Raw genomic sequence first — 55,555 nt, forward strand, 5'->3', positions numbered from 1 at the left:
CGCCCTCGTTCAGGGTCAGGGTCAGCTGGAACGCCTGATCGTCAGGCTGCAGCTCGGCCACCGACGAGACGATGCGGAAGTCGTAGTAGCCGCGGTTCGTATAGAATTTCCGCAGCTGCTCCTGGTCGTAATCCAGGCGGTTCGGATCATAGTTGTCGTTGCTGGAGAAGAACTTCCACCACTGCGACCGCTCGGTCACCATGACGCCGCGCACGTCGTTGTCGGAAAACGCGTGGTTGCCCAGGATGTTGATGGCGCTGATGCCGGTCTGGGGGCCTTCGTTGATCTCGAAGATCACATCGACGCGGTTCTGTTCCAGCTGAACCAGTTTCGGCGTCACGGTCGCCGAGATGCGGCCCTGCAGGCGATACAGTTCGACGATGGCGCCGACATCTTCCTGCACCTTGGCGCGGGTGTAGATGCCGCGCGGCTGAAGCGTGACCTCCTTGGTCAGCTTGTCCTGCGACAGGGCGCTGTTCCCCTCGAACACCACCTGGTTGATGATCGGGTTCTCGACGATCTGGACGATGAGGTCGCCGTTCTGCACGCCCAGCTGCACGTCGGCGAACAGGCCGGTGCGTGACAGGGTGCGAACCGCGACATCCAGAACGGCGGCGTCGACCGTGTCGCCGGGGCGGATCGGCAGATAGGACAGGACCGTGGTCTGGTCGATCCGCTGCGCGCCCTGAACCAGGATGCGATTGACCGTCAGCGACTGGGGCGCGGCGATCTCGACGCGCGGCGGCTGTTCGCCGGCGGGCGCGGGCGCCGCAGGAGCCCCTGCGGTCTGGGCCAGGGCCGGGGCGGCGAAGCCTGCGGCGACAGCCAGCGCGAGGAGGCTGGATCGGGCGCCCAGTCGGACGGCGGCGCGTGATGTCATGTCGTTCATTCTGGAAACCATCGGGGGCTGGCGTCGGCTCACGAGACGAGCCCGCCGAGGAATTGGAAGATGTTGAGCTTCTGTAGGTCGTTCCACGTCGCGAACAACATAAATCCCGCCAGAAGCGCAAGACCTGCGCGATAGCCCATCTCCTGATACCGCGCCGCAACGGGCCGCCGCACTATGGCTTCATAGCCGTAGAAAAGCAGATGTCCGCCGTCCAGCACAGGGATGGGCAAGAGATTTAGAAAGCCGATTCCGATCGAAAGTATGGCGGCGAAGGTTGTCAGGGTGAGCAGAAGGTTGATTGCGATGGCCTCGGGCGCCGGATTGGCCTCCACCGCCGCCGTCGTCAGCGAACCGGTCGCCTTGGCGATGCCCAACGGACCGCTGAACTGGTCGCCCGACTCCCGACCCGTCGCCAGACGCCCCAGGTAGGTCAGGGTCGAACCGACGACGTCGCGGGTCTGGCGCACGCCTTCGACCACGGCGTCCACAGGCCCATAGCGGACATGACGCAGGTCGCCCGGCGCAGGCGCGAGCCCCAGGCCGATCCGGCCGACCTTGACCCGCCCGGCGATGGGATCGTTCTCTTCGCGACGCTCGGGAACGGCGGTCAGCTCCACCACCTGCTGCGCACGTTCGACGGTGAATCGGACGGGATCGCCGGTCGACAGCATGACGGTGCGCGTCACCTCTCCGCCGTCCTTGATCGCCTTGCCGTTCACCCCTGTGATCAGGTCGCCGACCTGGAAGCCGGCGGCGGCGGCGGGCGAACCGGCCTGGACCTCGGCCACGCGGGCGGGCCGTAGTTGCGCGCCCACGCTCATGAAGACGATCGCGAAAATGGTGATGGCCAGCAGGAAGTTGGCGGCGGGCCCGGCCACGACGATCAGGGCGCGCTGCCAAACCGGCTTGAAGTGGAAATAGTCGCGCTCAGCCCCCGGCCCGCTCTCGGCGATCACCCGCTGGCGCAGTTCAGCCAGGCCCGCCTGATCCGGCACGCTGGAAGCGTCCAGATCGCCCGAGAATTTGACATACCCGCCCAGCGGCATCCAGCCGAGCCGCCATTCGATGCCGTGCCGGTCGGTGCGGCTGAAGATCGCCTTGCCGAAACCGATGGCGAAACGGTCCACCTTCACGCCGAAGGCGCGGGCGACGAGGAAGTGACCCAGCTCATGAATGGTGACGATGAAAGTCAGCACCAGCAGGAACGGCACGATGTAGATCAGGATCTGACCCAGAGCGCCCAGCATTGTAAAATCGTCTCCCCTGGCCGATCAGGCCGCGTTCGCCAGTCCGGCGATTATGGTTCCGGCCATCAGACGGGTCTGGGCGTCGACCGAAAGGGCCGCGCCACAGGCGTCTCCAGAGCCGAAAACCATCCCCGCCTTCGTCGCACGATCAAGGGTTTCGGCGACGACTGCGGCAATATTGAGAAAGGCCAGCTTGCGGTCAAGAAATGCAAAGGCCGCGACCTCGTTGGCGGCGTTGAACACGGCAGGCGCCGCCCCCCCCGCCTGCAGGGCCTGACGCGCCAGATCCAGGGCCGGGAACCGCGCCAGATCGGGCGCTTCGAACGTCAACCGACCCAGAGCCGCCAGGTCCAGCTTCGGCGCGGGCCAGGCGAGGCGATGGGGCCAGGCCAGGGCGCAGGCGATCGGCGTGCGCATGTCCGGCGGCCCCATCTGGGCCAGAGTCGAACCATCCACATATTCCACAAGGCTGTGGATGATCGATTCGGGGTGGACCACGACGTCGATCCGCTCCGCCGGCATGGCGAACAGATAGGCCGCCTCGATCATCTCCAGGCCCTTGTTGGCCATGGTGGCGCTGTCGACCGAAATCTTGGCCCCCATGCTCCAGTTCGGATGGGCGACGGCCTGTTCGGGCGTGATCCCGGTCATCTGGGCGCGCGGGGTCTGGCGGAACGGCCCGCCCGAGGCGGTGAGCACCAGTTTCGACACCTGCTCGGGCGCGTCGGCCGGAAACACCTGGAAGATGGCGGAATGTTCGGAATCGACCGGGATCAGCCGCCCCCCGGCCCGTCGAACGCGCTCGATCAGGGCCGGGCCGCAGCAGACCAGGCTTTCCTTGTTGGCCAAGGCCAGGATGGCGCCCGTTTCGGCCGCCGCCCAGGCCGACTTCAACCCTGCGGCCCCGACGATGGACGCCATGATCCAGTCGGCCGGCCGCGTCGCCGCCTCCACAATGGCGTCCTCGCCCGCCGCCGCCGCCACGCCGGTTCCCGCCAGGGCGTCGCGCAGATCGGTCAGCCTCTTCGGGTCGGCCGTCACCGCCAGTTTCGGCTTCCAGCGCCGCGCCTGCTCGGCCAGTTTGGCGATATTGGCGCCGCCCGTCAGGGCCTCGACCTCGAAGGCCCCCGTGCCGGTGGCCTCGGCCTGTTCCATCAGGTCCAGGGTCGACGAGCCGACCGAGCCGGTGGAGCCCAGAACCGTGACGCGGCGATGGATCAAGACGCGCCCTTTTCCAGCAGAACCACCAGCAGACGTCCCGCCGCCACCACCACGACCGCGAACATCAACCCGTCCACCCGGTCCAGCAGGCCGCCGTGGCCGGGGATGGTGTTGCCCGCGTCCTTGACGCCGAACCGGCGCTTCAGCCCCGACTCCCACAGATCGCCGCCCATGGTGGCCAGCGCGGCCGCGAGGCCCAGGATCGCGCCCCAGAAGATGGTCAGGCGGCCCATGTCGAACCAGGCCGTCAGGGCCGCACCGGCGACCGCGCCCGCCAGAATGCCGCCGACGAAGCCGGACCAGGTCTTGTTGGGCGAATAACGCGGCCACAGCTTCGGCCCGCCCAGGGTCGAACCCGCCAGATAGGCCAGAATGTCCGCCGACCAGGTCACAGCGAAGACAAGCGCCGTCCAGTGCAGACCGACCGCGCCGTCCCCGTCGCGCAGCCAGATCAGCAGCACCGAGGGCCAACCCAGATAAAGCACGCCATAGGCCGCATCCACGGCCTGTTGGCCTCGACTTCGGGCATAGAGCCCCGCAGCGGCGGCGCCGAACACCAGGATGACGAAGGCGACCGACATGACGCCGAAATAGGCGCTGACGACGGCGGCCACGACGGCCAGGGCCACCGCCAATCCGACGGGACGCGGAGCCTTGGGCGCGCTCATGGCGCCCCATTCGAAGGCCAGGACGACGCAGGCGGCCAGCATCAGCGCCAGGAACCAGACGCCCCCGAACCAGGTGGCGGCCACCGCCGCCGGCGCCAGGACGGCGGCCGAGGCCGCCCTCAAGGCGATATCCCGCCCCTTGACCGCCATCAGGCCGACACGCGCGCAGGCGCGTCCTCTCGCCCGCCGTAGCGGCGTTCGCGTTGAGCGAAGGCGGCGACCGCCTCCCCCAGCGCCTTCGGCCCATAGTCGGGCCACAGGATGTCCTGGAACACCAGTTCGGCGTAGGCGGCTTCCCACAGCAGGAAGTTCGACAGGCGCTGCTCGCCCGAGGTGCGGACGATCAGATCCAGCGGCGGCGATCCCGCCGTGGCCAGGCCGGCGGCCAGGGTGTCTTCATCGATCGGCTCGACCGTCTCGCCCGCCAGCAGCCTTTGCATGTGGCGACGCGCGGCGTCGACCAGATCGGCCCGGCCGCCATAGTTGAAGGCGACCTGAAGCATGAACCGGTCGTTGTGGGCGGTCTGGCGCTCGGCCTTTTCGATGATGGCGGCGATGTCGGACGGCAGTCCGTCGCGGCGGCCGAGAATGCGCAGGCGCACGCCCGCCTTCTCCAGCCGCGCCAGATCACTGGCCACATAGGTCCGCACCAGCCCCATCAGGTCCGAGACCTCCTCGGCCGGACGGCTCCAGTTCTCGGTCGAGAAGCCGAAGACGGTCAGGCATTCGATGCCGAAATCGGGCGCGGCCTGGATCGTGCGCTTCAGCGCCTGGACCCCCTCGCGATGTCCCATGGCGCGCGGCAGGCCCCGGGCGCTCGCCCAGCGGCCGTTGCCGTCCATGATGATGGCGACATGGCGTGGTCCATCGGAACGCGAGCTCGAAGGCGCGGCGCGGTCTGCCGTCATCTGTCGTTCCGTCCCTTCAGACCCAAGCCGTTCCGCCTCAGACCTGCATGATCTCTTGTTCCTTGGTCTTCAAGGCCTCGTCGATGCGCTTGATGGCGGCGTCCGTCTCCTTCTGGATGTCCGCCTCCAGCTTCTTCTGTTCGTCCTGGCTGATCTCGCCCGCCTTCTCGGCCTTCTTCAGATCGTCGTTGGCGTCGCGGCGCACGTTGCGCACGGCGATCTTCTGTTGCTCGGTGTACTTGCCGGCCAGCTTGACCAGGTCCTTGCGGCGCTCCTCGGTCAGCGGCGGCACGGGGATGCGCAGGGTCTGTCCGTCGACGATGGGGTTCAGGCCCAGGTTGGCGTTGCGAATGGCCTTTTCGACCGCGACCACCATGCCCTTGTCCCAGACGTTGACGGAGATCATCCGCGGCTCGGGCACGCTGATGGCGGCGACGGCCGACAGCGGCGAGGCCGATCCATAGGCCTCGACCCGCACGGGCTCCAGCAAGCCGGCGTTGGCGCGTCCGGTGCGCAGCCCGCTGAACTCTTCCTTCAGCGCCACGACCGCCTTCTCCATGCGGTCGCGATAGGTTTTCACTTCGGGCTTGGCCATGGTCTTGGTCTCTCTTGTCTTGAACGGATCGTCGAACGATCAGGCGCGGTCCTGGATGATGGTGCAGGTGCCCTCGCCGGTCAGGGCGCGGCGCAGGGAGTCGTCTTCGCGGATCGAGAAGACCACGATCGGAATACCCGTGTCGCGCATCATGGCGATGGCGGAAGCGTCCATCACCCGCAGATCCTGGGCCAGAACCTCCTGATAGGTCAGGGTCTCGTAGCGGGTCGCGGTCGGATCCTTCTTGGGGTCCGCAGTATAGACGCCGTCAACGCTGGTGCCCTTCAGCAGGGCGTCGCAGCCCATTTCGGCCGCGCGAAGGGCGGCGCCCGAATCCGTCGTGAAGAAGGGCGCGCCGACGCCGGCGGCGAAGATGACCACGCGGCCCTTCTCGAGATGACGCAGGGCGCGGCGGCGGATGTAGGGTTCGGCGATGGCGGCCATCGGAATGGCGCTCTGCACGCGGGTCGAGACGCCGATCTTCTCCAGCGCCGACTGCATGGCCAGGGCGTTCATGATGGTGGCCAGCATGCCCATATAGTCGGCCTGGGCGCGCTCCATGCCCGCCGCCGCCTTGGACAGGCCACGGAAGATGTTGCCGCCGCCGATCACCAGACAGATTTCCACGCCCTCGGCCGCGACCTGGGCCACGGCCTTGGCCACGGTGTCCACGGTCTTCATGTCGACGCCGAAGGCCTGATCGCCCATCAGGACTTCGCCGGAGACCTTGAGCAGGACGCGCTTGTAGCGAAAATTGGCGGGGGCGTCGGGCATGCGGCGGGGGTCCGTTTGAATGCGGCGCCTTTTGAATCAGGCGACTTCTTATAGACGAAGGGCGCGCCGGCCATCAAAGCCGAACGCGCCCTTCTGATACAAAACCCTCACGAATGAGGGGAAGACTGCTTAGTTGCCGCCCATCATCGAGGCGACTTCCGACGCGAAGTCGGGGCCTTCGACCTTCTCGACGCCTTCACCCAGCGCCAGACGGACGAAGCCGGCCAGGTGCAGGTTGGAGGAGCCCAGTTCCTTGGCCGAGTTGGCGACCAGCTGTTCGATGGTCACGTCCGGGTCCATGACGAAGGGCTGCTTGGACAGCACCACGTCCTTCTGGAACTTGTTGATCTGGCCTTCCACGATCTTGGCGATCATGGCTTCGGGACGGCCTTCTTCCTTGGCCTTTTCGGTCAGGACGGTGCGTTCCTTCTCGATGGCGGCGGGGTCCAGGTCGTCCGTGTTCAGCGACAGCGGCGCCGTGGCGGCGACGTGCATGGCGATCTTGCGGCCCAGTTCGCGCAGGGCGGTCTTGTCGCCCTCGCCTTCCAGAGCGACCAGCACGCCGATACGGCCCACGCCGGGCGAAACCGCGTTGTGGACATAGGTCGAAACGACGCCTTCCGACACCGACAGGCGGGCGGCGCGGCGCAGCTGCATGTTTTCGCCGATGGTGGCGATCATGTTGGTCACTTCGTCCTGGACCGTCTTGCCGGCTTCCAGTTCGGCGCCGTGCAGGGCCTCGACGGTGTGATGCTCCAGGCCCAGCTGGGCGAACGACTTGGCGGCGTTCTGGAACAGTTCGTTACGGGCGACGAAGTCGGTTTCCGCGTTGAACTCGATGGCGGCGGCGACTTCGCCCTTGCCGTCTTCCTTGGACGCCACGGCGACCAGGCCCTCGGCGGCGACGCGGTCGGCCTTCTTGGCGGCCTTTGACAGGCCCTTGGCGCGGAGCCAGTCGATTGCTGCTTCGATGTTGCCGTCGTTTTCGACCAGCGCCTTCTTGCAGTCCATCATGCCGACGCCCGAACGCTCGCGAAGTTCCTTCACGAGGGCGGCAGTGATCTCGGCCATGTTCTTCTCCTTGGGGGATTCGTATGTGGGAACGGCCGGGCTGATTTAGCCCGGCCGTGTGTCAGTTCAACGCACAGCCTTCGGATTGACGCTCAAGTAGCGAGCCGCCGCGCGGCAAGCGTAGCGTCAAAAGGAGGGCCGTCGGGCGATCAGCCCGTGGCCTTCTCGGTTTCGACGGCGTCGTTCGCTTCCGAAGTGGCGGCCTGAGCAGCTTCATCGGCGACAGCCGGTTCAGCGGCGGCGACCAGTTCAGCGGCGACGTCTTCCGTGCCGGCCGGAGCGGCGTCGGCTTCGACCGGGGTCGAGGCTTCACGCAGCATGGGCTCTTCCGGATTGATCGCAGCACCCAGGTCCACGCCCGAGGCCGAGGCGCCGGCGGCCAGACCGTCCAGGACCGCGTCGGCGATCAGGTCGCAGTAGGTCTGGATGGCGCGGGCGGCGTCGTCGTTGCCGGGGACCGGATAGGTGATGCCGTCCGGGTCCGAGTTGGTGTCCAGGATGGCGATGATCGGGATGTTCAGCTTGCGGGCTTCCTGGATCGCGATCGCTTCCTTGTTGGTGTCGATCACGAACATGATGTCCGGGATCGAACCCATGTCCTTGATGCCGCCCAGCGACAGCTCCAGCTTGTCCTTCTCGCGCTGCAGGTTCAGCAGTTCCTTCTTGACGCGGCCTTCGCCGCCGTTCTCGAGGATGCCTTCCAGTTCACGCAGACGGGCGATCGAGCCCGAGACGGTGCGCCAGTTGGTCAGGGTGCCGCCCAGCCAACGGTTGTTCATGTAGTACTGGGCGCAGCGCTTGGCGGCTTCGGCGACCGGCTCGGAGGCCTGGCGCTTGGTGCCGACGAACAGGACGCGGCCGCCCTTGGCGGCGACGTCGCGCACGGCCACCAGAGCCTGGTGGAACAGCGGCATCGTCTGCGACAGGTCGATGATGTGGATGTTCGAGCGCGAGCCGAAGATGTAGCGGTCCATCTTCGGGTTCCACCGGTGCGTCTGGTGGCCGAAGTGGGCGCCCGCTTCAAGCAGGGTGCGCATCGAGAATTCAGGCAGAGCCATGATCGTTCAGTCCTTTTTCCGATCAAACGTGGCGCGGGGGATTAAAGGTCACAAGACCCTCGGAATGGAGCGGATCGGGATGTCTCCCCGAAACGCGCCTCGCCCGCGTTGCGAAATGCGGGGGCCATGTAGGCGGGATAGGCCCGAATAGCAAGCGCCGCCTGACAAAACACAGAAGGCGGCCCCTTTCGGGACCGCCTGTCATGGGCGAAATTCGTCGCCCTTAGTTCATCGCATCCATCAGGGCCTGGGCGCGATCGCGGTGGGCCGTGATGGTCGGGATCAGCTCCCGGGCCAGACCGGCCAGGGCCGGGGCGTCGGTGTTGTCGTCGAAACCGTTCAGCAGGGTCAGGGTCTCGTTATGAGCGGCGACCTGCTGCTCCAGATAGACCTTGTCGAAATCAGCCGGCGTAGCGGCCTTCAGATTGTCGATCAGCCCCTGGCGACGTTCGTCCAGCGTGGTGGGAACCGTGACGTTCGGAGCCGCCGTCGCGACGACGGAGGTCATCTTCTCGCCCGCAGCCGTGTGATCCTTGTCGATCATGGCCGCCAGGGCCTTGACGTCGGCGTTGGTCGATTTGTCGGCCGCGACCTTTGCGGCCTCGATTTCATACATGTTGCCGACCGCAAGGCTCGTGACAAAGCCCTCGACGGTGTTGGCGCCCAGGGTGGCGGCGGAGGTCTGGCCGACGACGCCGGAAGCGGCGTCCTGGGTCGCATTCACGGCTTCGTCGGCGTTCTGGGCTGCGGTGTCGCCGCCCTGATTGCAGGCGCCGAGCAAAGCGACCGAAGCGACGCCGGCGAGAACGAGATTTTTCATTGGAACAGTCTCCCTTGTAGACTAAACCAACCCTTCACGGCTCATGCGGTTCCGCAATTACAACAGCTTGACCATATGCAACCGACCCTCGGAGCGTCATTCAGGCAGGCTGTAGTCCAGGACATAACGATGCTCCCCGTCGGCGATGGTCAGGTGGAAGACCCCGCTTACTCCCGCCAGATCACCCCTGCCTGAGCCCGGCACGATGGTGATCAGAAGCTCCTGCGACCCCGCGTTCATGACGCCGCGATGGACCATGGAGAAACCGCCCTGGCGACCGTTCAGCACGCCCGTCACCCGCTCCAGGGCGACATAGGCGCCGGACTGGCCGGCCATGATCCCCAGCATCTCCCCCACGCCGGTTCCTTCAAGATCGCCGTGGAAGGTCTTGGCGAGCTTCATTCGGCCGTGGGTGTCGGCGGGGGTGTCGGCGGGCGCGTCGGGCTCGGGCGCGACCGGCGTGATCTTGACCTCGAAGGTTCCGGCGGCGTGGGACAGCGCGGTCATCACGCCTCCTCCAGCATCAGGACGCCCGGCGCCGACTTCAGGGCGCCGCGCAGGGCGCCGTCCAGCCGATAGCGGCCGGGAAGCTTGACCTCGACCTCCTGACGGCCTTCCAGCGAGGCGACCAGGGAGATTTCGCCGCCCTTGCCGATGGCGCCGGAGCGGGCGCGTTCCAGCCGGGCCTTCAGGGCCTCGGCGTCGGCGGTGCGGGCCGAGACATGGATGCGCAGTCCGATGTTGGCGTCGTCCAGCAGATTGTCCATCCGGCTGGCGTCGTCGCCGAAGAACCGCACCTCCCCTTCCGAGGCCTTGGCGCGGACCCGCACCATGACCGAGGCGCCGGGCTCCAGCACCTCGCGGCATTTGCGCAGCTGTTCGGGCGGGAACAGGCATTCGAACTCGCCGGTCGGGTCCGAGAAGGTGACGAAGGCGAATTTCTCGCCGGTCCTGGCGCTGGCGCGTTCCTGCTTGCGGCGCACCACCCCGGCCATCTGGAAGGCCTCGTGGCCCGATTCCGCCAGGGGAATCGCCTCGGCGACGAAGGTGACGCGCTTGCGTTTCAGGGCCGAGGTCATCTCGTCCAGCGGGTGGCCGGACAGATAGAAGCCGACGGCCGACAGCTCATGGTCCAGCCGCTCGGGCCCGACCCAGGGCTCGACGCTCTTCAGCCGCGGCCGGCCGACATGGGCCTGATCCCCTCCGAACAGGGAGACCTGGGACGAGGCGCGTTCGGCCGCCACGCTCTGGCAATAGGCCATCAGGACGTCGGCCTGTTCGACCAACTGGCGGCGGTTGGGATGGATGCTGTCAAAGGCGCCGGCCTTGGCCAGGCCTTCCAGCGCCCGCTTGTTGATGCTGCGCGGATCGACCCGTTCCAGGAAGTCGAAGATGTCGGCGAAACGACCGCCGGTCTCGCGCACCTCGATGACGTGTTTCATCGCCTCGAGCCCGACGTTGCGGATGGCGCCCAGGGCGTAGAGGACCACGCCACGACTGTCGTCCCAGGCCACGTCGAAGTCGGCCGAGGACCGGTTCAGATCGGGCGGCAGCACCGGCACGTCGAACCGTTTGGCGTCCTGATAGAAGACCGCCAGCTTGTCGGTGTTCGACAGGTCCAGACTCATCGAGGCGGCGAAGAACTCGACCGGATGATTGGCCTTCAGCCAGCCGGTCTGGAACGAGATCAGGGCGTAGGCGGCGGCGTGCGACTTGTTGAAGCCATAGCCGGCGAACTTGGCCACCAGGTCGAAAATCGAGCCGGACTGGGTCTCGGGGACGGTCTTCTCCAGCGCGCCCTTGACGAAGCGCGCCCGCTGGAAGTCCATCTCCTCCTTCTTCTTCTTGCCCATGGCGCGACGCAGCAGGTCGGCCTCGCCCAGGCTGTAGCCCGCCAGGATCTGGGCGATCTTCATCACCTGTTCCTGATAGATGATGACCCCGTAGGTCTCGGTCAGCACCTCCTTCAGACTGGGGTGCAGATAATCGACCTCGGCCCGACCGAACTTCCGGTCGATATAGGTGTCGATCATCTCCATCGGCCCCGGCCGATACAGCGAGATCAGGGCGGTGATCTCCTCGATCGAGCCGCAGCGCATCTTGCGCAGGGTGTCGCGCATCCCCTGGGATTCCAGCTGGAACACCCCGACGGTCTGGCCCGAGGCCATCAGCTCATAGGTGCGGGCGTCGTCCAGCGGCAGGCCGTTCCAGTCCTGCGCCGCGCCGCGCCGTTCCAGATAGCCGCGCGCGCGGTCCAGCACGGTCAGGGTCTTCAGGCCCAGGAAGTCGAACTTCACCAGACCCGCCGGCTCGACCCATTTCATGTTGAACTGGGAGGCCGGAATGGTCGAGCGCGGATCCTGGTACAGGGGCACCAGTTCGACCAGGGGCCGGTCGCCGATGACGATGCCGGCGGCGTGGGTCGAGGCGTTGCGGTACAGCCCCTCCAGCTCCAGCGCCGTCTCCAGCAGGGTGCGGACCGCAGGTTCGGCGTCCCTGGCTTCCTTCAGGCGCGGCTCAAGGTCGATGGCCTGGGCCAGGGTGACGGGATTGGCCGGGTTGTTCGGCACCATCTTGCAGAGCCGGTCCACCTGGCCCAGCGGCATCTGCAGCACCCGGCCGACGTCGCGCAGCACGGCCCGCGCCTGCAGGGTGCCGAAGGTGATGATCTGGGCCACCCGGTCCTTGCCGTAGCGGTCCTGGACATAGTCGATCACCTCTTCGCGCCGCTCCTGGCAGAAGTCGATGTCGAAGTCGGGCATGGAGACCCGTTCGGGGTTCAGGAACCGCTCGAACAGCAGGCCGAACCGCAGCGGGTCCAGATCGGTGATGGTCAGGGACCAGGCGACCAGAGAGCCCGCCCCGGAGCCCCGCCCCGGCCCCACCGGGATGCCGTGCTCCTTGGCCCATTTGATGAAGTCGGACACGATCAGGAAATAGCCGGGGAAGCCCATCTGCTGGATGATGCCGACCTCCCATTCCAGCCGGCTCCAGTATTCCGCCTCGGGCACGGCGGGGGTGATCTGGCCAAGGCGGACCTTCAGCCCCTCGCGCGCCTGGTGCGCCAGTTCGTCGGCCTCGGACCGCCCTGCCCCGGTGTCGAACCGCGGCAGGATGGGCGCATGGGTGTTGACCAGGAAGGCGCAGCGCCGGGCGATGTCGATGGTGTTGTCGCAGGCCTCGGGCAGGTCGGCGAACAGGTCGCGCATCGCCTCGGCCGACTTGAACCAGTGTTCGCCGGTGATGCGGCGGCGGTCTTCCTGGCCGGTGAAGGCGCCGTCGGCGATGCACAACAGGGCGTCGTGCGACTTGGCCTGGGCCGCCTTGGCGTAATAGACGTCATTGGTCGCGACCAGGGGCGTCTCGTGGGCGTAGGCCCATTCGACCAGACCGGGCTCGGCCCGCTTTTCGTCCTCCAGCCCGTGACGCTGCAGCTCGACATAGAAGCGGTCGCCGAAGGCGGACTTCATCGTCGCCAGGGCGGCCGCCCCCTCGCCCGTCTTGCCCTGGGCGAACAGGGGATCGACCGGACCGTCGGGGCCGCCCGACAGCAGGATCAGCCCCTCGGACCGCGCCACGACCTGGTCCCAAGCCACGCCCGGTTCGGCCATTTCGCCCGCGTCCAGATAGGCCGAGGACGACAGGGCGCACAGGTTGCGCCACCCGGCCTCGTTCTGGACCAGCAGGACCACGGTCGGGGTCTTGGCCCAGCGCACGGCCTGGTGTCCGCCGACGCCGAACACCGGCAGGGCGCAGGCGATGATGGGCTGGACCCCGGCGTCACGGGTGTACTGGCTGAACTCCAGCGCGCCGAACAGATTGGTCCGGTCGGCGATGGCCACGGCCGGCATGCCCGCGTCCGCCGCCAGCTTGCCCAGCTTGCCCGCCTTGATCGCGCCTTCCAGCAGCGAATAGGCCGAGCGGACCCGCAGATGGACGAAACCCTGACTGTTGACCGGTTCGCTCACTGGACCTCCGCCTGTCGCGCCTCCGAAGGGAGGCCGCGCATCATCCTGGACCGAGTCTCACATCACCGCCCGCCGGAACACCGCAAACCTTCAGCCGGGCCGCGCGATCATCGATCCGCTGTGGATAGAGGCTTCAGACCGTCACGGCGAAAAAACACAGTCCAAATAGTCTAGAATTTCTCATAAGCGATTGATTTTACACAATGCGAATTCAGACCCTGTCGGTGCGAGTCTGAAAATCAGGCGGCCGTCACGCTGATGGCCAGGGTCCAGACCATCCAGACGAAACCGCTGCACGAGGCCAGCGACAGCATATCTCTCATCAAACGCGGCATGGCGACTTATCCCCAGACATGAATGTTCTTGCCTTGTTCTATGTTCGCTCATTGTTCTCGTCAACCCCGGCCTTATCCCAAGGGGCGAGACGGTCTGAAACCATTTGCAGCGGCGCATCGTATGCCTGTGGAGAAAGGGAGATGTCCCCATGCCCAAGTCTCTGAAATTCCTGGCTGGCGCGGCGATTGCGGCCGCCCTGGTCGTCGTGACGACCGCCGCCCTGCCCCAGACCGACGGCGCCCAGGCCCAGCCCGCCCGGTCGGCGCTTCAGACGGCCGTCTTCGCCGGCGGCTGTTTCTGGTCCGAGGAAAAGGCGTTCGACGGCCTGCCGGGGGTGCGGTCCGCCGTGTCGGGCTTCGTCGGCGGCCGGACGGCCAACCCGACCTATGAGCAGGTGGTGCGCGGCGGGACCGGCCATATGGAGGCGGTCCAGGTCACGTTCGATCCCCGCGTCGTCAGCTATCGCGCCCTGGTGGACCGCTACTGGCGCACCATAGACCCGACCGATCCGAACGGGCAGTTCTGCGACCAGGGGCCGTCCTATCGCGCGGCGGTCTTCGCCACGGCGGATCAGCGGGCGGCCGCTGTGGCGTCACGGGATGCGGCCATGCGCGTTCTGGGCAAGAGCTTCACCACCCCGGTCGTCGGGGTCCAGCGGTTCTGGCCTGCGGGGCCGGAGCATCAGGACTACGCCCGCCGCAACCGCGCCCATTACGAGGCCTATCGCCAGGGCTGCCGCCGGCCCCAGCAGCTGCGCGCCATCTGGGGCGACGCCGCCGTGGGGTGACGGCGTCCGCCAGATGTCATTAGGCCTGGCTCAATAAGCCTGACTTTGGGCCGCCCGTTCTTCCAGATGGCCGTCCTTCAGGGCGAAGACGCGGTCCATGTGGCCGGCCAGCTCCATATTGTGGGTGGCGATCAGGGCGGCGACGCCCGTGGTCTTGGCGAGGTCGCGCAGGGATTCGAACACCGACTGGCTGGTGGTCGGGTCCAGGTTGCCGGTCGGTTCGTCGGCCAGCAGCAGGCGGGGCTTGTTGGCCAGGGACCGGGCGATGGCGACACGCTGCTTCTCGCCGCCGGACAGCTGGGCCGGCTGGTGGGTCAGGCGTTCGCCCAGCCCCAGGGTCGTCAGGGTCTCCTCGGCCTGACGGCGCGCCTGGGCCAGGCTCATGCCCGCGATCCGCATCGGCAGGGCGACATTGTCGCGGGCGTCGAACTCGGCCAGCAGATGGTGGAACTGATAGACGAAGCCGATGCGCGACAGGCGCAGGCGGGTGCGGGCGCGCTCGTCGAGGTCGCCCACCATTTCGCCGTCGATGGCGACGGTGCCCTCGGTCGGCTTTTCCAGCAGTCCCGCGGCGTGCAGCAGGCTGGACTTGCCCGAGCCGGAGGGGCCGATCAGCCCGACGATCTCGCCCGGCATGACGTCCAGATCCACGCCCTTCAGCACGGTCAGGCCGCCGCTGGCGGTGTCATAGGTGCGGGTCAGGCCGCGCACCGACAGGATCGGAGACCTACTCATAGCGGAGCGCCTCCACAGGATCGATGCGAGACGCCGTCCAGGACGGCGGCAGGCTGGCCAGGCAGCTCATGCTGAAGGACAGCAGGGCGACCCAGGTCACGTCCATCGGATCGACCAGGGCCGGGATGGCGTCCAGCTGATAGACGTCGGCGTTGAACAGTTGCACGCCCAGCACGGCCTCGATGGCGTGCTGGATGGCGCCGATGTTCCAGCAGAACAGCAGACCCAGGGCCAGGCCGGCCAGGGTGCCCGCCACGCCGATCATGGCGCCCGACATGAAGAAGATGCGCAGGATGGCCGACGGGCTGGCGCCCACGGTGCGCAGGATGGCGATGTCGCGCGTCTTGTTCTTCACCAGCATGACGATGCCGGAGATGATGTTCATGGCGGCGATGGCGACGACCAGGCCCAGGATGATGCTCATGGCCACCCGCTCGACCCGCAGGGCGCCGTAGAAGGCGGCCAGGCGTTCGCGCCAGTCGCTGATGACCGATCCGGGGCCGGCGGCGTCGCGGATGGCGGGGGTCAGCTCGCCGACGCGGTCGGGGTCGTCGACCTTGATCTCGATGGCGTCCCAGACCCCCTCCTTGCCGAAGAACAGCTGCTGCTGCTCCAGCGGCATGAACAGGAAGGCGCGGTCGAAGTCGGCCGTGCCCGAGCGGAACAGGCCCCCGACGAAATAGGTCTTTTCCAGCCCCCCCAGATTGCCGAAGGCGCTGTCGGCGCCGGTCGGGGAATAGAGGGTGACGGGGTCGCCGACCCGCAGGCCCAGGGAGTTGGCCAGGGCCGCGCCCATCAGGATGCGGTCGCCGCCGTATGCGCCCTTGCCGAAGTCGGCGCGTTCCTTGGGCGTCAGGCTGTCGAAGACGTATTTGGTGGTGGCCAGGTCCTGGGGCCGCACGCCGCGCACCATGGCGCCCGTGGTGAAGTTGCCGACCCGGACCAGGCTCTGGCTCTCGTTCAGCGGGGTGACGCTGACCACGCCGGGCACGGCGGCGATCCGCTTCAGGGCGGCGTCGCGATCTTCAGACGTCAGCACCGGCCCCTGGACGTACATATGGCCGTTGAACGACAGCATTCGGCCCAGCAGTTCCGAGCGGAAGCCGGCCATGATGCTCATGACGCTGATCAGCACCGCGACGGCCAGCATGATGCCGATGAAGCTGATCACCGCGATGGTCGCCACCCCGCCCTCCTTGCGCTTGGCGCGCAGGTAGCGGAGGGCCAGGCCGATCTCCCACGAGGAGAAGGCGCCGGAAGGACGGGACGGCAGGTTCAAGCAGTCAACCTTTCGATGGCTTCAGCCAGGGGCACGGACACCTTCTCGCCGGTGGCGCGGCGCTTCAGCTCGACCACGCCGTCGGCCAGCCCCTTGGGACCGATGGTCAGCTGCCACGGCACGCCGATCAGATCGGCGGTGGCGAACTTGCCGCCCGGCCGTTCGTCGGTGTCGTCGTACAGCACGTCCTTGCCGAGTTTTTCCAGCTGGGCGACCGCGTCCTCGCAGGCGGCGGAGACGGCGGCGTCATTGGCGCGCAGATTGATCACGACCACGTCGAACGGGGCCACGGCGTCGGGCCAGATGATGCCGCCCTCGTCGTGGCTGGCCTCGATGATGGCGCCCAGCAGGCGCGATACGCCGACGCCGTAGCTGCCCATGTGGACATTGGCGTCCTGGCCGTCCGGCCCGGCGACCTTGGCCTTCATCGGCGCCGAATATTTCTCGCCGAAATAGAAGATGTGGCCGACCTCGATGCCGCGCGCCGACAGGCGGTCGCCCTCGGCGGTCTCGGCCTCGAACCGGGCTTCGTCGTGCATTTCCTCGGTGGCGGCGTAGAGCGCAGTTCGTTGATCAACGATTGACTGAAGATCGTCCCAGTCCACATCCGCCCCAGGCGCCGGCATCTCGACCAGGGCCTTGTCGCAGAAGACCGCGCTCTCGCCCGTTTCGGCCAGGACGATGAACTCATGGCTCAGGTCGCCGCCGATCGGGCCGGTGTCGGCGCGCATCGGCACGGCCTTCAGGCCCATGCGGGCGAAGGTGTTCAGATAGGCCACGAACATGCGGTTATAGGCCTTGCGGGCCGAGGCCTCGTCCACGTCGAAGGAATAGGCGTCCTTCATCAGGAACTCGCGACCGCGCATGACGCCGAACCGCGGGCGGCGCTCGTCGCGGAACTTCCACTGGATATGAAACAGGTTCAGCGGCAGCGACTTGTAGGACTTCACATAGGCCCGGAAGATGTCGGTGATCATCTCCTCATTGGTCGGTCCGTACAGCAACTCGCGCTCGTGCCGGTCGGTGATGCGCAGCATCTCGGGGCCGTAGGCGTCGTAGCGGCCGCTTTCGCGCCACAGGTCGGCCAGTTGCAGGGTCGGCATCAGCAGCTCGACCGCGCCCGCCCTCACCTGCTCCTCACGGACGATCTGCTCGATCTTGCGCAGCACCCGCAGACCCAGCGGCAGCCAGGCGTAGATGCCGGCGGCCTCCTGCTTGATCATGCCGGCGCGCAGCATCAGCTGGTGCGAGACAATCTGGGCGTCCGAAGGGGCTTCCTTCAGCGTGGGCAGGAAAAAGCGCGACAGGCGCATGATGGGGAATCCTAGGCGTAGAGACAGACCAAGGCTTTAGCCGCTGGACCGGGGCGAAAGCTAGGCCGGGATGGGGATATTCGCGCCGGCGTTTCCGCTCTTAGGCCGTCATCCTGGGCTCGCGCGGGTCCAGCGCCGGTTAACGCACGCGCTTACCCCGGCCTATTGCCGAGCGAGGTAAGCCTTGGCGTCCTCGGACAGATCGACCCGCACAGCCGACCTGCGGTCCGCCGTGTCAAACCTGTCGTTGAAAGACTGGGTCCAAACTTTCACAGCGTCCTTATCGCTCTTGTCCATCTTCTGAAACTGCTCGCTGGTCTCGATCAGCATGCTGAGCGCAGCGCTGGCCTTGCCAGTGGGTTTGCCGTCGATGCCCAGCTCCCCGCTCTCGCGAGCTGCCTCGATCTGCTTGTGCATCTTAATTTGAGCTTCTGTGTTTGCACGCCAATCTTCAGGCGTTGAACTGCCCGCAGACGCAAACATAACCTTGTCCTCGTCGGAAAGCTGATCGAAGGCTTTTAATCGGGCCTGGAACCTCTCGGACGACTTTTGAACCTCATCGCCTGAACGCGGGCTGAGGCTCTCATTTATACTGTTGTAGAGCGCATTGCTCTTGACGACGAAAGAGGACGAGCTGAGGCCACGATCAACATATTCTCTCGTCGCTTGGCTTGCGCTGCCGAGACTTAGCCAAGTCTTGCGGATTTCAGTCAGTGCGGCAGCCTTACTGGCCCCACTGACCGAGCCGCTATCGTCGTTGAGAAGATCTACGAGGGATTTGAAGTTCACATCGACGGCGCCTCGATTGATGGCGACCGGACGAACAACTGAGACGTCTGCGACGGAAGACATGGTTAGACCTCAGAACGCCATCAAATGGCTTACCATGCGGAACCACTCCACAATCCATCGTTGCAACACAACGGTTAAGATGCAGTAACAAAGCCTCGTGCTTTTCGCCGTCTCGCTAGATTGGCGAAAGAATCGCACTGAGTTGTCGTCCAGATTGCGTTTCAGCGTCCGGCCAGGCCTTCAAATCCATTAATCACCAACAAGCTACGGATCGCCTGTTTTAGACCGCCGGCGCGCGCGAGAAGTCCGGCAGGGGCAGCCAGCCGGTGAAGATCAGCACCATGACGAAGACCCAAACCAGGGCCGCGACCCAGGTGGTGGTGATGAATTTGCGCTTCAGGTTCGGCGTCGTCGGCGCACCCCATTGGGCGCCGTCCGTCGGCGGCTCGTGGGTCTCGCGCGAGGTTCCCAGCGGCAGCACGCCGAACAACACCGTCCACCAGACGATGATGTAGATGCCGAACATGGTGATGGGGCCGATGGGCATGGGACCTCCTGTCCGGGCTTTGGCGCCCGGCTGAAACCGGTCTAGAGGATCGGCCTCCTCTGGACGAGTCCCCGACATGCCGCAGATCACCCTGGAATACACCCGCCACCTGGCCGACACCGACTGGACCCCGGTCGCCCTGGAGATCCATCAGGCCGCCGTCGAAATCGCCGGCGCCGCCCTGTCGGCCTGCAAGACCCGGCTGATCGCCCTGGATCACGTCGTCATCGCCAGTGATGCGCCCGAGACCGCCATGTTGGCCTGTCGCATCGGCCTGATGCTGGGCCGGACGCCGGAGCAGAAGATCGCGCTGAGCGAAAAGGTGCTGGAGATCCTGACCGCCGCCCTGGCTCGCACGGCCGGCAAGGTCGAGGTGTCGGCCGAGGTGTTCGAACTGAACGAAACCTATCGCAAGGCCACGCTCAGCTGACACGACATCGCGGTCGGTCGCGCCTCAGGGATGCGGCCGACCGACGCCGTAGCGCGCCGCGAGATAGGGGGCGATGGCGTGATCCTGCAGGAAGCGACGCCCCGTCGTTTCGCTGACCTGAGCCTCGGGCCAGTCCAGTTCGCCGTCGAGGATCAGGATAGGGCAGCTCTGATGCGCCTCGCCGACCTCGGCGATGACCGGCGGGCGCGGCCGGGGGTGGTCCAGATAGACCACCTCAAGCGCGTTCCGCAGCTGGGGGTAGAAGGCCAGCACGCCCTCCACATAGGCGCCGGCCGGGCAGAACCAGGGACCGCCCTGGTCGTCATGCCAGTCGGGATTCAGCAGGAAGAGTCGTTCGGTCATGGGCGGGATATAGCGGACCTCCGCCGGATTCCGCGAGGTCTATTCGCAGGCTGCGCCGAAGCCCGGCGCGCGCAACGCCAACAGGATGGACGACCGCTGCGCCTGGGTGATGGAGCCTGACCGTTCCAGCACGCAGCCGACGGCGGTGTTCGAGTTCGGGGCCAGCAGGCCGTAGGTCAGGCCCTCGGCCTCCAGTCGGGCCTGGGCGCCCTTCAGGGCCTCGACCGCCTCGGCGACGCGGGCCGGGTCTCTGGTGATCCGCGTCATCTCGTGCAGGGCCTCGCCCGAACTGGGGAAGTCATAGGCGTCGGGCGTATAGGGGGCGATCTCGGCCGAGAGACGGTCGGGGTGATCCGTGACGCCGAACTTGGCGTTCTGGCTGGCGGAAAAAGCGATGGCCGGTCCCGTCTGCGGCACGACCAGAATATAGGCATGGCGCGGAAACAGCAGATAGTGGCCCATGTATTTGGTCACGGGCACCAGCGGCAGGCGGTCCGGCCCCAGGGCGTGCGCGCCGACATAGACGCCGGACGGCAGGCTGCGGGCGTCGATCCGTCCGTTCAGCGTCAGGATCCGGTCCACCATCACATGATCCAGCAGGAAGACCCCGTCCTCGGCCTCTCGCTCCAGATAGGCGTGGATGGCGGCGGTGTCGGGCGCGGGGCCGAGGTCGCGGCCATAGACGGTCGGAAAGGCGGTCGGCGACATCGGCTGTCCGTCCGGCGGACTGAACCACAGGACGCGCAGTTCGTGGACGGTGCGCGACAGCGGCTCGTCGCCGCGAAAGGTCGAAAGGCTGAGCGCCAGGTTCACTGCGGCGAACAGGGCGACGAAGCCAGCCGTCCCCTGCCCTGCGATCACAGCCCAGCGGCGCCAGCCGCGCAACGGATGACGGGCGTGGCGCACCCGTTCCAGCAGACGGCGGCCGCGCGTGGGCTTGTCTGACATGAGTTTCCCCAACCGTTCAGGCGCAAGAAATGCGCCTGAACGGTCAAGGTTGCATCAGACCCGCAGGACGACCGTCTCGACGATCGGACGGCGATCCCAGATCTGCTGGCTGGCCTTCTTCAGCACGCGGGCGACAGCCTGTTCGATGACCATTTCGTCGTCCAGGGCGTCGCCCTTCAGGCTCTTGATCACCTGTTCGACGCGCTCGGCCAGATTGTCCAGGGCGTCGCCCAGCGGCGTGGCGGTGTCGCCGGGCAGGCCGACGCTGCGGATGTCGATGTCGCTGGCGATGCGGCCGCGCTTGTCCAGGGCGAAGCTGACGATCAGCACGCCATTGGTCGAGGCGTGGCGGCGTTCCTTCAGGGCCTCGCCCTGTTCGGTCACCAGCATGCCGCCGTCGACGTACAGGCGGCCGTTCGGCACCTCGTCGATGATCTTGGCCGGTCCGGGGGCCAGGCGAACCATGTCGCCGTTGCGCGGCGTCACGGTTTCCTTGACGCCGATGTCCTTGGCCAGATTGGCGTGTTCCAGCAGGAAGCGGCGCACGCCGTGGGTGGGCACCGCGATCTGCGGCCGCACCCATTCGTACATCTGCTTCAGCTCGTCACGGCACGGGTGGCCCGAGACGTGGATGCCGGGATGATCCTTCTCGGTGTAGAGGCGCACGCCCCGGTCCGCGAGGCGGTCCTGCAGATTGCCGATGGCCAGTTCGTTGCCGGGGATCTGGCGCGACGAGAAGATGCAGTGGTCGCCCAGGCCCAGTTTGACGACCGGGTGGGTGCCGTCGGCGACGCGCGACAGGGCCGCCCTCGCCTCGCCCTGGCTGCCGGTGCACAGGTACAGGATCTGGTCGGCCGGCCAGACGCGGGCCTCCTCGTCCGACAGGAAGGGCTTCACGTCCTGCAGCATGCCGACGTGCTTGGCCGCGGCCGTGATCCGGTGCATCGAGCGACCGGCCAGGGACACGCGACGCCCGCAGGCCTCGGCGGCGCGGATGACGCTGTCCATCCGGGCGACGTTCGAGGCGAAACAGCCCACCGCGACCCGGCCCTTGAGGCTGGAGATCAGCTTGGTGATCGCCACGGCCACATCGCCCTCGGACCCGGCGACGCCCGGCACGAAGACATTGGTCGAATCGCAGACCATGGCCAGCACGCCCTCGTCGCCCATGGCGCGAATGGCGGGGGCGTCGGTCTTCTCGCCGATGATCGGCTGGTCGTCGATCTTCCAGTCGCCGGTGTGGAACACCACGCCCAGGGGGGTGTCGATGGCCAGGCCGCTCGGCTCGGCGATCGAATGGCTCATGTTGACGAAGGTCACGCCGAACGAGCCGATGTCGACCGTGCCGCCCAGCGGCACCTCGATCAACTGCACCTCGTCCAGGATGCCGCGCTCGCGCAGCTTGTCCCGGATCAGATAGGCGGTGAAGGGGGTGGCGTAGATCGGCGCCTTGATGCGCGGCCACAGCCAGCCCAGGGCGCCGATATGGTCTTCGTGCGCATGGGTCAGGACGATGCCCTTGATCGTCTCGCCTTCCAGATAGGAAGGATCGGGCACGATCACGTCCACGCCGGGCGTCGACAGGTCGCCGAAGGTGACGCCGACATCGACGATCAGCCATTCACGATCAGCCTCTGGCCCGAAGCCATAGGCGTTGAGGTTCATACCGACCTCGTCCGAGCCGCCCAGCGGCAGGAAAACGAGTTCGTCTTGGTTTTGCTTTTTCATTCAGTCAGTCATTTGGGCGTTACGACGCCAGATTTCCAGGAGGCCGCGAATAGTCAGGTCGGGATCGAAGTGATCGATGCTGTCGGTCGCGCCTTCGAACAGGCTGGCGACGCCGCCGGTGCCGATGACGGTCATGGGCCGCGCCCATTCCGCCTTGATGCGCGCGACCAAGCCTTCGATCAATGAAATATAGCCCCAGAAGACGCCGGACTGCATGGCCTCGACCGTGCCCTTGCCGATGACGTGGTCGGGGCGCTGGATGGCGATGCGCGGCAATTTGGCCGCCGCCTCGTGCAGGGCCTGGAGCGACAGATTGATGCCGGGAGCGATCAGGCCGCCTTCGAAGGCGCCGTCGTCGGCGACGATGTCGAAGGTGGTGGCCGTGCCGCTGTCGATGACGATCAGGTCGCCCGGATAGACCAGCTTGGCCCCGATGGCGTTGACCAGGCGGTCGGCGCCGGCCTCGCTGGGCTTGGCGATCCGCACCTCTATGCCCAGTTGGGCGTTCTCGCCGATCACCAGGGGTTCGATGTTCAGATAGCGGCGCGACAGATTGCGCAGGTTGAAGATCGACTGGGGCACGACGCTGGAAATGATGCAGCCGGTCAGGGCGGCGAACTCCAGCCCCTTCATGACCATCAGCTGGTTCAGCCAGACGGCGTATTCGTCGGCGGTGCGGCTGGCCTCGGTGGCGGCGCGCCACTGGGCGATCCAGTCCGAGCCGTCGTGGACGGCGAACAGCGTATTGGTGTTGCCCTGTTCTATGGCGAGCAGCATGTCAGGCGGCCTTGCCGAAGAAGACGTCGCCTGCGGAAATCAATCGCACGGAGCCGTCGGCCAGACGCAGGCGCAAGGCCCCGTCAGGCTCCACACCCTCGGCCAGGCCCTCGATCGTTTCGTTGTCCAGACGCGCGGTGCACGGGCCGTTCAGCCCGGTCAGACGGCTGGTCCAGGCGTCCAGAACCGGCTCGAAGCCCATCGTCTGCCAGCGCCCCCACCAGACGGCGAAGGTCTCGGCCAGGATCTCGGCGGCGGCTTCGACCGGCGGGGCGAAGGCGAGGTCCTCGCGCAGTCTTTCCGCAATCGCCGCCGAAGCCTTCTCGGTTCCCTCGGGCGCATGGGCCAGGTTGACGCCGATGCCGACGGCCAGCCAGAGCCCGCCGGACGCATGCGCGCCGCTTTCAACCAGGATGCCGCACGCCTTGCGGCCGTCCAGCAGGACGTCGTTCGGCCATTTGATCGAGACCAGGGCCGGCGAGACGAAGACGTCCAGCAGGTCGGCGACGGCCAGGGCGGCGATGAAGGTCGCCTGAGCGGCCTCGCGCGGCGACGCATGAACCCGGATCAGCAAGGTCGCGGCCAGATTTCCGGGCTTGTCCACCCAGCTTCGGCCGCGCCGGCCACGCCCCGCCGTCTGGCGGCGCGCGATGATCCACTTCGGGCCGACCTCGCCCGCCTCCGCCAGCCGCCGGGCTTCCGACAGCGTCGAGTCGATCTCGTCGAGGATGACCAGAGGGGCGGGCGTCAACGCCCTAACCGTTCCCGAAGCCGGCGCTCGCAACCTTGGTCAGCGGCTCCAGCCAGGTCAGACCGACAATCACCAGCGGGAAGGCGAAGGCGGCGCAGGCCCAGCCGATGATGCTGGTCTCCGGCGAGGACTTGTCCATCTGGATGTCGTCGACGGGTGCGTCGAACCACATCAGCTTGATGATGCGCAGATAATAGAAGGCGGCGACGACCGAGGCGACCAGACCGGCCGCAGCCACCGGCCACAGGCCGGCGTCGGCGGCGGCGCCGAAGACATAATACTTGCCCCAGAAGCCCGAGAACGGCGGCATGCCCAGGACCGACAGCGACAGGACGGTCAGGGCCACGGCCGTGACCGGACGATCCTTCTTCAGACCCGCCAGATCGGCGATGCGACGGATCGGCCGGCCCGACTTGGACAGGCTGAGCAGGATGGCGAAGAAGCCCAGCTGGTCGATGACATACAGGGTCATGAACATCAGCATGGCCTGCAGGCCTTCGCTGGTGCCGGCGGCGATGCCCAGCAGGGCGTAGCCGATGTTGGCGATCGACGAATAGGCCAGCAGGCGCTGGACGTCCTTCTGCACCAGGCCGCCGAAGGCGCCGACGACGAAGCTGATCAGGGAAATGGCGACCAGGACCTGCGACCACTGGGCGTGGGCCTCGCTGAAGCCGCCCTCCAGGGCGCGGGCGATCAGGACCATGGCGGCGACCTTGGGCGCCGTGGCGAACAGGGCCACGACCGGGGTCGGGGCGCCTTCGTACACGTCGGGCGTCCACATGTGGAAGGGCGCGGCCGAGACCTTGAACGCCAGACCGCAGATCAGGAAGACCAGACCGAACACCAGGCCGGGGCTGGGGTGATCGACGGCAAAGGCGGCGATGTCCTCGAACCGCATCGAACCGGCGAAGCCGTAGATCAGACTGGAGCCGTACAGCAGCAGGCCCGACGACAGGGCGCCGAGGACGAAATACTTCAGGCCCGCTTCCGACGCCTTGACGTCGTCGCGGTGGAAGGCGGCCAGGACGTACAGGGCCAGCGAATGCAGCTCGATGCCGACATACATGGAAATCAGGTCGCCCGAGGACGCCATCATCCCCATGCCGACCGAGGCCAGCACGATCAGGACCGGATATTCGAACTTGGCGATGTGGGTCCGTTTCATCCAGCCGTCGCCCAGGACGATGGCCACGGCGGCGGACAGATAGATGACGCTCTTGCCGTAGATGGCCAGCGGATCGGCCACATAGGCGCCGTTGAAGGCGACGCCCCACGGTCCCATGAAGGCGAGGACGGCGGCGGCGATCAGCAGCAGGACCGACAGGATGGACACCAGCCGGGCGCTCTTGTCGCCGATGAAGGCGCCGACCATCAGCAGGACCAGGGCGCCGACCGCGAGGGTCAGCTCCGAGGCGGCGAGGTGCAGGGCGGAGGACAGATCAGGCATGCTTGGTCTCACCCGCCGATCGCGACGCGATAGGCATTGGTCAGGGCCTCGACGGCGGGCCCGGTGTAATCGAGGACGGCGGCCGGATGGACGCCCAGCCACAGGGTGCCGAGGATCAGCGGCACGAACAGCAGCAGCTCACGCTTGTCGATGTCGGCGATGGTCATCAGCTTCGGATTGGTGATCTCGCCGAACATGACCGCCCGATACAGGGTCAGGGCATAGACGGCCGAGAAGATGACGCCCGAGGCCGCAACCAGGGCCGCCCAGGTCGAGGCCTGATAGGCGCCCGTCATGGTCAGGACTTCGCCGATGAAGCCCGAGGTGCCCGGCAGGCCGACGTTGGCCATGGTGAACATCAGGAAGATGGCGGCGAACCAGGGCATGCGCGAGGTCAGGCCGCCGTAGAAGGCGATCTCACGCGTATGCATCCGATCGTAGACGACGCCGACGCACAGGAACAGCGCGCCCGAGATCAGACCGTGGCTGATCATCTGGAACACCGCGCCCTGCATGCCCTGATAGTTGCCCGAGAAGATGCCCAGGGTGACGAAGCCCATGTGGGCGATCGACGAATAGGCGATCAGCTTCTTCATGTCCGTCTGACGCCAGGCGACCAGCGAGGTATAGACGATGGCGATGACCGACAGGGTGAAGACCAGCGGGCGGAACATCTCGGACGCAACCGGGAACATCGGCACGTTGAACAGGATGAAGCCGTAACCGCCCAGCTTCAGCAGGATGCCGGCCAGGATGACCGAACCCGCCGTCGGCGCCTGAACGTGGGCGTCGGGCAGCCAGGTGTGGACCGGCCACATCGGCATCTTCACCGCGAAGGAGGCGAAGAAGGCCAGCCACAACAGGGGCTGAACGGCCGGGTCGAAGGCGTATTGCTTCAGCTCGGGAATGCTGGTGGTGCCGGCGGTGTGCGACATCCACAGCATGGCCAGCAGCATCAGCACCGACCCCAGCAGGGTGTAGAGGAAGAACTTGTAGGCGGCGTAGATGCGGTTGACGCCGCCCCAGATGCCGATGATCAGGAACATCGGCACCAGGGTGCCTTCGAAGAAGATGTAGAAGAGATACAGGTCCAGCGCCGTGAAGACGCCGATGACCAGGGTCTCCAGCACCAGGAAGGCGATCATATATTCGACGACGCGCGTCTCGACCGACTTCCAGCTGGCCAGGATGCAGATCGGCATCAGGAAGGCGGTCAGCAGGACGAACAGGATCGAGATCCCGTCGACGCCCAGATGATAGCTGGCCCCGGCGAACCAGGGGACCATTTCAACGAACTGATATCCGGGGTTCGACGGATCGAAACCGGCGACCAGCACGACCGAGACCGCCAGCACGACCAGGGTCGTGATCAGGGCGATCCAGCGCGCGGCCGGAGCGGCGGCGTCCTGGGACTTGGACGCCAGCCGGGCGAGGAAGATCGCCAGGGCGCCGGCCAGCGGCAGGAATGTAACGAGGCTCAGGATGTAGGGCACGGGCTCAGGCTCCCCACGCGAGGATGGCGAAGGTGAGCAGACCGGCCACCCCGAGCAGCATCACGAAGGCATAATGATAGACGAAGCCGGACTGGAGCTTGCCCAGTCGTGCGGCGGATTTCAGCGACGCCCAGGCGGCGCCGTTCGGGCCGAGGCCGTCGATGATCTTCACGTCGACGATCTTCCAGAAGACGTCGCCCACGGCCTTGAAGCCGCGCACGAAGACGAAGTCGTACAACTCGTCGAAATACCACTTGTTGTACAGGAAGTTGTACAGGAACCCGCCCCGCTCGGCCATGCGACGGCCCATGCCTTCGCGGGCGACATAGATCCAGTAGGCGAAGGCCGTACCGGTCAGGGTCAGGATCAGCGGCGACCACTTCACCCAGGTCGGGACGTCGTGGCTTTCGTGAAGCACATGGTTGTGCTCGCCGGTGAAGATGGCCCCGCGCCAGAACTCATGCTCGTGATGGCCGATGAAGTGTGGCACGAACATGAAGCCCGCGGCGACGGCGCCGACCGACAGCAGGATCAGCGGAACCAGCATGACCCAGGGGCTCTCGTGCGGTTGCAGCGGGCCGTGATGGCCATGATCGTCATGCGGATGGTCGTCATGGGCGTGCGCATCGGAGACCGGCTCGGAATGGGTTTCCAGCTGGGCGTGCGAGGCGTGATCGTCGGCATGATGGGCGTCGCCCTCTTCCTTCCACACCGGCTTGTTGTGGAAGGTCATGAAGATCAGGCGCCAGGAGTAATAGGCCGTCAGACCGGCCGCGATCAGACCGATGGAGAAGGCGAACATGCCGACCGCCGAATGGCCCGAGGCCGCCGAGGCGAAGGCGCTCTCGATGATCGAGTCCTTCGAATAGAAGCCCGCGAAGCCGCCGACGCCGGGAATGCCCAGGCCTGTGATGGCGATGGTGCCGATGGTCATGACGGCATAGGTGATCGGCAGCAGCTTCCACAGCCCGCCCATCTTCCGCATGTCCTGCTCGTGGTGCATGCCGTGGATCACCGAACCGGCGCCCAGGAACAGCAGGGCCTTGAAGAAGGCGTGGGTGAACAGGTGGAACATGGCCGCCTGATAGGCGCCGACGCCCGCCGCGAAGAACATGTAGCCCAGTTGCGAACAGGTCGAATAGGCGATGACCCGCTTGATGTCGTTCTGGGTCAGGCCGACCGTGGCGGCGAACAGGGCCGTGATCGCGCCGATGATGGCGATGATCTGCGACGCGCCGGGCGCATACTCATAGATGGGCGACAGCAGGCAGACCATATAGACGCCGGCGGTCACCATGGTGGCGGCGTGGATCAGGGCCGAAACCGGGGTCGGGCCCTCCATCGCGTCCGGCAGCCAGGTGTGCAGGAAGAACTGGGCCGACTTGCCCATCGCGCCGATGAACAGCAGGAAGCCGGCGAGGTCGAGCGCGGACCACTGGACGCCCAGGAACTCCCAGGTCGTGCCCGCCTTGGTCGCGACCAGCGGGAACAGCTCGGCGAACTCGATCGTGCCGTACATCCAGAAGATGGTGATGATGCCCAGCACGAAGCCGAAGTCGCCGACGCGGTTGACGACGAAGGCCTTGATGGCGGCGGCGCTGGCGGTCGGCTTCTTGAACCAGAAACCGATCAGCAGATACGAGGCCAGACCCACGCCTTCCCAGCCGAAGAACAGCTGCATGAAGTCGGCGGCCGTCACCAGCGCCAGCATCATGAAGGTGAACAGGGACAGATAGGCGAAGAAGCGCGGCCGGCTGTCGTCCTCGGCCATATAGCCCCAGGAATACAGGTGGACCAGCGACGAGACGCTGGTGACCACGATCAGCATGGTCGCCGACAGGGCGTCGATGCGGATCGACCAGGACGACTGGAAGTCGCCCACATTGATGAAGGGCGCCAGGCGGATTGTGAAGGGCTCCAGATGGCCCCAGGTCCACTGGCCGAACACCGTCCAGGCGACGGCGCACGAGAAGAACAGCAGACCGGTCGTGAGGGTCTGCGACGGGATGTCGCCGATGCGGCGGCCGAACAGGCCGGCGACGGTCGCGCCCAGCAGCGGGGCGAAGATCCCGAGAATGATCAGGGTGTGGAGGTTCACGCTCAGCCCTTCATCACGGAGGCGTCGTCGACGGCGATGTCGCCGCGGTTACGGAAGAAGGTCACCAGGATGGCCAGGCCGACGGCGGCCTCGGCCGCGGCGACGGTCAGGACGAACATCGCCATGATCTGCCCGCTGATGTCGTTCAGATAGGTCGAGAAGGCGACGAAGTTGATGTTCACGGCCAGCAGGATCAGCTCGATCGACATCAGGATGATGATGACGTTCTTGCGGTTCACGAAGATGCCGAAGACCCCGATGGTGAACAGGATCGCCGCCACGCTGAGATAATGGATGAGACCGATGTCCATCAGAGAAGCTCCTCGGGCGAGACGCCCTGCCCGGTCTGGACCGATTTGACCTCCATCGCCTTGGCGGCGGAGCGGTTGACCTGGTCGGTGATGTTCTGGCGCTTGATATGCGGCTTGTGGCGCAGGGTCAGGGTGATGGCCCCGATCATGGCGATCAGCAGCACGATCCCGGCCGCCTGGAAGAAGTAGATATAGTCGGTGTAGAGCACCCGGCCGATGGCCTCGACATTGCTCATGTCGGGATCGGGCGCGCCGGGCCCGGCCAGACCGGCGGTCGCCCCGCCCTGGATGACGGCGCTGGACACCAGGATCATCTCGGCCAGCAGAACGGCGGCGATGACGGCCCCGATGGGCAGGTATCGGGCGTAGCCCTCGCGCAGCTTCAGGAAGTCGACGTCCAGCATCATGACGACGAACAGGAACAGCACGGCGACCGCGCCGACGTAGACGACGACCAGCAGCATGGCCAGGAACTCGGCCCCCAGCAGGACGAACAGACCCGCCGCCGAGAAGAAGGCGAGGATCAACCACAGCACGCTGTGCACCGGATTGCGCGCGGTCACGACCAGAAGGCCGGACACCACGGCGGTCGCCGCCAGCAGATAGAAGGCTATGCCTTGCAGCATGTCGGGACGAAGCCCCTTTCGTAGCGGCCGCGACCCCCGTTTGGGAATCGCCGACCCGTTAGCGTGAGCGCCTTAGCGGTAAGGCGCGTCGAGTTCCAGATTCTTGGCGATCTGCCGTTCCCAGCGATCCCCGTTGTCGAGCAGTCGGGCCTTGTCGAACAGCAGCTCCTCGCGCGTTTCGACGGCGTATTCGGAGTTCGGCCCCTCGACGATGGCGTCCACCGGGCAGGCCTCCTGGCACAGGCCGCAGTAGATGCACTTGACCATGTCGATGTCGTAGCGGGTCGTGCGGCGGCTGCCGTCGGCGCGCGGTTCGGCCTCGATGGTGATGGCCTGGGCGGGGCAGATGGCCTCGCACAGCTTGCAGGCGATGCAGCGTTCCTCGCCGCTCGGATAACGGCGCAGGGCGTGCTCGCCGCGGAAGCGCGGCGACTGCGGGTTCCGCTCGAACGGATAGTTCACGGTCGCCTTGGGGCGGGCCATGTACTTCAGGGTCAGGCCGATGGCGCCGATGGCGTCGAGCATCATCGCGCCCTTGGCGGCCTGGGCGATACGAGTGAACATCAGAAGCGATCCTCTGGCGCCGGGGCGCCGTTGGTTGAAGTCTGGGCGGGGGCGGCCGGGGCCGCTCCCTGAGTCTGGCCTTTGGCCTGGCCGTCGCGCCATTCACGCTCGATGCGCTCCTGGCGGCGTTCCCATTGATAGCCGGACTCGGGCATGCGCGTATCGGGCGCACAAGCCGTCGTCAGGGGTGCGAACGCCAGCAGCATGAGGCTCAGACGGTTCATGCCCCGCCTCCCCGCAGCACGTCCTTGCAGTCCATATCCTTATAGCGCGGATCGTCCCGGTTCATCATCCGGCACAGGTTGACCCGTTCGCCGCCGCGGCGCGCGTCATCCTCGCGCCGCTCCAGGGACGCGGCCGGATCGGTCGGCGCCGGAGCGGCGATGGGCGCGAATGTGCAGGCGGCGAGGCCCCACGACGCGACCAGGGCCAGGATGACGGTGCGTGGGCTCATCTACGCACCCACCGCGAAGACGCGCCAGGCGGCGGTGATGACTACGGCCACCAGCGACGCGGGCAGGAAGATCTTCCAGCCCAGGCGCATCAGCTGGTCGTAGCGGTAGCGGGGCACGAAGGCCTTCACCAGGGCGATGGCCAGGAACCAGAACACCGTCTTGGTGAGGAAGGTGAGCAGATAGATCGTATAGGCGATCCAGGCCGGCAGGCCGTCCAGCGTCTCCTGCGACAGGAAGCCGGGGTTCCAGCCGCCGAAGAACAGGATGCTGATCATCGCCGACATGAAGACGATGTTGACGTACTCGCCCATCATGAACAGCAGATAGGTCGTCGAGCTGTATTCGACCTGATAGCCGGCCACCAGTTCGGACTCGGCTTCAGGCAGGTCGAACGGCGGACGGTTGGTTTCCGCCAGGGCCGAGACGAAGAAGACGATCGACATCGGGAACAGGACCACGATCAGGGGCCAGGTGCCCTGCCCGCCGCCGAAGGCGTACCAGTTCCAGAAATAGCCGCTCTGGCCCTCGACGATCTGCGACAGGTTCATCGTGCCGGCCAGCAGGATCACATTGATGATGATCAGGCCCAGCGAGACTTCATAGGACACCATCTGCGCCGCCGAACGCAGCGAACCCAGGAACGGATACTTCGAGTTCGAAGCCCAGCCGCCCATGATGATGCCGTACACGCCCAGCGACGAGACGGCGAAGATGTACAGGATGCCGACGTTCAGGTCCGACACCACCCAGCCCGGCGCGAACGGGATCACCGCCCAGGCCATGAAGGCCAGGACCACGGTGATGATCGGCGCCAGGATGAAGACCGCCTTGTCGGCGCCGGAGGGGATGACCACCTCCTTGAGCACGAACTTGATCATGTCCGCGAAGGACTGAAGCAGGCCGAAGGGGCCGACGACGTTCGGCCCCTTGCGCATCTGCACCGAAGCCCAGACCTTGCGGTCGGCCAGCAGCAGGAAGGCGACGGCGATCAGCACGCCGACCGTGATCAGCAGAATCTGACCGACGGTGATCAGCGTCCAGCCGCCCGGCGTGGCCCAAAAGGAAGTAGCAGCGTCCATGACTTACTCCGCCGCCATCGCGACCGGGGCGATCCGCAGGGCGGACAGCTCGGCCATGGTCGCGCTGGCGCGCGCGATCGGGTTGGAAAGATAGGGGTCCGTGATCGCCGAGGCGAAGACCCGGTCGCCCAGGTCGCCCTTGACGCCCAGCTTGGACGGATCGAAGGCGGCCGGCGCGGGCAGATAGTCGATCCGGCCGAAGGTCGGATGATCGGCCATCAGCTTGGCCCGCAGCTGGTCCAGGGTGTCGTAAGGCAGGGTCTGGTCGACGCGGGCGGACAGGGCGCGGATGATGGCCCAGTCTTCCTTGGCCTCGCCCTTGGGGAAGACGACGCGTTCGGCCATCTGCACCCGGCCCTCGGTGTTCACATACAGGCCCGACTTCTCGGTATAGGCCGCGCCGGGCAGGATGACGTCGGCGCCGTGCGCGCCGCGGTCGCCGTGGCTGCCCAGATAGACGCGGAAGGCGTTCGAACCGGTGGGATCGACCTCGTCGGCGCCCAGCAGGAACAGCACGTCCAGCGCGTCCGGCTTCAGCATGTCCGAGACCGTCAGACCGCCTTCAGCCGGCACGAAGCCCATGTCCAGGCCGCCGACGCGCGCGGCGGCGTGGTGCAGGACGTTGAAGCCGTTCCAACCTTCGCTGACGACGCCGACCTTCTTGGCCAGGGCGCCCAGGGCGTTCAGGACGGCGGCGCCGCCCTCCCCGTTCAGCGCGCCGGAGCCGACGATGATCGCCGGACGCTCGGCCTTGGTCAGGAAGTCCATCGCCGACTTCGGCAGCTTGGCCAGGGTCTTCGAACCCGCGCCCAGATAGGCGTAGTCGAAGGTCAGGTCGGCCTGTTCGCCGATGACGCCGATCTCGACCCCGCCCTTGATCCAGCTCTTGCGCAGGCGGGCGTTCAGCAGCGGCGCCTCGACGCGCGGGTTCACACCCACGATCAGAATGGCGTCAGCCTTTTCAATGCCTTCGAGGCCGGAGTTGAACAGCCAGCTCTCGCGCGGACCATCGCCGAGCGCGGCGCCGTCCTGGCGGCAGTCGGTGTTCCTGGAGCCCAGGGCGCGGAACAGGTCCAGCGTCGCCTTCATCGACTCGGCGTCCTGCAGGTCGCCGGCGATCACGCCGATGCGGTCGGCAGGGGCGGCCTTCAGCTTGGCGGCGACGGCGTCCAGGGCCTCGTTCCACGAGGCGGCGCGCAGCTTGCCGTTCTCACGGATCCACGGGCGGTCCAGGCGGCGGGCGGTCAGGCCGTCGACGACATAGCGGCTCTTGTCCGACAGCCACTCCTCGTTGATGCCCTCGTTGACGCGCGGCAGAACCCGCATGACCTCGGAGCCGCGGAAGTCGGCGCGGATGTTCGAGCCCAGGGCGTCCATGACGTCGATGGTCTCGGTCTTCTTCAGTTCCCACGGACGATAGTGGTACTGCCAGGGCCGGTGCGTCAGGGCGCCGACGGGGCACAGGTCATTGACGTTGCCCGACAGTTCCGACCCGACCGACTTCTCCAGATAGGTGGTGATCTCGGCGTCCTCGCCGCGCGAGATCATGCCGATGTCCGGCACGCCGGCGACCTCGGTGATGAAGCGGACGCAACGGGTGCACTGGATGCACCGCGTCATGAAGGTCTTGATCGTCGGACCCATGTTCTTTTCTTCGACCGCGCGCTTGTTCTCGGCATAGCGAGAGCCGTCGCGGCCATAGGCCATGGACTGGTCCTGAAGATCGCACTCGCCGCCCTGGTCGCAGATCGGGCAATCCAGCGGGTGGTTGATCAGCAGGAATTCCATCACGCCTTCCCGGGCCTTCTTGACCATCGGGGTGTCGGTGAAGATTTCCTGGCCGTCGGCGGCCGGCAGGGCGCACGAAGCCTGGGGCTTCGGCGGCCCGGGCTTCACCTCGACCAGGCACATGCGGCAGTTGCCGGCGATGGACAGGCGTTCGTGGTAGCAGAAGCGCGGGATTTCCTGCCCCGCGCGCTCGGCGACCTGGAGCACGGTCATCCCGGGCTCGAACTCGACTTCGACGCCGTTGACCTTGGCGATGGGCATTATTCTCGAACTCCGCCGTAAGGGCTGTCTACCAGGGTCAGACGTGTCTCGACCCGTTCGATACGTTGATCCAGGCGATCCAGGCGACGATTGACGCCTGCAAGGCCCTCCCCCACGTGAGTCATGCGGACCTTCAGGTCGTGCATGTCCTCACCGAGGCGATCCATCTTGGTTTCCATCGACGTCAAAAGCCCTTCGACGCGACGCTGGATTTGAAGGACGAGGTTGTCGGGTTCATCCGCCATCACCGCGCCTCCTCTTCTGCGGGAACGGCCAGTTCGGCCTGTTCCGTCGTCCCATCCGGGAGGGTCTGGGTGATGGTGATCGCCTGACCGTCCATGACGTAGCGGATCACGGGATCGTCCGACTGGTTCATCCAGCGAACGAGGGTGGGATCGGGCAGATTGAGCGGCTTCCACACGATCAGGTCTTTCTCGACGCGGCAGTCGGCCCGCATCCGGCCGCCGTCGACCGGGGCCCGCCACGAGGCGTGAACCACCCCGCCGTCGACGCCGTCGACGTCGATCGCCATCGGTGCCTGGCCGTGAACGGCGGCCAGACCGGCGCGGCAGACGCGGCGCAGATCGGCGGCGTTCAGGGCCTCGGGCGCCGTCTGTACGGCGTCGGAGGGCTTCGCCTCAGCCGCGACCTTTTCCGCAGGCGTGGGCGCAGCTTCACGCTCGCCGCAGGCGGCGAGTGCGAAGGCTCCGATCACGATGGCGGGTGAAAGGCGCATGCCTACTCCGCCGCGATCGCGTGGCCGGCGAAGTTCGCGCGGCGGCTGCGGTAGTTGGCGATACGCTCTTCGATCTCGTGACGGAAGTGACGGATCAGGCCCTGAACCGGCCAGGCGGCGGCGTCGCCCAGGGCGCAGATGGTATGGCCCTCGACCTGGCCGGCGACGTCCAGCAGCAGGTCGATTTCCGACGGATCGGCTTCGCCCACCGACATCCGCTCCAGCACGCGCCACATCCAGCCGGTGCCTTCGCGGCACGGCGTGCACTGGCCGCAGCTCTCGTGCTTGTAGAAATAGCTGATGCGGGCGATGGCCTTCACCAGGTCGGTGGAGTTGTCCATCACGATGACGGCGGCGGTGCCCAGGCCCGAGCGCATTTCGCGCAAGGAGTCGAAGTCCATCAGCGCCGTCTCGGACATTTCGCGCGTGATCAGCGGCACGGACGAGCCGCCCGGAATGATGGCTTTCAGATTGTCCCAGCCGCCGCGCACGCCGCCGCAGTGTTCTTCCAACAGCTGCCGCAGCGGGATCGACATGGCCTCTTCGACCACGCAGGGCGCGTTCACATGGCCCGAGATGGCCATCAGCTTGGTGCCGGTGTTGTTCGGACGGCCGAAGCCCGCGAACCAGCCGGCGCCGCGACGCAGGATGGTGCCGACGACCGCGATCGACTCGACGTTGTTCACCGTGGTGGGGCAGCCGTACAGGCCTGCGCCGGCCGGGAACGGCGGCTTCAGGCGCGGCTGGCCCTTCTTGCCTTCCAGGGATTCCAGCAGGGCGGTCTCTTCGCCGCAGATATAGGCGCCGGCGCCGTGGTGGATATAGACGTCGAAGTCCCAGCCGTGGACATTGTCCTTGCCGATCAGACGGGCCTCATAGGCCTGCTTGACCGCCGCCTCCATCCGCTCGCGCTCGAGCACATATTCGCCGCGCAGATAGATGTAGCAGGCGTGGGCCTGCATCGCGAAGCTGGCGATCAGGCAGCCTTCGATCAGCAGCTGGGGATCATGGCGCATGATCTCCCGGTCCTTGCAGGTGCCGGGTTCGGATTCGTCGGCGTTGACGACCAGGTAGTGAGGACGATCCTTCACCTCCTTGGGCATGAAGGACCACTTCAACCCGGTCGAGAACCCGGCGCCGCCGCGGCCGCGCAGGCCCGAGGCCTTGACGTTGTTGATGATCCAGTCGCGGCCAAGGTCCAGCATGTCCTTGGTGGCGTTCCAGGCGCCGCGGGTCTTCGCCCCGTCCAGCGTCCAGTCCTGGAAGCCGTACAGATTGGTGAAGATCCGGTCCTTGTCTTCGAGAATGCCGACCATCAGGCTGCTCCTACGTCTGCGCCGACGGGGGGGACCGAGAGCGGACTGGCGTTCGAGGCCGAGATCGCGCTGGCCGGGCGGCGGCTGACGAGGTTCAGGGCTGGGGTTGTTACGCGGTTCGGAAGCATTAGCAGGACCGGGTGAAGGCGTAGATGAAGCGGCCGCGGGGGCGACCGAAGGCGAGGGTGGCGGGGGTTCCGCCGATACGGGTCCGGCGCTCAGCGACAGACTGGCCGCGCCGGCCAGATTGACCAGCAATCGGCCCGTCCCGGCGGGGCTCCACCCGCCTCGGCCGCGCTTGGGCGCGCGGCGCCCTGCCCGTTTCTGATCCATCGACATGGCGCCCCCCGGCACGCTGCATCGAATTCATGGAACCACAATCGATCAACGGCGTCATGACGACATGACGTCCAACTGGCGCATCCGGCGTTTGTGGTGCCGGTTTCGGGCGTAGATGGCGCCGATGACGCAGGCCCAGCCGGCGCCGAGCATGACGTAGGACAGGGTGAAGGCCCAGTCGCCCAGGCCCGGCGTCCCCTGACGGGTCAGCAAAATCAGCATGGCCGCGCCGACCACCAGCGCGAGCCCGCCCGCGCGCAGGGGCCGTGCGACAAGGCGCAGCTCCTTGCGGTACGCGGCGCGGCCTTCGTCGCTGTCGAGGTCGGGCGCAGGCATCAGGCGGGGGCCTTCTCGACCGGCGCCGGGTCGCTGTTGGGCAGTTTGGCGATCGGCTGGGCGGCCGAACCGTCGTACAGTTTCGGATCCAGCAGGGTCTTGGCCCCGCCGGCCGGCTCGGACGTGGCGCGCCCCTGATAGGAGCCCGGCTTGGGCGTCTTGCCCGCGGCGAAGTCGTCGATGATCTGGGCCAGGGACTCGGGCGTCAGGTCCTCGAAATAATAGTCGTTGATCTGGGCCATGGGCGCGTTCGAACAGGCGCCCAGGCATTCGACTTCCTGCCAGGTGAAGCGGCCGTCGGCGGACAGATGGTCCTTGGGACCGATCTTCTCCTTGCAGACCTTCATCAGCTCATTGGCGCCGCGCAGCATGCAGGGCGTCGTGCCGCACACCTGGATCAGGGCGGTCTTGCCGACCGGCTCGAGCATGAACATGGTGTAGAAGGTCGCGACCTCCAGCACCCGGATGAAGGGCATGCCCAGCAGTTCGCCGATGGCGCGGATGGCGGGCTCGGAGACCCAGCCTTCCTGCTTCTGGACCAGCCACAGGATCGGGATCACCGCCGACTGGCGACGGTTTTCCGGGTACTTCTTGATCCACCATTCGGCCTTGGCCGTCGTATCGGCCGAGAAGGCGAACGAGGCCGGTTGTTCCTTGGCGAGACGACGAACGCTCATCGGTCCACTTCTCCGAATACGATGTCGAGCGAGCCCAGGATGGCGGAGACGTCGGCCAGCTGGTGGCCGCTGTTGATCCAGTCCATCGCCTGCAGGTGACGGAAGCCCGGCGCCGAGATCTTGACGCGATAGGGTTTGTTGGTGCCGTCAGACACCAGATAGATGCCGAACTCGCCCTTGGGCGCCTCGACCGAGGCATAGACCTCGCCCTCAGGCGTCTTGAAGCCTTCGGTATACAGTTTGAAGTGATGGATCAGGGATTCCATCGACCGCTTCATCTCGCCGCGACGCGGTGGAACGATCTTGTTGTCCTCGAGCATCACCGGTTCGCCGGGGCAGTTGCGCAGCTTGTGGATGCACTGCTCCATGATCCGCACCGACTGCTTCATCTCCTCGATGCGGCAGAGGTACCGGTCCCAGCAGTCGCCGTTCTTGCCGACCGGAATATCGAACTCCAGCTCGGCGTAGCACTCATAGGGCTGCGACTTGCGCAGATCCCAGGCGATGTCGGAGCCGCGCAGCATGACGCCGGTGAAGCCCCAGGCCAGGGCCTGTTCCTTGGACACCACGCCGATGTCGACGTTGCGCTGCTTGAAGATGCGGTTTTCGGTGACCAGGCTCTCGATATCGGTCAGGGCCTTGGGGAATTCCTGGCACCAGCGACCGATGTCGTCGATCAGGTCCATCGGCAGATCCTGGTGGACGCCGCCGGGACGGAAATAGTTGGCGTGGAGACGCGCTCCGCTGGCGCGCTCGTAGAAGACCATCAGCTTTTCGCGCTCTTCGTGGCCCCACAGCGGGGGCGTCAGGGCGCCGACGTCCATGGCCTGCATGGTCGCGTTCAGCAGGTGGTTCCCGATCCGGCCGATTTCCGAATACAGCACCCGGATCAGCTGGGCCCGGTAGGGAACCTCGACGCCGAGCAGCTTCTCGATGGCCAGGCAGAAGGCGTGTTCCTGGTTCATCGGCGCGACATAGTCGAGCCGGTCCAGATAGGGCACGTTCTGCAGATAGGTGCGCGCCTCCATCAGCTTCTCGGTGCCGCGGTGCAGCAGGCCGATGTGCGGATCGACGCGTTCGACGATCTCGCCGTCCAGCTCCAGCACCAGCCGCAGCACGCCGTGCGCGGCCGGGTGTTGCGGGCCGAAGTTGATGGTGAACTTGCGGTCGTCCATGTCCTTGGCGTGCGCGGTCCGGTGATCGACCGGCATGTCCTTGAACGGATCGACAGCGCCGTTCACGGGCGCGGTTACGGGGGCTCCGTCAGCCATCAGCCCTTCACTCCAGCCTTTTCGTCGCCGGGAAGCACGGGCGCCGGGTAGTCGGCGCCTTCCCACGGCGACAGGAAGTCGAACGTCCGGAATTCCTGCGTCAGCTTGACCGGCTCATAGACGACCCGCTTCTGCTCTTCGTCGTAGCGGACCTCGACATAGCCCGTCATCGGGAAGTCCTTGCGCAACGGATGGCCTTCGAAGCCATAGTCCGTCAGCAGACGGCGCATGTCCGGATGCCCCGAGAAGATCACGCCGTACATGTCGTAGGCTTCGCGCTCGAACCAGCCGGCCGACGGATAGACCCCGGTCACGGTGGCGACGGGCTGGACCTCGTCGGTCACGACCTTGACGCGGACCCGGGCGTTCCGGGTCATCGACAGCAGGTGATAGACGACCTCGAACCGCTCCTCGCGATCCGGATAGTCGGCGCCGCACAGATCCAGCAGCTGCTGGAAGCCGAACTGGTCGCGCAGCGCCGTCATGACCTCGACGATCCGTTCGCGCGGCGCCAGCAGGGTCAGCTCGCCGAAGGCGACCTGCGCCTCGACGCCCAGAGCCCCGACCATCTCGGCGCCCATCGGCGTCAAAGCGGCCTCGAACCGTTCTTGAACAGCCAGCGAGCTCATCGGTCGATGGTCCCCGTGCGGCGGATCTTCTTCTGCAGCTGCAGCAGGCCGTACAGCAGGGCCTCGGCCGTCGGCGGGCAACCCGGGACATAGACGTCCACCGGCACCACGCGGTCGCAACCGCGAACCACGCTGTAGCTGTAGTGATAATAGCCGCCGCCGTTGGCGCAGCTGCCCATGGACACCACATAGCGCGGGTCGGGCATCTGGTCGTAGACCTTGCGGATGGCCGGAGCCATCTTGTTGGTCAGGGTGCCGGCCACGATCATCAGGTCCGAGTGACGCGGGCTGCCGCGCGGAGCCATGCCGAAGCGTTCGACGTCGAAGCGCGGCATCGACATCTGGATCATCTCGACGGCGCAGCAGGCCAGGCCGAAGGTCATCCACATCAGCGAGCCGGTGCGCGCCCAGGTGATGACGTCGTCCAGCGAGGCGGTCAGGAAGCCGCGCTCGCCCAGCTCCATGTTGACCGACTCGAAGAACTTGTCGTGGATCTTGGGATCATAGCCCTCGACCATCGAACGCGCGGCCGAATTGGCGGGAACCAGGGGCCCCGCCGAAACGCCGGGCAGCGGCGAGGAAGGCGCGACTATTCCCATTCCAGGGCTCCCTTCTTCCATTCGTAGATGAAGCCAATGGTCAGGACGCCCAGGAAGACCATCATCGACCAGAAGGCGAAGATCATTCCGGCGTGCGACAGGTCGAACATCGACACCGCCCACGGGAACAGGAAGGCGACTTCCAGATCGAAGATGATGAACAGGATCGACACCAGATAGAAGCGCACGTCGAACTTCATCCGAGCGTCGTCGAAGGCGTTGAACCCGCACTCATAGGCGGACAGCTTCTCTGAATCGGGGCTCTTGGGCGCCAGCAGCATCGGCAGGGCGATGAAGAGCACGCCGATGAAGGCGGCGATGCCGGCGAAGATAATGACCGGCAGATATTCGAGCAGAAATGCGTTCATTCAAAGAACCTCGGCCGCCGGGGAGAGGCGGGATTCGGCGCTTCTTAGACCCAACGTTCGCGAGGTTCAAACCCCTGCGTCCATTGGTTTTTTGTTGAGAACGGATCGCAAGTTCCCGGGCCATATGTCGCAGCCCCGACGCTTGCGGTTCTGGCCCCTTCCCGGCCCTACTGCCGCCTTGAAATCCCAACCGAAAGTCATCCGCATGAGCCTGGGCGCCCGTGTCCTGAACACCGTCGAGCGGGTCGGGAATCGCCTGCCCGATCCCGTCTTCCTGTTTCTATGGCTGATCGCCGGCCTGATCGTGCTGAGTCTGGTCGGGGCCGGACTGGGCTGGTCGGCGGTCAATCCGGTGACGGGGGACCGTCTGGTCGCGCAAAGCCTGCTGTCGCCCGAAAATCTGGAGCGGCTGATCATCGGCATGCCGCGCACCCTGGCGGACTTCCCGCCGCTGGGGATCGTCATCACCATCATCTACGGCGCGGCGGTGGCCGAAAGGACCGGGATGTTCTCCACGGCGATTCGCGGCGCGCTTCTGAATGCGCCCCGCGCCATATTGACGCCGGTCGTCGTGATCACCGGCATGGTGTCGCACCATGCATCCGACGCCTCCTATGTGGTGGTGATTCCCTTGGCGGCGGTGATTTTCGCGGCGGCGGGGCGTCATCCCCTGGCCGGCCTGGCTGCAGGCTTCGCCGCCGTGTCGGGCGGTTACGCCGGCAATCTGTTCCCCGGCGCCAGCGACGCCCTGATCCTGGGCATCACCGAGCCCGCCGCCCACCTGATCGATCCGTCCTATTCGGTGAACATCGCCGGCAACTGGTTCTTCATCGTCGGGGTGGTGTTGGTCTTCACCCCCATCGTCTGGTTCCTGACCGACCGGGTGATCGAGCCCCGGCTGGGCAAATGGACCCCGTCCGAAGGCGTCGCCGCCCCTGCGACCTCGGAAAAGGAGCCCCTGACCGCGGCCCAGAGACGCGGTCTCCAATTCGCCGGCCTGGCCCTCCTGGCCATGATCGGTCTGTGGACCCTGATCACCCTGCTGCCGGGCTCGCCCTTCGTGGACCCCGACGCCGACCCGGAGCAGAGGTTCAATCCCCTGTACCGTTCGCTGGTCGCCTTCTTCGCCGTGGTCTTCTTTGTCACGGGCGCGGCCTTTGGGGCGGGATCCGGCTCGATCCAGTCCCATCGCGATCTGGTGCGGATGATGCGCGACGGCATCGCCCAGCTGGCGCCCTATATCGTTCTGGCCTTCTTCGCCGCGCACTTCGTGGCCATGTTCAACTGGTCGGGCCTGGGGCCGATCCTGGCGGTCAACGCCGCCGCCGAGCTGAAGAGCCTGGCCCTGCCCGCGCCCCTTCTGCTGATCTGCGTCGTCCTGGTGTCCTGTTTCTTTGATCTGTTCATCGGCTCGGCCTCGGCTAAATGGTCGGCCCTGGCCCCCATCGTCGTGCCGATGTTCATGCTGCTGGGCATTTCGCCGGAGATGACGACGGCCGCCTATCGCATGGGCGATTCGGTGACGAACATCGCCACGCCGCTGATGAGCTATTTCCCGCTGATCCTGACCTTCGCCCAGCGCTGGGATCCGCGCTTCGGCCTGGGCTCCCTGATGGCGACCATGCTGCCTTACGCCGGGGCCTTCCTGGTGGCCGGCCTGACCATGGTGGCGGCCTGGGTCGCCTTAGACCTGCCGGTGGGACCCGGCGTGGGCGTTCATTACGAGCCGCCCGCCCCGGCCGTCGCCGCTCAGGAGCCCGCCACGGGCGGCCTGTCGGGCCCGCACAGCCCGCCCCAGGCGGCCGCAGTCCCTCCGTCCACGCCCCTTCCGCGCTGAGGCGGGTCTTTCTCGGAAAAGGCCGCTTGACGCGCTGGGTCAGCCCGCCTAAACGACGCCCCTCGCCGGGGCGCACAGCCGCTTCGGCCGGGAAACGCGGGTGTAGCTCAGTTGGTTAGAGTGCCGGCCTGTCACGCCGGAGGTCGCGGGTTCGAGCCCCGTCACTCGCGCCACTCTTTCTAGAAATAGACAGAGTGGCGCTACCGCCTTCCCTTCATAGTTTTCGAAACAACTCAAAAGTTTCGACCTGATACGCGGGTGTAGCTCAGTTGGTTAGAGTGCCGGCCTGTCACGCCGGAGGTCGCGGGTTCGAGCCCCGTCACTCGCGCCACTTCTTCCAAACGAAGAAGTGGCGCGCCGCCCCTCATTTCCCGACCATCTTGAGACCAGACGCGACGGCCCGGATATTCGCGTCGAGAGATCGACCCGAAATCACGACGTAACGCGTCAGTGAACGGCGAACGCCTCTTCAGGCTGACCAAAGGCGGCCTCGCCCGTCAGTTCGCCGTAAACCATGCACAGGTCCTCGAACACGCGGCTCCAGGCGAACTGGCTGACGGCCTTTTCGCGGGCGGCGCGGCCGATGGCCTCGATGTCGCGCGCAAACAGAGCCTCGACCGCCTGGGCGTAGGCGTCGGCGTCGGCGCTGGTCGCCAGTTGGCCGACCGTCTCATCCACGGTCTCGGCCACGCCCCCGGCGTTGACGCCCACGACCGGGCGGCCACAGGCCATGGCCTCCAGCACGATCAGACCGAAGGGCTCCTTGTCATTGGCGTGGACGAAGGCGTCGCAGCTGGCGATGATCCGCGCCACCGCGCGCGGATCCTTCTCATAGGGCATGGAAATCACCCGGTCCTCGGCGGGCATGCCTGAACCCGCCCCGACCAGGACCAGATGATAGGGCGCGCCCAGTTTCTGGACCGCCTCGATCAGAATATCGACATTCTTCTCCTTGGCGGGTCGGCCGGCGAAGCACAGCAGGCGGGCGTCCTCGCCCAGGCCCAGTTCTCCCAGCAGCCATTTCCGATCCCGGCGTTCGGGTCGGAAGGTGTCGATCTCCACCCCCAGGGGCCGGATGACAATATTGGTGACGCCCGCCTCTTCCAGTCGACGGGCGATGAAACGGCTGGGCGAGATGACGCGGTCGAACTGGGAAAACAGGCGCGCCCAGCGTTTCTCAACCGGCTTCTTGGCCCATTCGCCGAAATGCAGCGCCGCCAGCCCGGCGGGATCCGAGTGACAGAAGCCGACGACCGGACACCCGACCCGCTGACCGGCCTCCAGCGCGCCCTGACCCGGCGTATAGGGGTCGCCGGCCTCAATGATCGACGGCTTCATCGCCGCGACCCAGGCGCTCCAGCGCTTGACCGAACTGGGCCAGCGATAGCCATCGCCGAACGGCAGTTTTGTCGCCCGCAGTTGCACGATCCCGTCGGCCCGCGCCTTGTGCCGCGCGCCCGGGACGATCAGCGAATGGCTGACGCCCGGCCGATTCTCCTCGATCCAGGCCTTCTTCGACAGAAGATAGCGCTTCACCCCGCCCGAGCGCGGCGCATACAGCATGGTGGTGTCCACCAGCCTGGGCCGGTCGTCCATCGACGCCAGCTTCAGCGCTCTCAACGTGTCGGCGACCTCGACGTCCAACCCCGGAATCAGCCGGAGTTCGCTTTCGTGAACGTCGAGGTCGGTCAGTGTCATGAAGAGGTTCTCGCCGGGTCTGGGCTAACCAACGCCGGGGGGCGTGGGTTGGATGCGTCGCGGGGAAACGCGGTGGACCGTTCTTCCGCCCGTAAACCCCGCCGTCGGAAACCTCAATACCTCTGAGCCAAAACCTTCCGCACCCCACCTAATAGACCGCGAAATCAGCCCCTTATCCAAGCTACGGTTGCGACACGCTCTTGCAACAGACTGGACACGGCCTTGCATTCGCCTCAAATTCGATAAACTTGGGCACGGTTAGCGTCGATCCTGTAAAGGACCGTCTGCTTCGTGATCGCGTGACCATCAGGGGTTTTCTTCCGAATGCGTATTCTACTCGCGACCGCCGTAGCGATCGCCCCCTTGCTGGCTGTTACGGGCGTTCAGGCCGAGGTCGTCGTCTCGACAGCCCGCACCACGCCGATCCAGACGTCCAACGCCACCGGCACCGCGGCTGACAATGTCCGCATCGCCAGCGGCGGCTCGATCGCCGTCACCTCCGGCGCAGCGATGACGCTAGATTCGAACAATACGGTCGATATCGACAGCGGCGGCTCCATCACCATGGCCAAGGCGGCCGACGGCGCCACGGGCGTCCTAGTGAACGGCGGCAATACCGGCTCCGTCACAATGGGCGGAACGATCAACATCACGGACAGCCAGGAAACGGCGGACATCAAGGACACGGACGGCGACGGCGACCTTGACGGGCCATTCGCCACCGGGACCGGCCGCTACGGCGTTCGGGTCACGGGCGCCTCGCCCTTCGTCGGCAATGTCCTGGTCGAATCCAGCGGCTCGATCTCCGTGGAAGGCAACAACTCCTACGGACTCGCGGTCGAAGCGCCCCTGACCGGCAAGCTGCAGAGCCTCGGTACTGTGCGCGTCGTCGGCGACAACAGCGTCGGCATCCGCACGACCGGCCCGATCTCGGGCAATGTCGACCTTGCGGGCTCGGTGTCCGCGACCGGAGCCGGCGCCTCGGGCGTGTCGATCGAAGGGGACGTCGGCGGCGCCCTGAAAATCCATTCGGCCGTGACGACCACGGGCTACCGGTACACCTCCCCGCCCCCCGTCCGCCCGACGACGGGCGCCTACGACAACGCCTCGACCATATTCCTGGACGAACTGGACGCCGACGATCTGTTGCAGGGCGGACCGGCTGTGCGCGTGGCCGCCAATGTGGCCGGCGGCGTCCTGCTGGATACGGGCCCGGCCTATTCCTCGGCCGGGATCGACGGCGACGACGACAAGGACGGCGTCAAGAACGGCGACGAGGATGACGACGGCGACGGCGTCAAGAACCGCGACGATGCGGATCGCGACGGCGACGGCGTGCCGGACGCCAGCGAAACGACCGCTTCCCTGACATCGGTAGGCGGCGCGCCCGCCCTGCTCATCGGCTCCGCGACCAATGCGGTGACCCTCGGCGCCGTAGGCGCCGGCGACGCCGCCTATGGCCTGATCAACCGCGGCTCCATCACCGGGACCGGCGTCTATTCCGGCGTCGAATCGCGCGCCCTGCAGCTGGGCGTGGCCGGCGGCCAGACCGTCACCGTCGCGGGCGGGGTGCGCAACGAAGGCGGAATCGCCTCCACGGCCGTGGACGCCAACGCCACCGCCATCTGGATCGGCTCCGGCGTCACCGCCCCGGCCATCTCGAACACGGGCAATATCCAGGCCGTCGCCTCCGGCAAACAGACCCACACGGCCACGGGCGTGCTAATCGGCGCCGGCGCCAATGTCGGTTCGCTGACGAACACCGGCAATATCGTGGCCTCGTTCGGCGGAAACCACGGCGCCGCGACGGTCATCCGCGACCAGTCCGGCACCCTGACCCAATTGAGCAACGCCGGTTCCATCATCGGCTCGCTGTCGGCGGACTCCACCGATACTACGGCGATCGACGGCACGGTGACCGCCATCGACCTGACGGCCAACACCAGCGGCGTCACGGTTCGTCAGTACGGCATCCCGGCCGCCGCCGGCAGCACGGCGACCGATACGGACAAGGACGGGGTCCCTGACGCCAGCGAACCCGTCATCGTCGGCGCGGTGAAATTCGGTTCGGGCGCGGATGCCTTCAACGTCGAGAACGGCACGGTCATCGGCGACATGTCCTTCGGCGCCGGCGCCGACCGCCTGTCCATCAGCGGCGGCGCGGCGGTGAGCGGCGCTGTCACCGACAGCGACGGGGCTCTGGACATCAACGTCTCCAAGGGCACGCTGAACGCGACCCAGACGACCGCCACTTCCATTTCCAGCCTGAACGTCGGGGCCGAGGGCGTCCTGATCGTCGCCGTCGACCCTCAAGGCGATCGCGCCGGCGGATTCAACGTCAGCGGAGCCGCAACCCTGGCCACGGGCGCGCAACTGGGCGTCCGCTTCTCGTCCCTTCTGGAGTCGCCGGAGCGGTTCAGCGTGATCAAGGCCGGCGCCCTGAACGTCGGTGACATCAACCAGAGCCTGCTGACCGATAATTCCCCCTATCTTTACGTCGTTCAGGCGGGTGTCGATCAAGCCGCAGGGGAAGTCTACGTCGACGCCCGTCGCCGCACCGCCCAGGAGGCCGATCTGATCCCCGTCGAGGCCTCGGCCTTCGACGCCGTCTATGCCGCCCTGGGCAGCAATGAGACGATCCGGAACCTGTTCCTGGGCCAGACGACCCGGGACGGCTTCATCGACGCCTATGAGCAGATGCTGCCGGACCACTCGGGCGGGCCTCTGATGTCCCTGTCGGCCGGCGTCGACGCGGTGACCCGCGCCCTGACCGGCCGCAACGCCTCCGCCGCCCCCGGCGAGACCAGCGCCTGGGTGCAGGAGATCAACTTCTACGCCGACAAGGACAAGACCGATTCCTACGGCTTCCGCTCTGAAGGCTTCGGCGTCGCGGGCGGCGTCGAAAAGGGCACCGGCGCGGGCGCCTTCGGCCTGACCGCCGCCTTCACCTCGTCGGACATCAAGGACCCCGAGTCCGAGGCCGAGGAAGTCCTGTCGGCCAACCTGCTGGAGCTGGGCCTCTACTGGCGTGCGCAGGGCCAGTACTGGACGACCTGGGCGCGCGCGGCCGGCGGCTACGCCAGCTTCAACGCCGACCGGTCGCTGGTCGCCAACGGCGTCTATCTGAACAACAAATCCGACTGGCATGGCTGGACTGCAGCCGCAGCCGGCGGCGCCTCCTACGAGCGCAACTACGGTCGCCTGAACGTCCGTCCCGAGGTGTACGCCGAGTACTTCCGCCTGTCGGAAGGCGCCCGCTCCGAATCGGGCGGCGGCAGCGGCTTCGATCTGGATATCGACTCGCGCGACAGCCACATCTTCTCGGCCGTTGCGGCGATGAACGTCGGCTACGGCTTCGGCAAGGACGGCTGGATTCGTCCGGAACTGCGCATCGGCTATCGCCAGAACCTGTCCGTCGACGCCGGCGAAACCATCGCCCGCTTCGCCAGCGGCGGCCCGGACTTCGTCCTGTCGCCGGACGGGGTCGAGGGCGGCGGCCTGATCCTGGGCTTCCGCATGAACCTGGGCAACGACCTGGGCATGCTGTCCCTGACGGGCGACGCGGAACTGCTTGAGGATTACGTCCGCTATTCGCTGCTGCTGCGGGCCAGCTTCCGGTTCTGACCGGGGCGATCGCCAAAAGACAAAGGCCGCCGGATCGCTCCGGCGGCCTTTTTGTTTGGTAGGCGGCGACGGGTTCGAACCGCCGACCCTCTCGGTGTAAACGAGATGCTCTGACCAGCTGAGCTAGCCGCCCAAGAAACCGAAGTGGAAACCGGAGCCGGGCTTATGCCCGTTGGGCTTCAACCGTTCAAGGCGCTTTTCAAGCCTTCGCCAGGGCGAAAGCGCGCGGTGCGGGAGGCGGGGCGGGCCACGGCCTGACCTGTCTGGGGGTTGCGGGCGACGCCGGCCTTGCGATCGACGGGGGTGAAACTGCCGAAGCCGATCAGCTTGACGTCCCGGCCCTGGGTCAGGGCTTCCACCACGCCGTCGGTGAAGGCTTCAAGCGCCGTCTTGGCCTGATCGCGGCTGATGTTCGCGGCCGTCGCCATACGACCGATAAGTTCGGCTTTCGTCATGTCATCCCTCCCAAGCGAACCAGTAAAGGGCGGATCGGCGGTTGCGTCAAAAGCGAAAACGCCGCCGACAGGCGTGTCGGCGGCGTTTCGTCTGCGACTTAGGTCGCGGTTCAGTGACTGACGGTCGCCGCAGCGCCGTCAAGCGGAGGCACGGGCGCGGGCAGAGGATCCGTCGCCTCATCCCATTCGACCGGTGTCAGGGGACCGGTCAGGGCCCAGTGCAGGGCCTCGTCCGCCGTGGAGATCGGCACGATTTCGAGCGCCGATTTGACGTTGTCCGGCACGTCCGCCAGGTCCTTCTCGTTCTCCTGCGGGATCAGCACCGTCTTGACGCCGGACCGCAGGGCCGCGAGCAGCTTCTCCTTCAGACCGCCGATGGCGGTGACCCGGCCGCGCAGGGTGATCTCGCCGGTCATGGCGATGTCCTTGCGGATCGGGATGCCGGTCAGGACCGAGACCATGGCCACGGTCATGGCGGCGCCGGCGGACGGGCCGTCCTTGGGCGTCGCGCCGTCGGGCACGTGGACGTGGATGTCGGTCTTCTCGAACACCGGCGGCTTGACGCCGAAGGCCAGGGCCCGCGACCGCACATAGGAGGCCGCCGCCGAAATCGACTCCTTCATCACGTCCTTCAGGTTGCCGGTCACGGTCATGCGGCCGCGGCCCGGCATCTTGATGGCCTCGATGGTCAGGATGTCGCCGCCGAACTCGGTCCAGGCCAGACCGGTGACGATGCCGACCTGATCCTCCTCGTCCGTCTCGCCATAGCGGAACTTCCGGACGCCGGCGTATTCGGCCAGCTTCCCGGCGTCCACCGTGATCGACGTGACCTTGGTCTTGGCCATCTCGCGCACGGCCTTGCGAGCCAGGCCGCCCAGGGCGCGTTCCAGCGACCGCACCCCGGCCTCGCGGGTGTAGTAACGGATCAGGTCGCGGATCGTGTCTTCCGGCACGATCAGTTCGTCGGCCTTCAGCCCATGGTCCGTCAGCTGCTTGGGCAGGACGTGACGCTTGGCGATCTCGACCTTTTCGTCCTCGGTGTAGCCCGACACCCGGATGATCTCCATCCGGTCCATCAGCGGCTGCGGCATGTTCAGGCTGTTCGCGGTCGTCACGAACATGACCTGGGACAGGTCGTAGTCCACCTCCAGATAGTGGTCGCCGAAGGTCGAGTTCTGGGCCGGGTCCAGCACCTCGAGCAGGGCCGAGGACGGGTCGCCGCGCCAGTCGGACCCCAGTTTGTCGATCTCGTCCAGCAGGACGAAGGCGTTGGTGGTCTTGGCCTTCTTCATCGACTGGATGATCTTGCCGGGCATGGAGCCGATATAGGTCCGGCGGTGGCCGCGGATCTCGCTTTCGTCGCGCACGCCGCCCAGCGACATGCGGACATACTCACGCCCGGTCGCCTTGGCGATGGACTTGGCCAGCGAGGTCTTGCCGACGCCGGGAGGGCCGACGAGGCACAGGATCGGCCCCTTCAGGCTGCCGGTGCGGGCCTGGACCGCCAGATATTCGATGATCCGTTCCTTGACCTTCTCCAGGCCGAAGTGGTCCTCCTCGAGGATCTCCTCCGCCTTGACCAGATCGATCGGCTTCTGCTTGGCCTTGCCCCACGGCACGGACAGCAGCCAGTCGAGATAGTTCCGGACCACGGTCGATTCCGCCGACATCGGCGACATGTTGCGCAGCTTCTTGACCTCGGCCTCGGCCTTGGCGCGGGCTTCCTTGGACAGGCGCGTCTTCCGGATGCGCTTCTCCAGGTCCATGATCTCGTCGCGCGCGTCGTCGGTCTCGCCCAGCTCGCGCTGGATCGCCTTCATCTGCTCGTTCAGATAATATTCGCGCTGGGTCTTCTCCATCTGGCGCTTCACGCGCGAGCGGATCTTCTTCTCGACCTGCAGGACCGAGATTTCACCCTCCATCAGGCCATAGACCTTCTCCAGCCGCTTGGGCACGTCGAAGGTTTCCAGCAGGCCCTGTTTGTCGATGATCTTGACCGACAGGTGGGCGGCCACCGAGTCCGCCAGCTTGGAGGCGTCGGTGATCTGGGGGATGGAGCTGAGGGCCTCGGGCGGGACCTTCTTGTTCAGTTTCACATAGTTTTCGAACTGCTCGACCACGGCGCGCAGCATGGCCTCGGTCTGGGAGGCGTCGCCCGGCTCGTCCTCGATCTCGACGGCCTCGGCCTCGAAATAGTCCTCGCGGTCGGTGAAGCGGGTCAGGCGCGCCCGGCCCTTGCCCTCGACCAGAACCTTGACGGTGCCGTCGGGCAGTTTCAGCAGCTGCAGCACGCTGGCCAGCACGCCGATCGGATAGATGGCGTCGGGCGACGGATCGTCGTCGACGCTGTTCTTCTGGGTCGCCAGAAGGATCTGCTTTTCGCCCTTCATGATCTCGTCGAGGGCCTTCACCGATTTCTCGCGGCCCACGAAGAGCGGCACGACCATATGCGGGAAGACGACGATGTCTCTCAGCGGCAGGACGGGCAGGATCTTTGTTTCAGTCATGATGCGTACTCCTGGGCCATTGATGATCTCCGGCCCGCCGCCACGGTCGCCCGGACAAGAGGTCCGACCAGCGCATGACAGCCCGTCGATTCCGACGGCGTTCGGATGAGTATGTGGTTTGAAAGAGCCGTGGTTCAAGCGTGGCCGGCGAACGGCCCACACCTGCGTGGTTTGGACGCCGCACGCACATGCGGAATTGGCTGCGGCTTCGCAGCGGAGCAGCGAAGTTGGGGAGGGCGTGGGACGCCGGGTCTGCACCCGGTGTTTTGGATTTTAAGTACCGTTTCGGCGCAGTCGTCGTCCCACGCGGTCGTTTTCCACACGCGCTCCGGCTGGCGGCCCTCGTCTTCGAGCCTTGCCGGATCGGCGGGCCGCCTTGCGACGGCTTCGCCGGGGCGGACATGTCGACGTAGATCGACAGCGGTCCGCTTTCCTAAGCGTGCGGCGAGCAGGAGACGGCATCCATCGCCGCCCCTAAGGACCCCGGCGGTCTCCTTCCCGCCGGCTTCATCGCTCGACCACAACCCCGCCGCCGTCAGGGCGCTGGATCCGACGCCCTCCCCATCGGCGGGGATGAGAGGATGATACGGGCGCCGGCGGGTATGGCGGGGAAATAGGGTCGAGATTCTTTTAGGGCGTTGAAATCGTTCGATTCAGACCAGCGTCATTGTGGGTGTTGCCCCCCCTCTCCGCGCGCAAAGGCGCGGGGGGAGGACAGGTCGCGCTAGCGACCAGGCGGGGGCGCCCCCGGCGGTGGAGATGGCCACGGCCGCGTCTGGCGCCGAGTCGCCCCCACCTGGCGTTCGCTGACGCTCCCGCCTGTCCTCCCCGTCGGCCTTCGCCGACGGGGAGGTGAAAAAAAGGGCCGGAGCGTTGCGGCTCCGGCCCTTGGTTGGTTCAGCGACTAAGCCCGATCAGGCGGCGCCGTCGGCCTTCTTCTTGGAGGCCTCGGAATAGATCAGCAGGGGCTGGGCCTTGCCGTCGATGACCTCGGCGTTGACCACAACCTCTTCGACGCCTTCGAAGGTCGGCAGTTCGAACATGGTTTCCAGCAGAATGCCTTCCAGGATCGAACGCAGGCCCCGCGCGCCGGTCTTGCGGGTGATGGCCTTCTTGGCGACGGCGATCAGGGCGTCGTCGGTGAAGGTCAGTTCGACATTCTCCATCTCGAACAGGCGCTTGTACTGTTTGACCAGGGCGTTCTTGGGCTCGGTCAGGATGGTGACCAGGGCCGTTTCGTCCAGATCTTCCAGGGTCGCCAGAACGGGCAGACGGCCGATGAACTCGGGGATCAGGCCGAAACGCATCAGGTCGTCGGGCTCGACGCCCTTGAGGATGTCGCCGGTGCGACGCTCGTCGATTTCCTTGACCTGGGCGCCGAAGCCGATCGAGGCCCCTGCCCCGCGCGCCGAGATCACCTTCTCCAGCCCGGCGAAGGCGCCGCCGACGATGAAGAGGATGTTGGCGGTGTCGACCTGCAGGAATTCCTGCTGCGGATGCTTGCGGCCGCCTTGCGGGGGCACGGAGGCGACGGTGCCTTCCATGATCTTCAGCAGGGCCTGCTGCACACCCTCGCCCGAGACGTCGCGGGTGATGGAGGGATTGTCCGACTTGCGGCTGATCTTGTCGATTTCATCGATGTAGACGATGCCGCGCTGGGCCCGTTCGACATTGTAGTCGGAGGCCTGGAGCAGCTTCAGGATGATGTTCTCGACGTCTTCGCCCACATAACCGGCCTCGGTCAGGGTGGTGGCGTCGGCCATGGTGAAGGGCACGTCGATGATGCGCGCCAGGGTCTGGGCCAGCAGCGTCTTGCCCGACCCGGTCGGGCCGATCAGCATGATGTTGGACTTGGCCAGCTCGACGTCGTTGTTCTTCGTCGCGTGGTTCAGACGCTTGTAGTGATTGTGAACGGCGACCGAGAGGACCTTCTTGGCGTGCGACTGGCCGATGACGTAGTCATCCAGGACGTCGCGGATCTCCTTCGGCGTGGGGACGCCGTCGGTGGTCTTCTTGAACCCGATCTTGTGCTCTTCACGGATGATGTCCATGCACAGTTCGACGCATTCATCGCAGATGAACACGGTCGGGCCCGCAATCAGTTTGCGGACCTCGTGCTGGCTCTTTCCGCAGAACGAGCAGTACAGGGTGCTTTTGGCGTCAGAGCCGGCTGCTTTGGTCATAGACCCTTATCTCACTCCCGCGGAGCGGACCGAAATGGCCCGAAACGCGCTTCCTCCACGTTGATTCCAGCACTCTGGACGCAAAGGTCTTCAAAAAATGACAATCACCCATCCCACGTTCAACGACAACCCCGAAGGCGGCAGGGGAATGTTGCAAGGCGGGGATGGATCAGTGTCGGTGGGGATCAAGGCGAATGTCTGACATGGGGAGCTTGCAGGATTTGCGCCAGTCCCGGACGAAGTCGGGAGACGCGCCGGACCGGGGCGCGGCGCCCATCGTGGCCTTTGATTTCGACGGCACCCTGACTATTCGCGACAGTTTCACCGAATTCCTGCGCTGGCGGGCCGGTCCGGGCGGCTGGGCCCTGGGCCTGGTCAAGCTGGCGCCCGCCCTGGCCGTCTATGCGCGGGACCGGGATCGGGGTCGGATCAAGGCCGCCTCGGTGAAGGAATTCCTGGCCGGCGAGACGAAGACGGCCCTGGAGGCCGAGGCGACGCAATTCGCAGATACCGTCTGGGATCGCTTCATACGGCCCGACGCGCTGAAGGTTTGGAACGATTGGGGCGAACGCGGCGCCCATCGCGTGATTGTGACCGCCTCGCCCGAGACCACGGTGGCGCCCTTTGCACTCAGACTGGGCGCCGAGGCCTTGCTGGGCACCCCGCTGGTGTTCGATTCGGAACAGAGGGTGACGGGCGCATTCGCTGGGCCGAATTGTCGCGGGCTGGAAAAGGTGCGGCGTCTGAAGGCCGCCTATGGCGAGGACATGGTGCTGACCGCCGCCTATGGCGACACCTCGGGCGACCGCGAGATGCTGGCCATGGCGAAGCAGCCCGGATTCAGGGTGTTCCGCCAGAAGCCGTGACGGTCAGGCGCCGTCCGCGTCAACATCAAACACGACCGCCTTGCCGCGCGAGGTCGGGTCCCATCCCGCCTCCATGGCCGAGGCGACGGCGTTGCGGACCGCATCGACATTGACGCGCTGCTTCTCGACGTCGGGCCGGCCGTTGGGGCGCAAGGGCGGCGGAAACTGCACGATGGCTTCGCGCTTGAAATCGACGTGGCGCAAAGACACGGCCATGCCCTCCCAGACGTTGCCGCCCTTGGGTTGAGGCTGGCGACGGATTTCCCAAACATAGGTCTCGCCGTCGACCTCGACCGTGCCGCTGGGATCTCGTGTGAACTGCATGACGGTTCCGATAGCACAAAATGAAAAGGGCGCGCCGAGACGGCGCGCCCTTTCGCCATATCATCCGGCGGTTTAGTGGCCGGGCGTCTTGACGCCGTCGGCGTCGGCCTGTTCGCGCTTGTCGTAGACGTGGTCGACGATGCCCCAGGCCTTGGCCTCTTCGGCCGACATGAAGTGGTCGCGGTCCAGGGTCTTTTCGACTTCTTCGTAGGTCCGGCCGGTGTGGTGGACGTAGATCTCGTTCAGACGCTTCTTGGTGTAGCGGATGTCGGCGGCGTGCAATTCGATGTCCGAGGCTTGGCCGCGGAAGCCGCCGGAAGGCTGGTGCACCATGATCCGGGCGTTCGGCAGGGCGATGCGCTGGCCCGCGGCGCCGGCCGTCAGGATCAGCGAACCGGCCGAGGCGGCCATGCCCATGACCACAGTCGAGACCGGGCTCTTGATGTATTGCATGGTGTCGTAGATCGCGAGCGCCGAGGACACCTGTCCGCCGGGGCTGTTGATGTACATGGAGATCTCCTTCTTGGGGTTCTCCGATTCCAGGAACAGCAGCTGGGCGCAGATCAGCGAGGCCATCGTGTCCTCGAAGGGCCCCGTCAGGAAGATGATCCGCTCGCGCAGCAGGCGCGAGAAGATGTCGAAGGAGCGCTCGCCCCGGCTGGACTGCTCCACCACCATGGGGACGAGGTTCATGTTCATCAGTTCGATCGGATCGCGCATATGGCCTTCTCGATAATGCGGGGGACGGGCGAATCAGTGATCGCACGCCTTGTTAGTCTGCATATCGCGTCATGAAGACCTCCTTACAAGGCCAGCCCTGGACACGAAAAAAGCGGAGGCCTTGCGGCCCCCGCCTTTTGGAACATCAAACTCGGGGAGCGATCAGCCCTCTTCGTCTTCCTTCAGCAGCTCTTCCTTGGTGATCGGCTTGTCGGTCACTTCGGCCAGGCCGACGATCAGGTCCACGACCTTTTCCTCGTAGATCGGCGCGCGCATCTGGGCGGCGGCGTTGGGGTTCTGGCGGTAGAAGTTCAGGACGGCCTGTTCCTGGCCCGGATAGTTGCGGGCTTCCTGAAGCAGGGCGGCGTTCAGCTCCTGGTCGGTGACCTGGACGTTGTTGGCGCGGCCGATCTCGGCCAGAACCAGACCCAGGCGCACGCGGCGCTCGGCGATCTTGCGGTATTCGGCCTTCAGGTCCTCGTCGGACTTGGCGGCGTCCTCTTCCGGCAGACGGCCGGCGGCCTTGTCGGCCTCGACCTGTTGCCAGATGCCGTCGAACTCGGCCTCGACCATCTTCGGCGGCAGCGGGAAGTCATGGGCCGTGTCCAGCTGGTCCAGCAGGGCGCGCTTCAGCTTGAAGCGGGCGGCGCCGGCGTATTGCTGGTTCAGGTTCTGGCTCAGCAGTTCCTTCAGCTTGTCCAGCGACTCCAGACCGATGCGCTTGGCGAAGTCCTCGTCGACCTTGGCTTCGACCTCGGCCTTGATGGCCTTCACCTTGACGTCGAAGGTGGCCAGTTTGCCGGCCAGATGGGCGGCCTGATAATTCTCAGGGAAGGTGACCTCGATGGTCTTTTCCTCACCGACCTTGGTGCCGGTCAGTTGTTCTTCGAAGCCGGGGATGAAACGGCCCGACCCGATCACCAGGTCCGCGTCCTCGGCGGCG

General features: G+C 66.1%; 53 protein-coding genes and 3 tRNA genes (2 of these 56 running past the window's edge). 7 read left to right on the forward strand and 49 right to left on the reverse strand.

Annotated features, from left to right (window positions below; all coding sequences use genetic code 11):
* From bamA to dnaE, 12 genes are all read right to left on the reverse strand, one after another.
* Window positions 1-880: the beginning of an outer membrane protein assembly factor BamA gene (bamA, locus tag ACP7CK_RS11005; RefSeq protein ID WP_197019730.1), read on the reverse strand. Its footprint begins 1,526 nt before the window's first position; only the first 880 of its 2,406 coding nucleotides appear in the window; its start codon is at window positions 878-880; the stop codon falls past the left edge of the window.
* Between the two features lie 38 nt (window positions 881-918).
* The gene (locus ACP7CK_RS11010) at window positions 919-2,136 is read right to left on the reverse strand and encodes a M50 family metallopeptidase (protein WP_426026022.1); all 1,218 of its coding nucleotides are present in this window, start codon (window positions 2,134-2,136) and stop codon (window positions 919-921) included.
* A gap of 24 nt (window positions 2,137-2,160) precedes the next feature.
* Window positions 2,161-3,357, reverse strand: a complete 1,197-nt coding sequence (gene dxr, locus ACP7CK_RS11015) for a 1-deoxy-D-xylulose-5-phosphate reductoisomerase (RefSeq protein WP_426026023.1) — start codon at window positions 3,355-3,357, stop codon at window positions 2,161-2,163.
* The gene (locus tag ACP7CK_RS11020) at window positions 3,354-4,175 is read right to left on the reverse strand and encodes a phosphatidate cytidylyltransferase (protein ID WP_154726163.1); all 822 of its coding nucleotides are present in this window, start codon (window positions 4,173-4,175) and stop codon (window positions 3,354-3,356) included. Before ACP7CK_RS11020 ends, dxr begins: the two co-directional genes overlap by 4 nt.
* Window positions 4,175-4,933, reverse strand: a complete 759-nt coding sequence (gene uppS / locus ACP7CK_RS11025) for a polyprenyl diphosphate synthase (protein WP_035307337.1) — start codon at window positions 4,931-4,933, stop codon at window positions 4,175-4,177. Before uppS ends, ACP7CK_RS11020 begins: the two co-directional genes overlap by 1 nt.
* A gap of 37 nt (window positions 4,934-4,970) precedes the next feature.
* Window positions 4,971-5,528 carry a ribosome recycling factor gene (gene frr, locus ACP7CK_RS11030; protein ID WP_008263615.1) on the reverse strand — a complete coding sequence of 186 codons (558 nt, stop codon included), beginning with the start codon at window positions 5,526-5,528 and terminating at the stop codon, window positions 4,971-4,973.
* Between the two features lie 39 nt (window positions 5,529-5,567).
* The gene (pyrH, locus tag ACP7CK_RS11035; protein ID WP_008263497.1) at window positions 5,568-6,302 is read right to left on the reverse strand and encodes a UMP kinase; all 735 of its coding nucleotides are present in this window, start codon (window positions 6,300-6,302) and stop codon (window positions 5,568-5,570) included.
* A 129-nt stretch (window positions 6,303-6,431) separates the two neighbouring features.
* Window positions 6,432-7,373: a translation elongation factor Ts gene (tsf, locus tag ACP7CK_RS11040; RefSeq protein ID WP_008260965.1), complete on the reverse strand. Its 942-nt coding sequence runs from the start codon at window positions 7,371-7,373 to the stop codon at window positions 6,432-6,434.
* Window positions 7,374-7,522: 149 nt separating this feature from the next.
* The gene (gene rpsB / locus ACP7CK_RS11045; RefSeq protein WP_008264289.1) at window positions 7,523-8,431 is read right to left on the reverse strand and encodes a 30S ribosomal protein S2; all 909 of its coding nucleotides are present in this window, start codon (window positions 8,429-8,431) and stop codon (window positions 7,523-7,525) included.
* 223 nt (window positions 8,432-8,654) lie between these two features.
* Complete coding sequence (locus ACP7CK_RS11050; RefSeq protein ID WP_426026024.1) at window positions 8,655-9,251, reverse strand: DUF4142 domain-containing protein; 597 nt, start codon at window positions 9,249-9,251, stop codon at window positions 8,655-8,657.
* A gap of 96 nt (window positions 9,252-9,347) precedes the next feature.
* Window positions 9,348-9,758, reverse strand: coding sequence for a DUF3224 domain-containing protein (locus ACP7CK_RS11055; RefSeq protein ID WP_426026025.1), 411 nt, complete (start codon window positions 9,756-9,758; stop codon window positions 9,348-9,350).
* Window positions 9,758-13,219: a DNA polymerase III subunit alpha gene (dnaE, locus tag ACP7CK_RS11060; RefSeq protein ID WP_426026026.1), complete on the reverse strand. Its 3,462-nt coding sequence runs from the start codon at window positions 13,217-13,219 to the stop codon at window positions 9,758-9,760. The genes ACP7CK_RS11055 and dnaE overlap by 1 nt, the downstream gene beginning before the upstream one ends.
* A gap of 484 nt (window positions 13,220-13,703) precedes the next feature.
* Here dnaE and msrA point away from each other — a divergent pair, with 484 nt between their 5' ends.
* A complete protein-coding gene (gene msrA, locus ACP7CK_RS11065) occupies window positions 13,704-14,342 on the forward strand; it encodes a peptide-methionine (S)-S-oxide reductase MsrA (protein ID WP_426026027.1) in 639 nt (212 codons plus the stop codon).
* Window positions 14,343-14,372: 30 nt separating this feature from the next.
* Here the strand turns inward: msrA and ACP7CK_RS11070 are convergent, their stop codons facing one another.
* The 5 genes from ACP7CK_RS11070 to ACP7CK_RS11090 all read right to left on the reverse strand — a co-directional run bounded on the left by ACP7CK_RS11070 (window position 14,373) and on the right by ACP7CK_RS11090 (window position 19,008).
* The gene (locus ACP7CK_RS11070) at window positions 14,373-15,077 is read right to left on the reverse strand and encodes an ABC transporter ATP-binding protein (protein WP_426026028.1); all 705 of its coding nucleotides are present in this window, start codon (window positions 15,075-15,077) and stop codon (window positions 14,373-14,375) included.
* A complete protein-coding gene (locus tag ACP7CK_RS11075) occupies window positions 15,070-16,356 on the reverse strand; it encodes a lipoprotein-releasing ABC transporter permease subunit (protein ID WP_426026029.1) in 1,287 nt (428 codons plus the stop codon). Before ACP7CK_RS11075 ends, ACP7CK_RS11070 begins: the two co-directional genes overlap by 8 nt.
* On the reverse strand, window positions 16,353-17,669 hold the full coding sequence (proS, locus tag ACP7CK_RS11080) for a proline--tRNA ligase (protein WP_426026030.1): 1,317 nt from the start codon (window positions 17,667-17,669) through the stop codon (window positions 16,353-16,355). Before proS ends, ACP7CK_RS11075 begins: the two co-directional genes overlap by 4 nt.
* 162 nt (window positions 17,670-17,831) lie before the next feature.
* Window positions 17,832-18,521: a hypothetical protein gene (locus ACP7CK_RS11085; protein WP_426026031.1), complete on the reverse strand. Its 690-nt coding sequence runs from the start codon at window positions 18,519-18,521 to the stop codon at window positions 17,832-17,834.
* 220 nt (window positions 18,522-18,741) lie between these two features.
* A complete protein-coding gene (locus ACP7CK_RS11090) occupies window positions 18,742-19,008 on the reverse strand; it encodes a DUF1467 family protein (RefSeq protein ID WP_008259708.1) in 267 nt (88 codons plus the stop codon).
* 76 nt (window positions 19,009-19,084) lie between these two features.
* Here ACP7CK_RS11090 and ACP7CK_RS11095 point away from each other — a divergent pair, with 76 nt between their 5' ends.
* Window positions 19,085-19,438 carry a 5-carboxymethyl-2-hydroxymuconate Delta-isomerase gene (locus tag ACP7CK_RS11095; protein WP_426026032.1) on the forward strand — a complete coding sequence of 118 codons (354 nt, stop codon included), beginning with the start codon at window positions 19,085-19,087 and terminating at the stop codon, window positions 19,436-19,438.
* 24 nt (window positions 19,439-19,462) lie between these two features.
* Here ACP7CK_RS11095 and ACP7CK_RS11100 read toward each other — a convergent pair whose 3' ends face one another.
* From ACP7CK_RS11100 to ACP7CK_RS11215, 24 genes are all read right to left on the reverse strand, one after another.
* Window positions 19,463-19,801, reverse strand: a complete 339-nt coding sequence (locus tag ACP7CK_RS11100) for a DUF3088 family protein (protein WP_372705729.1) — start codon at window positions 19,799-19,801, stop codon at window positions 19,463-19,465.
* A gap of 39 nt (window positions 19,802-19,840) precedes the next feature.
* Window positions 19,841-20,749 carry a hypothetical protein gene (locus ACP7CK_RS11105; RefSeq protein WP_372705730.1) on the reverse strand — a complete coding sequence of 303 codons (909 nt, stop codon included), beginning with the start codon at window positions 20,747-20,749 and terminating at the stop codon, window positions 19,841-19,843.
* A 54-nt stretch (window positions 20,750-20,803) separates the two neighbouring features.
* Entirely contained in the window at window positions 20,804-22,477 is a 1,674-nt protein-coding gene (locus tag ACP7CK_RS11110) for a ribonuclease J (RefSeq protein ID WP_008262826.1), read from the reverse strand.
* Complete coding sequence (locus ACP7CK_RS11115; protein WP_035309029.1) at window positions 22,478-23,254, reverse strand: type III pantothenate kinase; 777 nt, start codon at window positions 23,252-23,254, stop codon at window positions 22,478-22,480.
* Window position 23,255: 1 nt separating this feature from the next.
* Window positions 23,256-24,005 (reverse strand): biotin--[acetyl-CoA-carboxylase] ligase, encoded by a 750-nt coding sequence (locus ACP7CK_RS11120; protein ID WP_008261559.1) that lies wholly within the window; start codon window positions 24,003-24,005, stop codon window positions 23,256-23,258.
* 4 nt (window positions 24,006-24,009) lie between these two features.
* Window positions 24,010-25,452 carry an NADH-quinone oxidoreductase subunit NuoN gene (nuoN, locus tag ACP7CK_RS11125; protein WP_008260532.1) on the reverse strand — a complete coding sequence of 481 codons (1,443 nt, stop codon included), beginning with the start codon at window positions 25,450-25,452 and terminating at the stop codon, window positions 24,010-24,012.
* A gap of 8 nt (window positions 25,453-25,460) precedes the next feature.
* Window positions 25,461-26,945: an NADH-quinone oxidoreductase subunit M gene (locus ACP7CK_RS11130; protein ID WP_426026033.1), complete on the reverse strand. Its 1,485-nt coding sequence runs from the start codon at window positions 26,943-26,945 to the stop codon at window positions 25,461-25,463.
* A gap of 4 nt (window positions 26,946-26,949) precedes the next feature.
* Window positions 26,950-29,043: an NADH-quinone oxidoreductase subunit L gene (gene nuoL, locus ACP7CK_RS11135; RefSeq protein WP_426026034.1), complete on the reverse strand. Its 2,094-nt coding sequence runs from the start codon at window positions 29,041-29,043 to the stop codon at window positions 26,950-26,952.
* Between the two features lie 2 nt (window positions 29,044-29,045).
* Window positions 29,046-29,354 (reverse strand): NADH-quinone oxidoreductase subunit NuoK, encoded by a 309-nt coding sequence (gene nuoK / locus ACP7CK_RS11140; protein WP_008264046.1) that lies wholly within the window; start codon window positions 29,352-29,354, stop codon window positions 29,046-29,048.
* A complete protein-coding gene (locus ACP7CK_RS11145; protein ID WP_008262516.1) occupies window positions 29,354-29,980 on the reverse strand; it encodes an NADH-quinone oxidoreductase subunit J in 627 nt (208 codons plus the stop codon). Before ACP7CK_RS11145 ends, nuoK begins: the two co-directional genes overlap by 1 nt.
* Window positions 29,981-30,052: 72 nt before the next feature.
* Window positions 30,053-30,544, reverse strand: coding sequence for an NADH-quinone oxidoreductase subunit NuoI (gene nuoI / locus ACP7CK_RS11150; protein ID WP_008264332.1), 492 nt, complete (start codon window positions 30,542-30,544; stop codon window positions 30,053-30,055).
* Window positions 30,544-30,768, reverse strand: coding sequence for a hypothetical protein (locus tag ACP7CK_RS11155; RefSeq protein WP_008262419.1), 225 nt, complete (start codon window positions 30,766-30,768; stop codon window positions 30,544-30,546). Before ACP7CK_RS11155 ends, nuoI begins: the two co-directional genes overlap by 1 nt.
* The gene (locus ACP7CK_RS11160) at window positions 30,765-30,998 is read right to left on the reverse strand and encodes a hypothetical protein (RefSeq protein ID WP_040349591.1); all 234 of its coding nucleotides are present in this window, start codon (window positions 30,996-30,998) and stop codon (window positions 30,765-30,767) included. Before ACP7CK_RS11160 ends, ACP7CK_RS11155 begins: the two co-directional genes overlap by 4 nt.
* Complete coding sequence (nuoH, locus tag ACP7CK_RS11165; protein WP_372705735.1) at window positions 30,999-32,078, reverse strand: NADH-quinone oxidoreductase subunit NuoH; 1,080 nt, start codon at window positions 32,076-32,078, stop codon at window positions 30,999-31,001. It abuts the gene before it with no gap.
* A gap of 3 nt (window positions 32,079-32,081) precedes the next feature.
* Complete coding sequence (nuoG, locus tag ACP7CK_RS11170; protein ID WP_426026035.1) at window positions 32,082-34,127, reverse strand: NADH-quinone oxidoreductase subunit NuoG; 2,046 nt, start codon at window positions 34,125-34,127, stop codon at window positions 32,082-32,084.
* Window positions 34,127-34,372: a hypothetical protein gene (locus ACP7CK_RS11175; protein ID WP_035311070.1), complete on the reverse strand. Its 246-nt coding sequence runs from the start codon at window positions 34,370-34,372 to the stop codon at window positions 34,127-34,129. Before ACP7CK_RS11175 ends, nuoG begins: the two co-directional genes overlap by 1 nt.
* Window positions 34,372-34,863, reverse strand: a complete 492-nt coding sequence (locus tag ACP7CK_RS11180) for a hypothetical protein (RefSeq protein WP_426026036.1) — start codon at window positions 34,861-34,863, stop codon at window positions 34,372-34,374. The genes ACP7CK_RS11175 and ACP7CK_RS11180 overlap by 1 nt, the downstream gene beginning before the upstream one ends.
* Window positions 34,864-34,865: 2 nt before the next feature.
* Window positions 34,866-36,179 (reverse strand): NADH-quinone oxidoreductase subunit NuoF, encoded by a 1,314-nt coding sequence (gene nuoF, locus ACP7CK_RS11185; protein ID WP_008264145.1) that lies wholly within the window; start codon window positions 36,177-36,179, stop codon window positions 34,866-34,868.
* Window positions 36,180-36,572: 393 nt separating this feature from the next.
* Entirely contained in the window at window positions 36,573-36,854 is a 282-nt protein-coding gene (locus ACP7CK_RS11190; RefSeq protein ID WP_008263388.1) for a hypothetical protein, read from the reverse strand.
* Window positions 36,854-37,531 (reverse strand): NADH-quinone oxidoreductase subunit NuoE, encoded by a 678-nt coding sequence (gene nuoE / locus ACP7CK_RS11195; protein WP_154725273.1) that lies wholly within the window; start codon window positions 37,529-37,531, stop codon window positions 36,854-36,856. Before nuoE ends, ACP7CK_RS11190 begins: the two co-directional genes overlap by 1 nt.
* Window positions 37,528-38,802: an NADH-quinone oxidoreductase subunit D gene (locus tag ACP7CK_RS11200; protein ID WP_426026037.1), complete on the reverse strand. Its 1,275-nt coding sequence runs from the start codon at window positions 38,800-38,802 to the stop codon at window positions 37,528-37,530. The genes nuoE and ACP7CK_RS11200 overlap by 4 nt, the downstream gene beginning before the upstream one ends.
* Window positions 38,802-39,431, reverse strand: coding sequence for an NADH-quinone oxidoreductase subunit C (locus tag ACP7CK_RS11205; RefSeq protein ID WP_008260708.1), 630 nt, complete (start codon window positions 39,429-39,431; stop codon window positions 38,802-38,804). Before ACP7CK_RS11205 ends, ACP7CK_RS11200 begins: the two co-directional genes overlap by 1 nt.
* The gene (locus ACP7CK_RS11210) at window positions 39,428-40,051 is read right to left on the reverse strand and encodes a NuoB/complex I 20 kDa subunit family protein (protein ID WP_154725271.1); all 624 of its coding nucleotides are present in this window, start codon (window positions 40,049-40,051) and stop codon (window positions 39,428-39,430) included. Before ACP7CK_RS11210 ends, ACP7CK_RS11205 begins: the two co-directional genes overlap by 4 nt.
* On the reverse strand, window positions 40,021-40,398 hold the full coding sequence (locus tag ACP7CK_RS11215; protein ID WP_008262515.1) for an NADH-quinone oxidoreductase subunit A: 378 nt from the start codon (window positions 40,396-40,398) through the stop codon (window positions 40,021-40,023). The genes ACP7CK_RS11210 and ACP7CK_RS11215 overlap by 31 nt, the downstream gene beginning before the upstream one ends.
* Before the next feature lie 205 nt (window positions 40,399-40,603).
* Here ACP7CK_RS11215 and ACP7CK_RS11220 point away from each other — a divergent pair, with 205 nt between their 5' ends.
* From ACP7CK_RS11220 to ACP7CK_RS11230, 3 genes are all read left to right on the forward strand, one after another.
* Window positions 40,604-42,235, forward strand: coding sequence for an AbgT family transporter (locus tag ACP7CK_RS11220; protein ID WP_426026038.1), 1,632 nt, complete (start codon window positions 40,604-40,606; stop codon window positions 42,233-42,235).
* 96 nt (window positions 42,236-42,331) lie between these two features.
* Window positions 42,332-42,408 (forward strand) — tRNA-Asp (locus ACP7CK_RS11225).
* 81 nt (window positions 42,409-42,489) lie between these two features.
* Window positions 42,490-42,566 (forward strand) — tRNA-Asp (locus tag ACP7CK_RS11230).
* Between the two features lie 116 nt (window positions 42,567-42,682).
* On the opposite strand, the gene ACP7CK_RS11235 is transcribed toward ACP7CK_RS11230, so the two are convergent.
* Window positions 42,683-43,933: a glycosyltransferase gene (locus ACP7CK_RS11235; protein ID WP_426026039.1), complete on the reverse strand. Its 1,251-nt coding sequence runs from the start codon at window positions 43,931-43,933 to the stop codon at window positions 42,683-42,685.
* A gap of 324 nt (window positions 43,934-44,257) precedes the next feature.
* Here ACP7CK_RS11235 and ACP7CK_RS11240 point away from each other — a divergent pair, with 324 nt between their 5' ends.
* Window positions 44,258-47,557 carry an autotransporter outer membrane beta-barrel domain-containing protein gene (locus tag ACP7CK_RS11240; protein WP_426026040.1) on the forward strand — a complete coding sequence of 1,100 codons (3,300 nt, stop codon included), beginning with the start codon at window positions 44,258-44,260 and terminating at the stop codon, window positions 47,555-47,557.
* A 56-nt stretch (window positions 47,558-47,613) separates the two neighbouring features.
* Here the strand turns inward: ACP7CK_RS11240 and ACP7CK_RS11245 are convergent.
* The 4 genes from ACP7CK_RS11245 to clpX all read right to left on the reverse strand — a co-directional run bounded on the left by ACP7CK_RS11245 (window position 47,614) and on the right by clpX (window position 52,702).
* Window positions 47,614-47,690, reverse strand: a tRNA-Val gene (locus tag ACP7CK_RS11245).
* A 46-nt stretch (window positions 47,691-47,736) separates the two neighbouring features.
* Window positions 47,737-48,012 (reverse strand): HU family DNA-binding protein, encoded by a 276-nt coding sequence (locus ACP7CK_RS11250; protein ID WP_008260193.1) that lies wholly within the window; start codon window positions 48,010-48,012, stop codon window positions 47,737-47,739.
* Window positions 48,013-48,122: 110 nt separating this feature from the next.
* A complete protein-coding gene (gene lon / locus ACP7CK_RS11255) occupies window positions 48,123-50,519 on the reverse strand; it encodes an endopeptidase La (RefSeq protein WP_426026041.1) in 2,397 nt (798 codons plus the stop codon).
* Window positions 50,520-51,433: 914 nt separating this feature from the next.
* A complete protein-coding gene (gene clpX / locus ACP7CK_RS11260) occupies window positions 51,434-52,702 on the reverse strand; it encodes an ATP-dependent Clp protease ATP-binding subunit ClpX (RefSeq protein WP_008260240.1) in 1,269 nt (422 codons plus the stop codon).
* 194 nt (window positions 52,703-52,896) lie between these two features.
* On the opposite strand from clpX, the gene ACP7CK_RS11265 reads away from it, so the two are divergent.
* Window positions 52,897-53,568 carry an HAD-IB family hydrolase gene (locus ACP7CK_RS11265; protein ID WP_426026042.1) on the forward strand — a complete coding sequence of 224 codons (672 nt, stop codon included), beginning with the start codon at window positions 52,897-52,899 and terminating at the stop codon, window positions 53,566-53,568.
* Between the two features lie 3 nt (window positions 53,569-53,571).
* Here ACP7CK_RS11265 and ACP7CK_RS11270 read toward each other — a convergent pair whose 3' ends face one another.
* From ACP7CK_RS11270 to tig, 3 genes are all read right to left on the reverse strand, one after another.
* Window positions 53,572-53,892 carry a hypothetical protein gene (locus ACP7CK_RS11270; protein ID WP_183195148.1) on the reverse strand — a complete coding sequence of 107 codons (321 nt, stop codon included), beginning with the start codon at window positions 53,890-53,892 and terminating at the stop codon, window positions 53,572-53,574.
* A 72-nt stretch (window positions 53,893-53,964) separates the two neighbouring features.
* Window positions 53,965-54,612 (reverse strand): ATP-dependent Clp protease proteolytic subunit, encoded by a 648-nt coding sequence (locus ACP7CK_RS11275; protein ID WP_008264353.1) that lies wholly within the window; start codon window positions 54,610-54,612, stop codon window positions 53,965-53,967.
* A gap of 162 nt (window positions 54,613-54,774) precedes the next feature.
* Window positions 54,775-55,555: the 3' portion of a trigger factor gene (gene tig, locus ACP7CK_RS11280; protein WP_426026043.1), read on the reverse strand. 563 nt of this gene lie beyond the right edge of the window; 781 of the gene's 1,344 nt are visible here — the last part of the coding sequence; the start codon falls outside the window, past its right edge — the gene reads right to left on this strand; its stop codon occupies window positions 54,775-54,777.

Origin of the sequence: Brevundimonas sp. TSRC1-1, from assembly GCF_049898245.1 — a bacterium.
Lineage (GTDB): Bacteria > Pseudomonadota > Alphaproteobacteria > Caulobacterales > Caulobacteraceae > Brevundimonas > Brevundimonas mediterranea_A.

What these genes read in the sequence shown, in the direction of transcription:
- nuoK (WP_008264046.1), bottom strand. Translation starts at nt 29,354, where the DNA reads ATGGACATCGGTCTCATCCATTATCTCAGCGTGGCGGCGATCCTGTTC.
- nuoG (WP_426026035.1), bottom strand. Translation starts at nt 34,127, where the DNA reads ATGCCCATCGCCAAGGTCAACGGCGTCGAAGTCGAGTTCGAGCCCGGG.
- ACP7CK_RS11145 (WP_008262516.1), bottom strand. Translation starts at nt 29,980, where the DNA reads ATGCTGCAAGGCATAGCCTTCTATCTGCTGGCGGCGACCGCCGTGGTG.
- ACP7CK_RS11235 (WP_426026039.1), bottom strand. Translation starts at nt 43,933, where the DNA reads ATGACACTGACCGACCTCGACGTTCACGAAAGCGAACTCCGGCTGATT.
- ACP7CK_RS11180 (WP_426026036.1), bottom strand. Translation starts at nt 34,863, where the DNA reads ATGCGCCTTTCACCCGCCATCGTGATCGGAGCCTTCGCACTCGCCGCC.
- ACP7CK_RS11085 (WP_426026031.1), bottom strand. Translation starts at nt 18,521, where the DNA reads ATGTCTTCCGTCGCAGACGTCTCAGTTGTTCGTCCGGTCGCCATCAAT.
- ACP7CK_RS11220 (WP_426026038.1), top strand. Translation starts at nt 40,604, where the DNA reads ATGAGCCTGGGCGCCCGTGTCCTGAACACCGTCGAGCGGGTCGGGAAT.
- ACP7CK_RS11155 (WP_008262419.1), bottom strand. Translation starts at nt 30,768, where the DNA reads ATGAACCGTCTGAGCCTCATGCTGCTGGCGTTCGCACCCCTGACGACG.
- ACP7CK_RS11205 (WP_008260708.1), bottom strand. Translation starts at nt 39,431, where the DNA reads ATGAGCTCGCTGGCTGTTCAAGAACGGTTCGAGGCCGCTTTGACGCCG.
- ACP7CK_RS11175 (WP_035311070.1), bottom strand. Translation starts at nt 34,372, where the DNA reads ATGGCGGATGAACCCGACAACCTCGTCCTTCAAATCCAGCGTCGCGTC.
- ACP7CK_RS11200 (WP_426026037.1), bottom strand. Translation starts at nt 38,802, where the DNA reads ATGGCTGACGGAGCCCCCGTAACCGCGCCCGTGAACGGCGCTGTCGAT.
- ACP7CK_RS11090 (WP_008259708.1), bottom strand. Translation starts at nt 19,008, where the DNA reads ATGCCCATCGGCCCCATCACCATGTTCGGCATCTACATCATCGTCTGG.
- ACP7CK_RS11105 (WP_372705730.1), bottom strand. Translation starts at nt 20,749, where the DNA reads ATGTCAGACAAGCCCACGCGCGGCCGCCGTCTGCTGGAACGGGTGCGC.
- ACP7CK_RS11240 (WP_426026040.1), top strand. Translation starts at nt 44,258, where the DNA reads ATGCGTATTCTACTCGCGACCGCCGTAGCGATCGCCCCCTTGCTGGCT.
- ACP7CK_RS11275 (WP_008264353.1), bottom strand. Translation starts at nt 54,612, where the DNA reads ATGCGCGATCCGATCGAACTGATGAACATGAACCTCGTCCCCATGGTG.
- ACP7CK_RS11050 (WP_426026024.1), bottom strand. Translation starts at nt 9,251, where the DNA reads ATGAAAAATCTCGTTCTCGCCGGCGTCGCTTCGGTCGCTTTGCTCGGC.
- ACP7CK_RS11070 (WP_426026028.1), bottom strand. Translation starts at nt 15,077, where the DNA reads ATGAGTAGGTCTCCGATCCTGTCGGTGCGCGGCCTGACCCGCACCTAT.
- uppS (WP_035307337.1), bottom strand. Translation starts at nt 4,933, where the DNA reads ATGACGGCAGACCGCGCCGCGCCTTCGAGCTCGCGTTCCGATGGACCA.
- ACP7CK_RS11010 (WP_426026022.1), bottom strand. Translation starts at nt 2,136, where the DNA reads ATGCTGGGCGCTCTGGGTCAGATCCTGATCTACATCGTGCCGTTCCTG.
- ACP7CK_RS11160 (WP_040349591.1), bottom strand. Translation starts at nt 30,998, where the DNA reads ATGAGCCCACGCACCGTCATCCTGGCCCTGGTCGCGTCGTGGGGCCTC.
- ACP7CK_RS11265 (WP_426026042.1), top strand. Translation starts at nt 52,897, where the DNA reads ATGTCTGACATGGGGAGCTTGCAGGATTTGCGCCAGTCCCGGACGAAG.
- ACP7CK_RS11100 (WP_372705729.1), bottom strand. Translation starts at nt 19,801, where the DNA reads ATGACCGAACGACTCTTCCTGCTGAATCCCGACTGGCATGACGACCAG.
- ACP7CK_RS11215 (WP_008262515.1), bottom strand. Translation starts at nt 40,398, where the DNA reads ATGAACGCATTTCTGCTCGAATATCTGCCGGTCATTATCTTCGCCGGC.
- ACP7CK_RS11055 (WP_426026025.1), bottom strand. Translation starts at nt 9,758, where the DNA reads ATGACCGCGCTGTCCCACGCCGCCGGAACCTTCGAGGTCAAGATCACG.
- ACP7CK_RS11020 (WP_154726163.1), bottom strand. Translation starts at nt 4,175, where the DNA reads ATGGCGGTCAAGGGGCGGGATATCGCCTTGAGGGCGGCCTCGGCCGCC.
- lon (WP_426026041.1), bottom strand. Translation starts at nt 50,519, where the DNA reads ATGACTGAAACAAAGATCCTGCCCGTCCTGCCGCTGAGAGACATCGTC.
- ACP7CK_RS11115 (WP_035309029.1), bottom strand. Translation starts at nt 23,254, where the DNA reads ATGCTGCTCGCCATAGAACAGGGCAACACCAATACGCTGTTCGCCGTC.
- rpsB (WP_008264289.1), bottom strand. Translation starts at nt 8,431, where the DNA reads ATGGCTCTGCCTGAATTCTCGATGCGCACCCTGCTTGAAGCGGGCGCC.
- ACP7CK_RS11270 (WP_183195148.1), bottom strand. Translation starts at nt 53,892, where the DNA reads ATGCAGTTCACACGAGATCCCAGCGGCACGGTCGAGGTCGACGGCGAG.
- ACP7CK_RS11095 (WP_426026032.1), top strand. Translation starts at nt 19,085, where the DNA reads ATGCCGCAGATCACCCTGGAATACACCCGCCACCTGGCCGACACCGAC.
- ACP7CK_RS11210 (WP_154725271.1), bottom strand. Translation starts at nt 40,051, where the DNA reads ATGGAAGAAGGGAGCCCTGGAATGGGAATAGTCGCGCCTTCCTCGCCG.
- tsf (WP_008260965.1), bottom strand. Translation starts at nt 7,373, where the DNA reads ATGGCCGAGATCACTGCCGCCCTCGTGAAGGAACTTCGCGAGCGTTCG.
- pyrH (WP_008263497.1), bottom strand. Translation starts at nt 6,302, where the DNA reads ATGCCCGACGCCCCCGCCAATTTTCGCTACAAGCGCGTCCTGCTCAAG.
- ACP7CK_RS11190 (WP_008263388.1), bottom strand. Translation starts at nt 36,854, where the DNA reads ATGCCTGCGCCCGACCTCGACAGCGACGAAGGCCGCGCCGCGTACCGC.
- ACP7CK_RS11110 (WP_008262826.1), bottom strand. Translation starts at nt 22,477, where the DNA reads ATGAAAAAGCAAAACCAAGACGAACTCGTTTTCCTGCCGCTGGGCGGC.
- nuoI (WP_008264332.1), bottom strand. Translation starts at nt 30,544, where the DNA reads ATGTTCACTCGTATCGCCCAGGCCGCCAAGGGCGCGATGATGCTCGAC.
- ACP7CK_RS11250 (WP_008260193.1), bottom strand. Translation starts at nt 48,012, where the DNA reads ATGACGAAAGCCGAACTTATCGGTCGTATGGCGACGGCCGCGAACATC.
- frr (WP_008263615.1), bottom strand. Translation starts at nt 5,528, where the DNA reads ATGGCCAAGCCCGAAGTGAAAACCTATCGCGACCGCATGGAGAAGGCG.
- msrA (WP_426026027.1), top strand. Translation starts at nt 13,704, where the DNA reads ATGCCCAAGTCTCTGAAATTCCTGGCTGGCGCGGCGATTGCGGCCGCC.
- nuoE (WP_154725273.1), bottom strand. Translation starts at nt 37,531, where the DNA reads ATGAGCGTTCGTCGTCTCGCCAAGGAACAACCGGCCTCGTTCGCCTTC.
- nuoH (WP_372705735.1), bottom strand. Translation starts at nt 32,078, where the DNA reads ATGGACGCTGCTACTTCCTTTTGGGCCACGCCGGGCGGCTGGACGCTG.
- nuoF (WP_008264145.1), bottom strand. Translation starts at nt 36,179, where the DNA reads ATGGTCGGCATTCTCGAAGACAAGGACCGGATCTTCACCAATCTGTAC.
- nuoN (WP_008260532.1), bottom strand. Translation starts at nt 25,452, where the DNA reads ATGCCTGATCTGTCCTCCGCCCTGCACCTCGCCGCCTCGGAGCTGACC.
- clpX (WP_008260240.1), bottom strand. Translation starts at nt 52,702, where the DNA reads ATGACCAAAGCAGCCGGCTCTGACGCCAAAAGCACCCTGTACTGCTCG.
- proS (WP_426026030.1), bottom strand. Translation starts at nt 17,669, where the DNA reads ATGCGCCTGTCGCGCTTTTTCCTGCCCACGCTGAAGGAAGCCCCTTCG.